Here is a 57,671-nt window from a genome sequence, read left to right as displayed (position 1 = left end):
ATATAATGCTACAATCCCCTAAGTGTAAATTTAAGCATTAGATTCACTTTTAACAAAACAGAATTCAGGAGTCATTAGCCAGAATTCTCCAATTTAATTCTGTGTGACTGGCGTCTGAATAAACGGCTTTAAGTCCCTCACCAAATTTAAAATTTGGTGTCTACAATTAGCGCAAAGTCAGAGCGGAGGCTTCCTCCGGAGACGTTTTGCGGCTTGCCGCAGGCATCTAAACTTTGTAAGAAAGTGGTGGGTCTGAATCCCTCACTATATTGATTCTGTATTCTTCTTAAAATTAGTGAAAACTTATCATGCATATGGTAAGAAACTTAAATCAGTCAACAATTATCAGTGAACACTGGTAATTAGTAATTGGTAACTGATAACTAATAATTAATAATTAATAATTGATAACTCTTAAAATTCACCATAAAAAGTTTTAAACAGTCTTGATTGGAATTGTGATTTCAAAAAATCATAACCTGCTCATAACCGAAATTAAGTAATAAAAATAGCAGCGCCTACTGAAATTAGCAATAAATCCGCTCATCTCAGGCTGTCTTCACGAAATTCACAAATAGCTCATGCACATTCTGATCTATTCCTACAATTATCATCCAGAGCCGATTGGAATTGCTCCCTTAATGACTGAATTGGCAGAAGGACTAGTAAAGCGAGGTCACCAAGTGCGGGTGATTACCGGAATGCCCAACTATCCTCAGCGCGAAATTTACGATGAGTATCGGGGTAAATGGTACGTTACTGAACAAAAAAATGGTGTCACCATTCAACGAAGTTACCTCCGAATTAAGTCTAAACCTAACCTCGTAGATCGGCTGTTACTGGAGTTGAGCTTTGTTTTTACGAGCTTACCCCAAGCCTTTAAAGGTGGACGCCCCGATGTGATTATCTTAACAGTTCCGCCTCTACTAGCTACGTTACCAGCAACAATATTTGGTTGGTTATACGACTGCCCCGTAGTTCTGAATGTGCAAGATATTCTACCAGAAGCTGCCGTGCGGATTGGGCTATTGAAAAATAAGTGGATGATCCGAACTCTTGCAGCCCTAGAAAAATTTGCATATCGGACTGCACACACTATTAGTGTCATCGCCGATGGGTTTCGTGAGAATTTAGTGAATAAAGGAGTACCAGTTAATAAAATCGTTTGTATTCCCAATTGGGTAAATGTAAATTTTATCCGCCCTTTACCGAAAGAGAACAACTCTTGGATATCTAGCCATCAACTCGATGGTAAATTCATAGTCCTTTATTCGGGCAATATTGCTCTAACGCAAGGTTTAGAAACAGTAATAGAAGCAGCACTTTGCTTACGTCATATCAAGGATATTGTCTTTGTCATTGTTGGCGAATCAATAGCATTGCAAAGGTTGCATGAATATTGTCTATTAAATGGAGCGGATAATGTTTTGCTGCTACCGTTGCAGTCGCGAGAAAAACTACCCGAAATGCTAGCAGCATCTGATGTAGGGCTGATTGTGCAAAAGCGCAATGTGATTTCGTTCAATATGCCTTCAAAAATACCACTATTGCTGGCGAGTGGTCGGCCGATTGTGGGTTCAGTTCCTGCCACTGGTACTGCTGCTAAAGCAATCCAACTCAGTGGTGGTGGGATAATTGTTGAGCCAGAATCACCCGATGCAATGGCTGCTGCGGTGCATGATTTATATGCTAATCCTGCTCTAGGGGCGAGGCTAGGTCACACAGGAAGACAATTTGCCGAAGAAAACTATTCCTTGGAGCAAGCACTTGATCGGTATGAGTGGCTCTTTTCTCATATTCTTGCTAACCGAAAATCAACTGTAGGGATCTTGCCGAAATTGGATTCCAAAAAATCAGTTGTGGATGGTTGAAGGGCATGGGGCACTTGTACTGAGCATCTCGACTTGCTTCTCTTCGAGAGGCTGCGCCAACGACTGCGCCCTTCTCTCCAAGAGTTGTATTGGGGGATTGGGCATTGCTGGCTCGGCTACACATACAAAACCCTAATTAGGGAAAATTAAATCACCCATTTGGGTGAGTTAAAAATCAACCGATCGGGTGACCTAAGTGTAGGAAGTTAAGATTAGTCAAAAAGAGGAATCTATATTAGAGAACACTGATCGCACCTCTTTCTTGGTAAGGATAACTCGATGAAACTCATAAACTTGCTTAATAAAGCTGAATTAATCAGCGTAGGCGTAGCCTGCCGTACCCCTACGGGGATCTTGCTAGGCGTAGCGTCTTGTAGAGTTGGCATCGCTCCATACCCTTATCTTTCCTAAGATCAGATCAGTATTCACTACAACTTAAGAGCGATAAACTCATTTGTACCTTATACCAATATTTTCCCCTATGTGGTTATAATGCAAGCAAGTGCTTGCAAACGCTCATGGAAAACTTAGCATCAAGGACGGCACAAACTCATGCACACTTGATAAAGTCAGCAACTAAGTGTTTGCAACAGCAGGTTTAATCGGAGCCACAGCGCGAGAAATTGCTTGTGTTGCTGCGGTAAATGAGGTAACTTTATATCGTCATTTTTAGAACAAAGAGCAACTACTAGCTGCTGTGATTACCGAAGCGATCGCTTTACAGTCCTTGAAGGAGACAGGAGGTTCTGTTAATTTGCCTCAAACAAGATGAACCGGACATTGAACGGTGCTTTCTCTCGGAGCTAAAGACAGGGTTTATACTGCCTAAAATAGTTTGAAAAATCATCCGTATAAAAAAATTATCGGAGTTAGGAAATGTACAAATTAATTAGAATGTGCTGAACAATATTTGTTAGTTTTAGGTGCTAGACATCGTGAGCGATCGCCAAATACCGAAATATATAATTTGTCACCAACATCAAAAAAAAGAGCTAAAAACTATTTAAACAATGCTTTTTTAGCGAAAAGTAGATTGCCCAAGTCTAAATCCACAAGAGAAGAAACCGAAGATGTCCCATTCTGAGTTCCCTGAGTCTCCCCTTCCCGTTGAAATAGAACAGCCTGCTGTTACTGATTCTAGTCAAGAGTTGCGACCATTGCCAAAGCGATCGCCTAAGCCACCTCGAAAGCGGCGTTGGCCTCTAATCTTGGGAATTATCCTGTTAATTGCAGGTGTTGGTTTTGGTTGGCGCTGGTGGCAAACTCGTAATGCTAGCAATGCATCAGAGGGTGCTGGAGCAGCTCCTCAACCGGCAGTTTCCGTCAAGCTAGCAACAGTGGAAACTGAAACTGTGCAGGACAGTTCGGAGTTTATTGGCTCTTTAGAGGCTCCATCCTCTGTACCAATCAAACCACAGATTGGAGGGCGAATTAGCCAGATTTTCATCAAAGAGGGCAACCGTGTTCAACAAGGGCAAGTAATTATTAGCCTAGAAATTGATGATGCCCTAGCCCTGCTACGACAAAAACAAGCAGCACTAGAACAAGCACAGGCGAATCTTGCCGAACTCAAAGCAGGGACTCGAACAGAAGTAGTTTTCCAAGCCAAAGCCCAGCTAGATCAGGCCCAAGCAAAATATCAAGATGCCGTATCTGGATCGCTACCACAGCAAATTCAGCAGGCTGAAGCTCAAGTTAATTCCGCCAAATCCGATCAAGTATTAGCACAAGCACGAGCAAAGCGATACGAAGAATTAACAAAACAAGGGGCAACTTCCCAAGATACCCTAGATGAATACGTCAAAAACAAAGCTAGTGCTGAAGCAGCGGTGGTTGCAGCCCAGAAAAACTTAGAGCAACTCCGCAAAAACAGAACTGCTAATATCGAGCAGCTAGGTGCTGCCTTAGAACAACAGAAACAATTCTATAGGCAACAGTTGAACGGCAACCGCCCAGAAGATATTGCCCAGGGGCGATCGCAAGTAAACCAAGCAGCGGCTGAAGTCCAGTCGGCTCAAGTCCAACTGCAATACACAAAAGTCCTAGCTCCTTTTACAGGTATTGTTGGTAATATCCCAGTCAAGCTAGGACAGTATGTAGGACAAGGGGATCAACTCACCACATTGACCAAAAACGACTCTTTAGACCTGAATATATCCATTCCGCTAAATCAAGCCAAAAACTTGCGCTTGGGTTTACCTGTGCAAATGCTAAACGCCCAAGGCGAACCCACAGCAACGGGTAAGATCAGTTTTATTTCTCCAAATGCTAGTTTAGATTCGCAGACAGTTTTGGTGAAAGCCAACTTTGGCAATTTGAGAAATCGACTGCTTAATCTTCAGTCAGTGCAAACCAGAGTGATCTGGAACAAACATCCAGGAATTTTAATTCCAGTTACAGCAGTATCTCGCTTGGGTGGGGAGACTTTTGTATTTGTGGCTCAAGCGCCAGAACAAAAGCCTAAAACTGAAGCATCGGCACAAAACCCTAAAGCTGATGCATCGGCACAAAACCCTAAAGCTGAAGCAGCATCTTTAGTAGCTCAACAAAAGCCCGTGAAATTGGGAGTTATTGAGGGGAATAGTTATCAAGTTATCCAAGGATTAAAAGCTGGGGACAAAATTGTTGTTTCCGGTATTCTCAGCCTAACCAATGGCGCTCCGATCAAGCCTGCACCGGAAGAAGTGGGTAGTCGGAGTTTTTAATATTTGTAGCAATCGATAACTACGTAATGCTCAATTTCTATCTACCCATTTTCTAATGATGTTTACGATCAAATTGATTTAGTAAGTAGCTGGGCGAAATTAAATATAAAATGTCATTGCGTTGGCGTAAGCCTTCCCGTAGGGTACCGAAGGCAGTGGAGTGTTCGCGTAGCGTCTTGTAGAGTTGCAATCTCAGTCTTTGCGATCGCAACTCTTGGAAACCAAGGCGCGAACACTTCGTACTCTTCTCCTGCCAAAGACCAAGGCTAACGGGTTATCCTTTGGAGTACGCAATGACAAACTATCTTAATTTTGAAAAATTTACATCTTTAAAGGGGAAAGCGTGAACAGTCATGAAAATCGCTATTGGCAGTGATGAACGCACCAACCTTACCGATAGGATAGTGGAAGAACTTAAGCAGCGTGGGCATGAAGTTATACCCTTCGGTTCCCTAACCGAGAATGATCCTGAAGTTGATTGGCCTCTCAGCTATAGTAAAGTTGCTTTGGCAGTGGCAACCCAGAAAGCAGATGAAGGGATTGTCTTTTGTTGGACTGGTACAGGTGCATCTATTGCCGCCAACAAAGTCTCAAGGATACGTGCAGCTTTGTGTCATGATGCCGAGACGGCACGCGGGGCCCGCATCTGGAATCATACGAATGTCCTTGTACTAAGTTTACGTGCTACTACAGAAGCGATCGCTAAAGAAATATTAGATGTCTGGTTTAGCACACCCTATTCTGAAGATGAGTGGAACCTCCTGCAAATGGAGCGGATTAGACAGTTAGAGAAAAGTGCAGCGACATCAAAAATTTAAAATTTACATCTTCTGATATATTGCAGCATTATTAATTGGACTCAGAGAAAAGAGAGAAAAGTGCTTTATTTCAACAATCTCAAACCACTGAGAGTAACTAATACTGTGGAACCTTCATGTCCAATGACGCCGATAGGTAAGTTAATATTTCCCAGAAAGTTGCCCACCAAAAGCAACATAATAAAACCCAACGCTACGAATATATTCTGTTTGACTATGGATTGCGATCGCCTACCCAAATGCATCGCCACGGCAATTTTTTCTAACCTGTCTGCCATCAGTATTATATCTGCGGTTTCCAATGCCACATCGCTACCAGATATTCCCATCGCTATACCTACAGATGCTTGCGCTAGGGCTGGTGCATCATTGATCCCATCGCCTACCATTGCCACAGTTTGATATTGTTGCTGTAGACGACGGATAACATCCAGCTTATCTTCTGGTAGAAGTTGAGCATACACCCGATCAATTCCTACTGCTTTGGCGACACTGTAAGCAGTTTCCTGATTATCCCCAGTTAACATGACAATTTGCTCAATTCCCAGTTTCTTTAAGCGGGTAATAGTTACGGCTGCTTCCACTCTTACTTCATCTGCGATCGCAATTATACCCATCACATCGGCTCCCCTAAGAGCAAGCGGGGTGGGATTCTTCGCTACCCAAACCACAGTTTTACCTTCTTGCTCCAAAGATTGAGCCATTTCTCGCAATTTATCAGGTAAATTTGTCACATACTGTTGCACAAAAACGGCATTGCCCACAATTACCTGTTGCTCTTGAGCGATTCCCACAATTCCCTGTCCAGGTATAGCTTGGATTTGAACTGCACCAACCCAATCCAAATTACCAGCCGCCTGCACAATTGCCTTACCGATGGGATGTTCGGAATAAGATTCTACACCAGCAGCAGTTTTTAATACATCTACTTGAGTGTATTCACTAACTGAAATTACTTGGAATACCTGCACCTGTCCTGTTGTTAGGGTACCAGTTTTATCAAATGCGATCGCTCGCACTTTGCCAATCTTCTCTAACTGCGCCCCATTTTTAAACAAAATCCCCTGTCTTGCACCATTGGCGATTCCCGAAAGCAGCGTGGGCATAATTGCAGCCATTAACGCACAAGGAGAAGCTACCACTAGGAAGGTAAGCGCCCGATAAATCGTCGTTTCCCAATCCCAACCCCAGAGAAATGGCGGTAAAGTTGCCAGTAATATCCCAGCTATTACAATGACTTTGGCATATCTTTTCTCAAAGCGATCGATAAACTCTTGCGAAGGAGGTGCTTCAGTCTTTGCCTGTTCTACCAAGCGAATCACACGCTGAATTAAACTACTTTGGGCTGGTTTGTGTACCTTAATTTGCAATGCACCATAGCCGTTGAGTGTGCCGGCAAATACTTCTGCGCCGACTGTTTTCTCTACAGGTAAAGACTCGCCTGTAATTGCAGCTTGATTGAGGGTGCTGTAACCAGATAAAATTATCCCATCAGTAGGAATTAGCTCTCCGGGTTTGACGACAATCTCATCACCCACCTTTAGCTGACTGATCGGAGTTTCCTCTTCCCTTCCCTGATGCAAAACCCTTGCTGTATCTGCTGTCAAACTCATCAAACTGCGGATACTCCGCTCAGTTCGCTGCATAGCATAGCCTTCTAATGCGCCACTGATGGCAAAAATCAAAATCAAAATCGCCCCATCAATGATTAGATGATATTCTCGTCGCCATAAGCCGAGACTAGCAGCACCAATAGCCGCCACAATCATCAGCAAATCTACATCGAGTTCTTTTTCTTTGAAGAGAGTAGTCAATCCCTCCCGCGCACTTTCGTAACCACCAATTAGATAAGCAGCGGGTAGCAGCAGGAATGCCAATTCCAACGCGCCGAGATGCAAGGCGAACCATCCGAGAAATAGCAGCAACCCACATAAAAGGGCTGCTACAGTATCTGCGTGTTCTCTGGTGAATTGGGTGAAACGCTGGGGGTAGAGCATGAGAGATGAATTTACAGGGACTCTCTCACGCTAAACCTTGACATTAATGTTAATGTCAAGGTTTATAATGATTTTGAAACGCATAGGCGCTTCGCCTTCCCGCAGGGTAGGGGCGCTGAGGGAAGCGCAAAGGTACGCAAGGTTAAATTTTTATCTGTCTTCTGGGAGCGTTTTTCAAAAGCGGCATGTGGGTAAATGCGACGATTTAGTTGTTAGCTTTAAAGTTGCACTAAAAGGAAAAAATTTATGTTAAAGCGAATATATATTGATAACTTTCGCGGCTTGGTAAATTTTGAGATGAATTTTGACTCGATTAACCTGTTTATTGGTGGTAATGGAACAGGTAAATCAACTGTTTTTGAAGTCTTACGGAAAATTCAACTTTTTATAAGTGGTGACGACAAAGTAGAAGGAATTTTTAAATCTGCTGACTGTACTCGCTGGCAGACTTTGCCAGTTCAGCGTTTTGAGCTAGAAATTGGTGGAAATGGTGGTAGTTATAAATATGAGTTTGCTATTAGACATAATCAAGATAAGAGTCATGTTGAATATGAGCGTCTCTGGTTTAATAATCAAGTTTTGCTGAAGTCTGAGGGTGGCGAAGTTCAACTTTTTAGCGATGATTACGAAGAGGTTGCGAAAGCTCCATTTCCTTCACCATTAGGATCTTTCCTATGGTTATTTACGGTAGATAGTGACAGTACAAAGTTGTCCTGGTTCACAAAACGTATGCAGCGATTTATTATTGTACAAATTATTCCAAGTCTTATGCTTGATGGGAGTGAAAAGGAAGAAATACAACTAACTTCGAGAATGGAAAACTTTGTTTCTTGGTATCGTTATATTTCCCAAGACCAGGGTAAAGTTGCTGAACTAATGAATGTTTTAACAAAGATATTAGATGGTTTTGTAAGTTTTAATTTTGAGCGGTTTAGTGAAAATTATCGAACTCTAAAATTAAGATTTTCAACAGATAAAGAGAGGAAAAAGAGTATTAATTATCGCTTTAGTGAATTATCCGATGGTCAAAAAGTGATAATTGCTCTGTACACCATTCTCTATTGTACTGAATCTGAAGATTATACCCTGTGCATTGATGAGCCAGAGAATTTTTTAGCTCTGCCGGAAATTCAACCTTGGCTAATTCAACTTTATGATTTCTGTATTGACGGAAAAATACAAGCTTTACTAATCTCCCATCATCCTGTATTAATTAATTATCTTCTAGCTTCCCCGATAGGTTATTGGTTTGAGCGTCAAAGTAATGCACCTGCACGAGTAAAACCAATTAGTAATGAAGAGACTGAAAATTCTGGATTACCAATCTCAGAACTGATTGCACGGGGTTGGCTGTATGACCCAGAATAGAGTACAGATAGTAATTTTGTGTGAGGATTTGCAACAGCAAGTTTTTGCATATCATTTTTTGAAAAAGCGAGGCTTTAATATAGATCCAAAAAACCTCACAATTAGGACTTCTCCAAAAGGTAAAGGTGCAGGAGAGCAGTTTGTTAGAAAGCGTTATCCAGCAGAGGTTAAAGAATACCGGAGAAAAAACTATCGTTCCGGAATGCTAGTAGTGTTGATTGATGCAGATAACGAAACAGTAAAAGCAACACTGAAAGAATTAGATGATGCACTGATAGAAGATTCACAGGAACTTCGTAAGCCTGATGAGAAAATAGCAATCTTCGTGCCAAAAAGAAATATTGAAACTTGGATACATTATTTACGAACAGGAGAAGTTGTTGAAGAAGAAGCAGAAAAATCTAAATATCCAAAATTCCCTAAAAATGAGGCAATTTGTAAACCTGGTGTTGAACAATTAGTAAGCCAGTGTTCTCAAGGGAGTTTGGATGAAAATGCACCGCCATCTCTCCAGGCGGCTTGTGAAGAGTTACAAAGAATTTTACCATTATTAAATAACTTATGAACGCTAGTTGCTTAACTATTAAAGAACTCACTGATGCAGTTGGCGGCGGTTTAACTCCGCGCATGGTACGGCATTATCATCAATTGGGACTATTACCGCAACCAGTGCGATCGCCTAGCAATTATCGTCTCTACACCAAAAAAGATGTCCTCCGGTTGCAACGGATTGTCGCCCTCAAGCAGCAAGGGTTTCAGTTAAACCACATCCGCAATATTTTGGAGGTGGAACCAGAAGCTGACACAACTGTTAACCTCATGGGACAACTTCAGCAGCAATATCGGGCGGTGATGCAACAAATTTCTCAACTGCGACAAACTGCATCAGCATTAGAAGGATTATTAGGGCGCGATCGCCATTGTCAAATTATCCAAGCGGAAGTTTTGGCACAACTCAAGTTACTCGATGTCGAAACTCAAGCTGGATTGGGGGGATTGGAAAATCTGTGGAGTGGCTTGGATGCCGAAATTCATACCCATTCAGAAGCTTTTTCAGAATCGCTACAACGCTTACTACCTGATTTGTCTCACCGTTCGGAAATTGAACAACACTTAATTTCTCAGTTGGTTTTGGCTTGTGGCGATGTCAGTTTGGTGTCCTTTGTCAAATTGAGCCGAGATGCGATCGCAGCTAGTCGAGGAGCTTTATCTGCAAGCTGTCAAATTGTTGTCGATACCCAAACGGTTGCTGCTGCTTTGGATCAAACCCGATTACTTCACTTGGGATGCCACATCGAAACCTTGATTGATAATCCCCATATTACCACCGCCACAGAGGCAGAACTTGCCTTTTGGCAGCATCGAGAATGGCGATCAAAATTGCAGCAAGTAAATCAGGGTTGTGTGCTGGTAGTCGGTTATGCTCCCTCAGTCCTTATAGAAATTTGTGAAGCGATCGCCAACCAGAAAATTCAGCCTGCACTAGTAATTGGGATGCCCATTGGCTTTAGCCATGCTCCCGCAGCCAAGCGACAACTGATGCAACAGGGGATACCTTTTATTACAGTTGAAGGAACCTTGGGAGGTGGCGCTTTAGCTGCTACTGCCCTAAATGCCTTGGTTGAGTCACTGATTGATAAGCCAGATTGTCATTGTTATCTCAAAGATCTAGTAGATTCTGCTGAGTGCTGAACATTGAGTACTCAGTTCAGACACAAAGATACTCAGTACTCAGCAATACTGAAAATAATATTGTTAAATAATATTGAATTTGCTACACTTTACCAGTTTTAGTAATTCAATAATTCATAATTGTGGCCATAAACTACCAACTTGGTATAACTTGCAATATAAATTAGAAGAATTTATAGTAAACAGACTCTGGCAATTAGAGTATAAATTATCATGCTATACAAGCTAAGGCAGAGTATAAATCAATATGAGTGCGCTGAAGGAATTAGAAGTAAAGATAACTCAGATGTATAATTAGCGCGTCTGTTACATAATCCCTAAACAGATCGCGATTTAGGACTGGCAGGCTTTCTATTTTTTACTTTAATTAAGGGGCTTATGTGGCAACAAGAAAAAAAAGATAGTTCAATAGTGAATCTGGTATTATGGGTTGCCTTAGCTACAACCCCTATGGCAGCAAGTTTGCTGGTGTCAGCACCCATGCTGGCCCAATCTAAACCTAATTCTCCCGCTTTTTCACTGCCGCAAACAGTGCAGAACGGGACAACAGTGCGGATTGACGGTTCAAGTAGCTTGGGTGCAATTAACCAAAGCCTGAAAGAGAATTTTGAAAAACAGTTTTCCGGTACAAAGGTTGAAGTTGCGGCTAACGGCACTAGTACGGCACTGAAAGATTTGCTAGCTGGCAAAATCGACATAGCAGCAATGGGGCGTGGGTTGACGCCAGCAGAAAAAGCCCAAGGACTAGAGCAAATTCGCTTGCGCCGTGAGAAGATTGCGATCGTGGTTGGTGCTAATAATCCTTTCAAGCAAAGCTTGACTAGTAAGCAATTTGCCCGGATTTTCCGGGGAGAAGTTACAAATTGGTCACAACTGGGAGGGCCTTCCGGGAAGATTCGATTAATTGATCACCCTAACACCAGTGAGACTCGCAATACTTTTCGTGCTTATCCAGCCTTCAAGACTGCTAACTTTGCTACAGGGGCCAATGCTACCCAAGTAAGTGAGGATAATACCGCAGAAATCATCAAACAACTGGGCAAAGATGGCATCACCTATGTGTTGGCTAATCAGGTGTCGAAGCTGAAAGGTGTGCGAGTTCTGCAATTACATCAAGCCTTGCCAGATGATGCGAAATATCCCTTCTCGCAACCTTTAGTCTACGTTTACAAAAAAAATCCCAGCTTAACCACAGTAGATTTTCTCGGCTTTACCCTTGCACCCCCAGGACAGAAGGCTATAGAACAAGGTAGAACTGCTGAAGCAGTGGCGATCGCAGCGAATGGATCACAACCTGCTGTCAACCCTTCCCCCAGTGCTAAGACGATACCTGCTGCTACACCTTCCCCTAGTGCTACTACTTCTGCATTTGGTGAACAGCCTTTTGTGGCTCCTGCTCCTGCACAAGTTAGTCCAATTGTCAACAGGGAAACACCATTTTGGTTGCTGTTACCTGTCTTTTTTATTACCGCAGGTGGAGGATTACTATGGTGGATTCTGGGAAAACGCCCATTGCCGACTGAGAAAACAGACAACTTACCAGAATCAGATCCTTATCTACCCAGCACAGAAGGTGCAGAAATGGCGGTGCTCAATGCCAGCACATCCCTGCCCGTTAACGGAGCGATGCTTGAGGAGGATTCACTGCCGCACTTCCAAGAGCAAGAAAGCCCTGATCGCACTCCTTTCAACATCTATGCTCAAACACAATCTGACCTGACAGAAAATGCTACTCACGGGACATCAAATTTAGTCCAAGAGGCAACTAATGGTAACTCTAAGCTCCATGAAGGCCCAACCTCTGGAGTAACTAATGGATCAGGTAATAACAACTTGGGAGCCGCAGCTTTAACCAATGGTACGGCTTTAGCAACAGGAATCGGGGCGGCTACCTGGTCTACCTTTAACAACAAAGAAACAGAAATAGACACCATTGATGAGACAGTCCATCTAGAGCATTATCCAGAGACAAACATTCCTGATTCTGATCAAGTTGCATGGGACATAGAAGCCCCGGCGGCTGTAGTAAATACTTCATATCCTCACCTGGGTAATATTCCAGAAGAGGCATCTGAGGTGACAGCCCCACTCCCAGAATTACCAGATGTGCCAGAAGTAACATCTGAATTTGACTATTGGGACACAGAAGTTAGTGAAGATCAGATAGATGAGGAACTTCAGGCAGAATTGAACTGGCTAGACAGTATCACCTCAACTGAAGATCCAGCCTCAGGAGATGAATTGCCCTTACCAGAGTCTGGCGAAGTGGCAACGGATATAGAACCCTCAGCGGCACAAACATCCTCACTGCTCGATTTCCCAGAATTTCCAGAAGATATATTGAATCTGGTAGCGGACGCATCTGAACCCACTACCGATTTGCTAGAGTCAGAATTTCAAGCAGAGCCGACTGTAGCTGAAGCTGACTCCACAGATTTTGCCGCCGCAGCGGCTTTAGCAGGCGCAGGGATTGGAGCCTGGACTACCATTGGATCAGATACCCAAGGACAAACCGATACTACGGTTGAAAATGTGCCGATTGCAGCCGAAACAGCTATTGGTTTGGTTGATGCAGATGAAGAGAGCAGTATCGTCCTCACGCCGCATACTTCTACATCGGCTCATGTCTCTTGGGAGATTTCCGAAGCCAAGAAAGCAGCACTGCAACAACAGGGCGGCTCTCATTTGGTAGTGCGACTCTATGATGCAACTGGGATAGACCTAAGTTATCAAAGTCCCCACCTTGTACAGCAGTATGAATCTGAGGAGACAGCACACGATCGCCTGGTGGATATTCCCGTCAGCGATCGCGATTACATAGCTGAAATTGGCTATATCGCTGATGGCGATCGCTGGTTCTTGATCGCTTGTTCAGCAGTTATTCGTGTCTTCAGTCCGGTGCATCCAGATCCCACAGTTGATAATCTGGCAATCGGGGATAAAACAGATATTGACTTAGTAGATGTCCAACAAGAGAGCAGTATTGTCCTCACATCGCACACATTGCAATGGGCTGATGTCTCTTGGGAAATTTCCGAAACCAAGAAAGCAGAACTACAACAACAGGGCGGCTCTGATTTAGTAGTGCGGCTCTATGATGTAACTGGGATAGACCTAAGTTATCAAAGTCCCCACCTTGTACAGCAGTATGCATGTGAAGAGACAGCAAACGATCGCTTTGTAGAAATTCCCATCAGCGATCGCGATTACATAGCTGAAATTGGCTATGTCGCTGATGACGATCGTTGGTTCTTTATAGCCCGTTCAGCGATCGTTCGTGTCTTCAATCCTGTGCATACAGATTCCACCGTTGAAAATGTAGCATTAGCAAGCCAGACACCTATTGGCTTTATAGAAGCCCAAGAACAGATCAGTGAAGAAGAAAGCAGTGTTGCACTCACACCCCGCACTCCCAAGTGGGCTTATGTCTCTTGGTACATTTCCAAGACTCAGAAGGAAGCACTGCAACAACAAGGCGGCTCCCAATTGCTAGTGCGGCTCTACGATGTGACTGGGATTGACTTGAGTTATCAAAATCCCCAGCTTGTACAGCAGTATGAATCTGAAGAGGTAGTACAGGGACGCTTTGTGGCTATTCCCGTGAGCGATCGCGACTACATAGTTGAAATTGGCTATATGGCTGATAGCGATCGTTGGTTACTCATAGCTCGTTCACCCAATGTTCGCGTTTTCAGTCGTTCCCACGAAGATTTCTGGTTTGTGGCAGATGCTGAGTTGATTATTCACGGAGCAACCCAACCAAATACAAGTGTAAACATTGGTGGTCATACCATCAAAATCAAACCCGATGGTACTTTCCACCTACGTCTCCCCTTTTCAGATGGTTTAATGGACTATCAGATAACGGTAGCTGCTGATGGGGAATCCACTAGAACTATCCATAAGAAGTTCTCCCAGGAAACTTCCGAAAGCTAGCAATTTCTTGAATTACCCCTCTAACCAGATTCTCCCCATTTAGGCTACGGTGTACATCTTCTACACAGGATGCAAATATCACCTCGTTCCCAGTCTCCGACTGGGAATGCCTATTTTGGGGCTGCCGCCTCCTTGACTCGCGGCAGAGCAGCAATGAGGAGCATTTCCAGCTTCTGGCTAAAAACGAGGTTTTTCCTTAGTCCGTGGAAGCGGACTTTGCCTATATAGCGGTAAATGACCTTCGCCCAGGCTTTTACTTGCGGAAAACACCGAAATTAGAAAGTCTCAATTTTTCCTGTGTAGGGATTTATGACTTCTTCTGTACTGATGTCTCTAATTACAGTACAACCCCCAAACCATATTAAAATTAAGGCTGTAATTAGAACTAAACGACCATAATTTTTGTTATCCATAATAAATTATTTAGTACTGGTAAGCTGTATCAAGCTTAATCAGCGAAAACTCTAGTATCAATATTTACTAAATAACTTACATAACTTAATAGGCATCGTGACTCAAAGTTGCATAAACTTGCATAAATTAGGTTTAAGAAACTGAAGCTAGTTAGCTGAAGCTCTTGCTGTATATAAGTGGGCGATACTGGATTTGAACCAGTGACCCCATCCGTGTGAAGGATGTGCGCTACCCCTGTGCTAATCGCCCAAGACTGTTTATATTATAAGCTTTTAAGCTTACTTTAATCTAGTACGCCACGGCGTAAATAGAGCAACCATTTAAAATCCCTAAAAAGCCCATTCCATAATACTTTTGACTTTTGACTTTTGACTTTTGACTTCCGCCTTGCGGTACTAGTTACCTGAATTTATCTCCTAACTGATTGTATGTCAGTTAATGTCAGATTTCAGCAAGACAACTATATTAAGTTATGGAAAATATTGGGTAATTATTAACACTAGTATTTTAACTTAATAAGCTTAATACAACCTGCAAGCAATAAATAACTCTTGGGTCGATTGTGATTAAGTTCACGCCTCTTGTGTTATTGCCAACAAGGGTGTGTATACTTAAAGGTTTCAGACCCTAACCTTCAGATTTCCTATAAGCGATCGCACCTACAGAGGGACTGTCCTAATTCAGTAAACTCACCAATGGAACTGTATAGAATCCCTAATATAGTTGATTAATTATACAAGGGTACTGTTATGTTGGAAAAGAGAAAAGAAGCTGTTAAAAAGTTATACCAAGCCTACAAGCTAATAGGAGAGGTTTTACCTTTAAGTGAAGAACATATTTTATCCATAAATGATGGAGAGGCTATACAAAACTTAATGGATTTTGCCAAGCAGCTTGAAAAATATATATCAGATATAGGGTCGATTGATGGTGTATATTTTCACTCTGATGAGCATTTAGATTCAAATAAAATACTTGAGTACACTAATAATAATGTGACCTCTCCAACTCAGCGTGGGGCTGTATCAACTGTCAAAAGTAAACACAACAGACCTAGCTAGGTTAACCTTGTTTTTCTCCAATGGGCGATCGCTGCAAGTTATAGTTCACTAAGCTTCAGAATTATGCGTACTATGCAAGGATTAATGATCCATAGCCCTTCGTAGAATCTTCCCATCAGCAAAACGAACTTCACACCCATCATATACATTACCTAGTAGCTCCAAGCACTCTTTAAGCTTGTCCAGGTCCCTTTTCATAGCAACACCTTATTTGTATTAAAGTTCAGATAGTCTGTAATGTTTAATTACGCTACCTAAATCTAGCTATTGCTCTTTGCATAGCCAGGTTTTACGAATGTTTTGTAGGATAGACATCTTGTCCGTCGCAATTATGCCAGATAAAGTGTTTCAGTGCGATCGCCTGATTGCCGCAGATGGTAAAAATCCTTTTAAAAGTAGGGGTGCAAGGACTTGCGCCCCTATGATGCGATGTTTTTTTAACTGGAAATCCCTTAAGCCAACGTGAATTATTCAGAGATTATTCGGGTTGATTCCCTTCTGTTGTAATCTAGCCAAAAGTTCCTGAAGCTGTTGTTCTGTTTGCTCTAGTTGTTGCTGTTGCTTAACTGTTACTTCTTCTGGTGTTGAGTATCTATTACCATTTTCGTCATACCAATACAACCATTCTCGCGTGATTGCTTGGTAGGTTCCGCGTTCACGTCCAATACCTAAACCAATTTCCGGCATCCAGATTTTATCGCCTAATTGTAAAATATATTCACCATTAATTAAACGATAAACTTCTAAACGCTGACGCTTACGACGTAAGCGGGTTGGTGCATAGATGACATAATACAAAATGCCTAATTGGGCATAATCTAGTACGCCACGGCGTAAATAGAGCAACCATTTAAAATCCCTAAAAAGCCCATTCCATAATACTTTTGACTTTTGACTTTTGACTTTTGACTTCCGCCTTGCGGTACTAGCTTCTTTTGCTCGTATTCAAAATTGTAATGGGAAACAATTTCTAAGGATAAGATTGGGGAAATGCCATCTTCTTCCCAAAGTACATAACTAGAACGCCCATTTTCTCCAACAAAACGTTCTACACCCAAACTTAAAAACCCATCGGGGACAATGGCAGGTTTATTGGCTGTATAATAAATTCCCATGTTGATCCCAAAAAACCAATCATCACGGGCTTGCCAAATAGCAGCTAATATCGCTAACAACAAGTTGGGAATTAATATTTGCAGTTCATTATCCACAGGGGTGTCATCAGAATCTGGCAATTCTGCTGATGAAGGTAAGCACTCTAATGGATTGTAGTTGAACATCAGCAGTCTTCAATCCCAAATGATAAATATAAATCTGTTTTCCATAACTTCAGGGTAGCTCAGGCTGCACATAATACTTAGTGGTTCATTGCCTTGATTACTTTTTGTAGTCGCTTACTTAAGGTAAATCACTGAATCAATATTAGTTATGTATTAGACAAACTACTACGTATCTAGGCTCTGAGTGCAGGAGTCACTGAAATTTGATTTCTTTAGTTTATCTAAAGTCGCATCTAAGTTATCAAATTACCTTCCTAAGATAGAAGCAGCAACCATAAGTTGCCATACACGACTAAAACCCAACTAACAGCTGTGCCTGCGGAGAACATAAAAATGGCTAAAGCGCCAGAATCTTTAGACTTATCTACTTACGACGCTACAGACAAATCCCTAGATCGTGATTGTACAACATTATCCCGTCACGTCCTTCAGCAACTTCAGAGTTTTTCGCCAGATGCACAGGATTTAAGTGCGCTGATGAATCGCATCGCCTTAGCAGGCAAACTGGTTGCTCGTCGCATGAGTCGCGCTGGTTTAATGGAAGGCGTTCTGGGATTTACTGGGGAAGTTAATGTGCAAGGAGAATCCGTCAAAAAGATGGATGTCTATGCCAATGATGTATTTATCTCAGTGTTTAAGCAAAGCGGCTTAGTCTGTCGCCTAGCTTCCGAGGAAATGGAAAATCCCTACTACATCCCGGAAAATTGCCCCATTGGTCGCTATACCCTACTGTATGACCCAATTGATGGCTCATCTAACACTGATAATAATCTCAGCTTAGGTTCCATTTTCGCCATTCGCCAACAAGAAGGAACTGATAGCGATGGTAAGGCAACTGATCTCCTCACCAACGGACATAAGCAACTCGCTGCCGGATACATCCTGTATGGCCCCTGCACGATGCTGGTCTATACTATAGGTAAGGGCGTCCATTCTTTTGTCCTTGATCCCAGCTTAGGCGAATTTATTCTCACAGAAGAAAATATTCGGATTCCTACCCACGGGTCTGTTTACAGCGTGAATGAGGGTAACTTCTGGCAGTGGGAAGAATCAATTCGAGAATATATCCGCTACGTTCATCGCACAGAAGGTTACAGCGCTCGTTATAGCGGCGCAATGGTGAGCGACATCCATAGAATTTTGGTTCAAGGCGGCGTGTTTCTCTACCCAGGCACAATTCAAAACCCAGAAGGTAAATTGCGCTTGCTTTATGAAACCGCTCCTCTAGCCTTTTTGATTGAGCAAGCAGGCGGTCGTGCCACTACAGGATTGGTAAATATCTTGGATGTAGTCCCGAAAAAACTGCATCAGCGCACACCTTTAATTATTGGTAGCAAAGAGGATGTAGCAAAGGTGGAGTCTTTTATTCAAAACGGCCACTAGTACCGCAAGGCGGAAGTCAAAAGTCAAAAGTCAAAAGTCAAAAGTATTATGGAATGGGCTTTTTAGGGATTTTAAATGGTTGCTCTATTTACGCCGTGGCGTACTAGAAGACAGTCACAAAAGCATCAAGGATGCGTCTAGCATCTGCCATTAATTAAACGTTAATCATGGTGATTTAGGATTGGGAATGCAGAATAGGACTTCTTGAAGATGTATTAAAGATTATCTCAGCTGGCGGATGCGATAAGTGATTGGCAACGCCACAATTCAAAAGTAACCATCAACATTTGATGGGTTTTACCAACTTCACTACGAAACATCACTATACAGGACTGAAACAAATTAGAGCTATGGCTACCAATCATCTACTAGAAATTAAGCAATACGGTCAAAGTATCTGGATGGATAATCTGACCCGTGACATTATTCAATCAGGCGAACTCAAAGACCTGGTTGAAAATCAAGGGGTCTGTGGGATTACCTCTAACCCAGCTATCTTTGAAAAAGCGATCGCTGGTAACGTTATTTATGATGCCGATATCGAAGCCGGAGTTCGCGCTGGCTCACCGACATACAAAATTTACGAATCGCTGGTTTTTGCAGATATCCGTAATGCCTGTGATATTTTACGCCCTGTTTTTGAAGCCTCGAATAGACTAGATGGTTATGTGAGTATCGAAGTCCCACCATCCATCGCCCATGATACGGAAGCAACAATAAACGAAGCCCGGCGTTATTTTCAAGAAGTTGGTCGGGAAAATCTGATGATTAAAATTCCCGGCACAGAACCTGGTTTACCAGCAGCAGAACAGGTAATAGCCGATGGGATAAATGTCAATATTACGCTGCTTTTTTCTGTAGAAAGCTACATAAACACAGCTTGGGCTTATATTCGTGGCTTAGAAAAACGGTTGGCTGAAGGTAAAGACATCAGTAAAATTGCTTCAGTCGCCAGCTTCTTCCTCAGCCGGATCGATAGTAACGTTGACGGCAAAATTGATGCTAAGTTGAAAAAAGGCGTTGATGATATTGCCGTGGAAGCAAAGCTAAGAGCTGTTAAAGGGAAAGTAGCGATCGCTAACGCCAAGATTGCGTACCAAGAATACAAGAAAATTATCGAGAGCGATCGTTGGCAAGCCTTGGCAGCAAAAGGGGCTACAGTACAGCGGCTACTTTGGGCTAGTACCAGCACCAAAGACCCCAACTACCGCGACGTGATGTATATCGAGGAGTTGATTGGGCAAGATACCGTTAACACCGTACCACCAGCGACGATAAAAGCTTGTGCCGATCATTGTAACGTAGGCGATCGCTTAGAAACAGATGTAGATAAAGCTTACACGCTGATCGAAAACCTCAAAGATCCCGACATCAACATCGATCTCGATGCCGTAATGGATGAACTGTTAGCTGAAGGTATTGACAAGTTTATCCAGCCCTTCCAGTCCTTGATGAACTCTTTAGAAGAGAAGATCAAGGTATTGTCACCAGTGTAGGGGCTAGGGAATGGGAATTTTGGATTTTGGATTTGCGATAGCGTAGCGTAAAGCCTGCGGCATGGCAACTCTTAGAGAGGCTGCGCCAACGCTTAGAACGAGTCCGCCAGCGTCTTTTAGATTGAAGTCCAATTCAAAATTGCAAATCTAAAATCCTTTCCCAATCCCAATCTCAATCCCTAATCCAAAATCCAAAATCCAAAATCCAAAATTGCTATGGTTAGTCTGCTAGAAAACCCCTTGCGCGTTGGTCTGCAACAACAAGGGATGCCCGAACCCCAGATTATAGTCATTTTTGGCGCTTCTGGTGATCTTACCTGGCGCAAACTAGTGCCAGCACTTTACAAATTGCGGCGAGAACGGCGTATTCCACCAGAAACTACCATTGTCGGTGTGGCACGTCGAGAGTGGAGCCATGATTACTTCCGTGAACAGATGCAAAAAGGCATGGAAGAGGCACATCCTGATGTCGATTTAGGGGAACTCTGGCAAGACTTCTCTCAAGGTTTGTTCTACAGTCCTGGGGATATAGATAATCCCGAAGGCTACCAGAAACTGAAAACCTTATTGAGTGAATTAGACGAAAAACGGGGCACGCGAGGTAATCGCATGTTCTATCTCTCCGTTGCCCCCTCATTCTTTCCCGAAGCGATTAAGCAGCTAGGAAGCAGTGGGATGCTAGAAGATCCCTACAAACATCGTCTAGTAATTGAAAAACCCTTTGGTCGCGACTTGGCTTCTGCCCAAAGTCTTAACCAAGTGGTACAGAAATTTTGCAAAGAAAATCAAGTTTACCGCATTGACCACTACTTGGGTAAAGAAACAGTCCAGAATTTACTGGTGTTTCGCTTTGCCAATGCGATTTTTGAGCCGTTGTGGAATCGTCAATTTGTTGACCATGTGCAAATTACCGTCGCAGAAACCGTAGGCGTGGAAGACCGAGCTGGTTACTATGAAAGCGTCGGCGCACTAAGAGATATGTTGCAAAACCACTTAATGCAACTTTACTGCCTAACGGCTATGGAAGCACCCAACGCAATGGATGCCGACAGCATCCGCACAGAAAAAGTGAAGGCACTCCAAGCTACTCGTTTAGCGGATGTGCACAATCTATCACGGGGAGCAGTGCGTGGTCAGTACAGTGCTGGCTGGATGAAGGGTCAAGCAGTGCCAGGGTATCGGGCAGAACCAGGCGTTGATTCCAACTCGACAACCCCCACCTATGTAGCGATGAAATTTTTGGTAGACAATTGGCGCTGGCAAGGTGTTCCCTTCTACCTGCGGACTGGTAAGCGGATGCCGAAAAAAGTCAGTGAGATTTCCATCCACTTCCGCGAAGTTCCGTCTCGGATGTTTCAATCTGCCGCCCAACAGACAAACGCCAACGTTTTGACGATGCGGATTCAGCCAAATGAAGGAATTTCCGTGCGTTTTGATGTCAAAATGCCGGGGGCAGAATTCCGTACCCGTTCTGTTGACATGGACTTTAGTTATGGTTCCTTTGGCATCCAAGCAACATCCGATGCCTACGATCGCCTATTCCTTGATTGTATGATGGGCGATCAAACATTGTTCACCCGGGCAGATGAAGTAGAAGCCGCCTGGCAGGTAGTAACACCAGCCCTTTCCGTTTGGGATGCACCCGCCGATCCAAATACTATTCCCCAGTACGAAGCCGGTACTTGGGAACCAGCAGAAGCAGAATTCTTAATTAATCAGGATGGCCGTCGCTGGCGAAGACTCTAAGATTTTAGATTTCAGATTTTAGATTTTAGATTGGGGATGGCGAAACAGGGAATGGGTAATGGAGAATATAAAAAACTATTACCAATTACTAATTACCAGTTCTTAATCCAAAATCTCTAATCTCAAATCCAAAATCCAAAATCCAAAATCCAAAATCCAAAATTTCCTATGGCTCTCCAAACTTCTACAATTTTTTCACTTCAGGCACCAAAAGATATTTCGCTTGACGAAATAGATGCGGAACTGAGTCAAATTTGGCAAAGCTACGGCATTACTGGCGAGGACGGTGGACTTCCCAGTGCTACTAGGGCAACAACATTTACTTTAATAGTCTACGAACCAGAAGAAACTCAGTATTTGTTGGCTGCTTTGGGATTTTACAACGGTCCAATTGATGGGATTTTAGGGCCACAGATGGCAGCAGCATTGCGGGAAGTGCAAAAACAACATAGTCTGCCACAAACTGGAACAGCAACATTAGAAACTCTCACTGTATTACGAGAAGAATTTGCTAAAGTTCAGCGAAGCGGGTCTGGAGGAGAACATCCTGTTGGTGGGATCTTAAATAGCGCTGCCAGCCCCAGAATTGCCGATGAAATCGCCCTCCGCAACCCCTGCCGCATCATTGCCCTATTTCCGATTACTGGCGAAGATAAAGGGGTTAAAGCTCAAGTTTCTGCCTATTGCCCCATCCAAAAGCAATCGTCAAGGACACTTGTCTGCTGCGAATACATTACTCTCAGTGGTACTGCTGCTGCCTTGGAACGGATAGGAGGCATGATTCCAGCATTGTTGATTGGCGGCTTACCGAAGTTTCTCTGGTGGAAGGCAACACCAGACCCTAACAACAGTCTATTCAAGCGCCTAGCAGCAGTCTCCAATAATGTCATTGTAGATTCTTGCAACTTTAACACCCCAGAAAATGATTTACTCCACCTACAAGAGTTGGTAGAAACGGGTGTACCTTTAGCTGATTTGAACTGGCGTCGCCTGGCGTCATGGCAGGAATTGACGGCTGAAGCCTACGATTCTCCTCACCGTCGCGCCGCCCTCAGAGAAATTGACCGCGTTACGATTGACTACGAAAAAGGCAACCCCGCCCAAGCTTTACTATTTTTGGGTTGGCTGGCAAGTCGGCTGGAATGGCAGCCAGTTTCTTATGAAAAGGAAAGTGGTGATTATGACATCACTCGCATCCGTTTTATTGCTCAAGAGCAGCGAGAAGTAGAAGCAGAGTTAGCAGGAGTTCCGGTTGCTGATGTGGGCGATATTATCGGCGACTTGATTGCCTTGCGCCTCAGCTCAACAAATCCCCAGGCAGACTGTGGTACAGTTATCTGCTCGGAAACTGGTGGTTGTATGCGGATGGAAACACACGGTGGTGCCCAATCCGCCGGTCTGTTTCAACAGGTGACTTCACTTTCGGAACAAAAGGCGGAAGCATTGCTGAGTCAGCAAGTGCAACGCTGGGGCCGCGAGTCCCTGTTTGAAGAAAGCCTGGGAGTGACAGCGAATTTTTTCAAATTGGCGAATTAATTCAGACCTAATCCCCCTACCCCCCTTCCCGTATCGGGAAGGGGGGAATTTTTTTAAATATTATTAAAGTGAAGACGAATGGCAAGGAAAATTTAATTTATAAAATAGTGAAGATTATTTATTAAAATATTTTGCATCTGTCTGAAAAAAGAACTATGGAGTTTGAATTTTATCTTCACAAAAGTGCAACTAATAAAACTAAACATGGCATTGATTTTATTGAAACACAGAAATTTTGGACAGATGCAAATTTTATTGAAATCCCTGCACGCACAACAGATGAGCCTCGGTTTCTAGTTATTGGCAAGATTGCTGAAAAATATTGGTCACCAGTGATTACTTATGGTGGTGATAAAATAAGAATTATTTCCGTTCGTCGCTCTCGGACTGAAGAGGTAAATATTTATGAAAGCTGAAGAATTTGATGCTAAGTTTGAGAATGGAGAAGATATTACTGAGTTTATAGACTTATCTAACGCACATCGTCCACGTTATGAGCAAAAAAGAATTAATATTGACTTTCCAATTTGGATGATTGAAGCTTTAGAACATGAAGCCAAGCGTTTAGGGGTGACATCTGATTCTATGATTAAATTATGGCTGGCTGAACGTCTTGATAAAAAATTATTATTGAGTAGGATAAAGCAGTAATTTTAATCAAATAAATGATTCAATATTTTTGTTTTACTTTGATTTTATACTACTAAGATAGCTAACTATTTAGTTTAACCAATCACCAATTATTCATGTCTGTAATCATTGCTGGAGAACGTAGTGGGGTGGGCAAGACAACAGTTACGCTCACCCTTTTAGCATCTTTACGTCGTCGCGATCGCCTGGTGCAATCTTTTAAGGTAGGCCCAGACTACATTGATCCGATGTTTCATCAACACGTAACTGGTCGTGCTTGTCGCAATTTAGACCCAGTACTGACTTCCGAAGCCTACGTTCAGCAATGTTTTGCCCTTCATAGTCAACTGAGTGAATATACCCTAGTTGAAGGGGTAATGGGATTATTTGATGGAATTGGGCATGGGCAAGAAAAGCAAAAATCAACCGATTTTGCAAGTACGGCGCACATCGCACGGCTTTTAGATTTGCCTGTGGTGTTGGTGATTGATTGTAGTCGTTTATCTGGTTCTGTAGCTGCGATCGCTCACGGCTACCAGTCTTTTGATCCCCGAATTAAAATAGCTGGGGTGGTACTAAATCGAGTCGGAAGCGATCGCCATCTCTGTCTCCTCAAAGATTCCCTAGAACCCTTACAATTACCCATTCTCGGTGTACTGCGGCGTCAAGATAACATTACAATTCCCGATCGCCATTTGGGTTTAGTACCCACAGCAGAACTCCCCGAACTCAATGCTTTAATTGATCGCCTCGCTGATTTAGGAGATACCTGCTTCGATTGGCAATATTTATTACCTTTGTTAAAATCAAAACCTCTCCCTCATCCCCTTGATCCCCCTGATCCCCCCTCCTCTATCAGGATTGCAGTAGCCCGCGATCGCGCTTTTAATTTCTATTACCAAGACAATCTCGATTTGCTGCAAAACCTTGGTGCAGAACTGGTTTTCTGGAGTCCCTTAGAAGATGCTGCAATACCAAAAGATGTGCAGGGAATGTATTTTGGGGGTGGTTTCCCAGAAGTTTTTGCCCAGCAACTAGCAGAAAATACCAGCGTTCGTGATGCAGTGAAAACAGCAATTCTGAAAGGAATGCCTACAGTTGCCGAATGTGGAGGATTGATGTATTTATGTGAGCAAATTATCGATTTTGAGGGTAAGTCTTGGTCGATGGCGGGAGTTTTACCGACATCTGCTATGATGGGTGGGCGTTTAACTTTGGGCTATCGTCGTGCAGTAGCTTTGCAAGATAATCTTTTAGTGAAAGCAGGTACAACTGTTTACGGACATGAGTTTCATCGTTCCCGTTTAACCTTAACTCCCACTCAGCCCCTATTTGAAACTTCTCGCTACGATTGTGAGGAAAATATGGGATGCGAGGGATGGGGTTTCCCGGCAAATGTTTATGCTTCTTATGTGCATCTGCACTGGGGAGAAAGTGGAAAAATTCCCCAGCAGTTTCTTAAAGAATGTCTGAAAGTAGCATCTTCAGGAAGTACAGCATCAAACCCAGTAGGTTAATTTACAACAGCGTGGCTGGATGCTTACTGAGGGGTAAGAGCTGAGTCGTGAGTGCTTCTGGTGTCATCAAAGGCTCTATTTATGAATTGAATGAGAGAATGTTTAAAGAAGCTTTTGGTTCAGAAAGCAAAGAGTAGTTTAATCTAAAGGTTTTGTACAGTCTTCTGGAACCATTATAGTACCTTTCAACATTCCACAAACACGAAGATATTGTGCCTTTGCTTCTTCCTGTTCCCTATATTGTTGATAATTATGCCATATAAAAGGAGCTATAATTATCACAGCTATACATCCAATTATAATTCTATGAGTCTTTGTAAGTGTAAGTTCATCCATTTTGCCATATGCCTTTTTTTATTTTATTAAAAGCTTCTTTAGTTGTAGGAGTCCTAATTTTTTAATAAGCATTATGATATTTTATTAAATAACAATCAAAATTTATCGGATTATATCTGATAATGTATTCGCAAAATAAACTAATAGCCCTAAATATAATACAAATAAAAAATCCCACCAATTACCAAAAAATAAAAAACAATTGATATATAGTAGGACAATTAAACCACTCATAATAGTTAAACACGCCCAAAAGAAGAAGAGTCTAATAAGAAATTAAAAGAAATCTAAATCATACTTTTTACCTACTACTTCCACTAAAAATCTATTAATAGGCTTTTCAAAGGCAACCCATAAACCCGCAATAGTTGCAAGTACGAATCCAACAATTTGTATACCCCCATATCTACCATAATCTCTCAATAGTAAAAAAGAGTAAAATAATAACCAGGAGCCTATAAAATAATAAACAATATCAAGCCTAGTTAAGTTTTTCATTTTTATAAATTTTACTAAGAAATAACCATTTAAGTTTTACGTATTTAGCTTAAGACGATTAAAAAAATAAAGGAGATAGGGTTTATTCCCAAAAAGTATATTTGAATGTGCAACAGATGAGATTGATTAAATCTCTATATAAAGCTAACTTTTATTTAAGAGAATTTATCCAGTAATAATACTGGTATTTTTATCATTTATTGGGACTTGGGGTAAATATAGCATAGCTGACACTAGGGGTAAGATAGGCTGAAAAATATTAGTGTATAAGCTTTTTAACTATAGCTTTTTGATAAATCATCCAAGCCTTGTTTGGTTCTTGTAAGAGTTGGCTAATACCAATAATCTTTAGTGCGGTTCCTAACTGTAATATCTGACCTCAAATAGTAATAGCCATCTGATACCAACGCATTCCCTTGAAATGTTAATGCGTTCTCCTGCATTAAAAACGCCACGATTTTACGCAAAACTTTACTTAGTAGTTTTTTGGAACCTACACAGGAACCAAATCGCTATTTCTCACTCTCTGCTAAAAGCCCCCGGATTTGTCAGTGGGGAATTCGTTACATTCATATCGTCATTCAATCTGCGAATCAGACGGGATAACTCACGAATGATATTCACCGCAATTTCGGGAGTTTCTTCGATCGCATCATAAAGTTGCTCTTGCGTCAGTTCTAAAAATTCGCAAGGTTCCAAAGTCGTTGCGGTGGCGGAACGAGGTTGAGTATCAAATACTGCCATCTCACCAAAGTATTTTCCCTGTTCCACCTCTGCAAGTTGTTTATTGCCGATGTGAACTTTGACTCGGCCTGACACGACAATGTAGAGCGATCGCCCTTCTTCTCCTTGGCGAAAGATGGTGTAATTAGCTGGAAATGACAGTTCGATCATCACTGAAGTGAGCCGCACTATAAAATCATCCCGCAATTCCTTAAAAATTGGGACTCGCCGGACAAATAATAAACGGTCAACACTGGTTAGCATAATTACAAGTTAAACATCAAACATTACAGTACATTTTCAAACTGAAGCCACGAGATTAGTCATATTAACCGATGTTTAGCACTAGCTGCCAAGAAGATCCCAGGCTTTACCGACAGAAATCCACTTAGTAGGGACTTGCAGTTAAAAAAACATCCCATCTCCGGGGCGCAAGGCCAAGATCCCCTACAAATGTACAAATAATTTTGGATAATTTATTTTTTGTCAGTCCTTTTACACGATTTGTTAGCGGCACTGGCAAGGCGAGTTCAGGTCTTGAGGAATGCCAGCAGGTCAGTGTTAAATTGATCCCGATGTGTGCTGGTCAGTCCATGAGGTGCGCTCGGATAGACCTTCAGAGTTGAGTTGTTGACTATCTTTGAGGACAAAAGAGCTGAGTTATTGATCGGCACAATTTGGTCGTCGTCGCCGTGAATGATCAGCGTCGGCACGTCGAACTTTTTGAGGTCTTCGGTGAAGTCCGTTTCCGAGAACGCCTTAATGCAATCGAACGCACCTTTGAGACCGACTTGCATACTCTGGAGCCAGAACTGCTCTCGGAGACCTTGGGAGACTTTAGCACCCGGTCTGTTGGCACCGTAGAATGACTCGCTGAGGTCTTTGTAAAACTGGGAACGATCATTAGCAACACCCGCGCGGATGTTGTCAAAGACTTCGATTGGCAGTCCGCCGGAATTAGCTTCGGTCTTTAGCATCAGCGGTGGCACTGCGCCGACTAGTACGGCTTTGACAACGCGCTTCGTGCCGTGGCGACCGATATAGCGGGTGATTTCGCCGCCGCCTGTCGAGTGACCGACTAGGACTACATCTTTGAGATCCAGTGTCTCAATGAGCGTTGCGAGATCGTCGGCGTACCTATCCATTTCATTGCCGTTCCAGGGCTGGCTTGACCGCCCATGTCCGCGACGATCGTGGGCGATCGCGCGATAACCATTGTCTGCCAAGAAGACCAGTTGCTCGTCCCAGGCATCAGCATTAAGCGGCCAGCCATGACTGAAGACGACAGGTTGTCCTGTGCCCCAGTCTTTGTAATAAATTTGCGTGTCATCTTTGGTTGTGATCATGCTCATCTTTTTATCTCCTTATTCGTGGTTAGAGGTTGTCGGCACAGCATAACTTCAGCAGTAAGGTCTTAAGCAGCAACATCCGGGAAAAGACACATAGCTCTAAAAGTATCCCAGTAAACGTTCTTCTGGAGCAATCCCTTGGAGTGTGACCAAAGGGTGCAATAATCAGGTTTTAAGCTAATGAAGCGATGCCTGTGGCAGGCTACCGCACCCACAGGACTTACGCAAAATCTATGAAAAAACGAACCGCAAAGGACGCAAAGGAATAAGGTTTCAGAGAGTTATTGCGTAAGTCCTAACCCATTCAGATTTGTGCCACACCGCCATCGACAAACAATTCAATGCCCGTAATGTAGCTGCTGTCATCTGAAGCCAGCAAGGAAACGGCTTTTGCCACTTCATCCGGGATTCCCACCCGCCCCAGGGGAATGTCATTCACCATCTCCCTGTGCATTTCCTTGAGTTATTTGAGTTGAGCATGAAGTGGACTAGAAACAGCCTATTTATTAGGTTACCGACCGCTTTGGAGAGGCTTCAAATCTGCGCCATGCCCCCATCGACGAAGAGTTCGATGCCGTTGACAAAGCTGCTGTCATCGGATGCAAGGAAGACGACAGCTTTAGCAATCTCGTCTGGTGTGCCCACCCGCCCAAGGGGGATATTGTCAGCCTGACTTGCTACAAATCCTTGCAGCTGCTCCTCGCTCAGTCCGATGAGATTGTAGCCAGGAGTAGGTACGACACCAGGGCTGATGGCATTGACACGAATCTTGCGCTCTTTGAGGTCGAGTGTCCAGTTCCGGGCAAACGAGCGCACGGCGGCTTTGGTGGCGCTGTAAACGCTGAACGCTGGGGTGCCCTTGATAGAAGTAATCGAAGCATTGAGGATAATCGAAGCCCCCTCTGGCAACAAAGGCAATGCCTTCTGCACGGTGAAAAGCAGACCTTTGACGTTGGTGTTGAAGGTTTTGTCAAAGTGTTCTTCGGTAATCGATCCGAGCGGGACAAGTTCCCCACCTCCAGCATTGGCGAAGATGATATCAAGGCGACCTTTTTCTTGCTCAATCGTGGTATAAAGGCGATCAAGGTCTGCTAGATTTGAGGCATCGCTCTGAACGCCCATGACGTTTTTACCGATCTCTTTGACGGCGGCATCAAGTTCACTTTGACGACGACCCGTGATGAAGACATATGCACCTTCGGCGACGAATCGCTTGGCTGTAGCAAGACCGATGCCGCTGGTGCCACCTGTAATCAGCGCGATTTTTTCTGAAAGCTTCTGTGACATAGTGATGTTTTTTTTGAATCAGGTTTAGGGACTAGCAAGTCTAGATTACATATCGTTCAAGCTGTAAAGCCACCATCAATCTTCAGGTTGGCACCAGTGACAAAGGCGGCTTCAGGACTGGCGAGATAAGAAACCAAGCCAGCAACCTCATCGCTCTGTCCGTAACGACCGAGGGCAATTATCTTTTTCAGCCCATCGGCAAAGTCCCCTTCTGCCGGGTTCATATCGGTGTCAATCGGGCCAGGTTGAACGTTGTTGACGGTGATGCCGCGAGGTGCAAGATCGCGGGCGAGACCACGGGTAAAGCTGGCGATCGCTCCCTTAGTCAACGCATAGACCGAGATCCCAGCAAAAGGGGTGGAATCACTGTTGACGCTGCCAATCATGATGATCCGTCCACCCTCACCCATATGGCGAATCGCCTCCTGAGTTGCCACGAAAACGCCCTTGACGTTCACCGCGATGAGTCGGTCAAACTCATCCATCGAGAACTGGTCGATTAGAGCAAAAGCGCCAACTCCGGCGTTGTTTACGAGGATGTCGAGGCGACCTAAGGTGTTGACTGTCTCGGCGACGGCGTGTTTCACCGCTTCAACATTGGCACTGTCAGCGGCAAGCGCCAAGGCTTTTCCACCTGCCGCTTCGATGGCAAGCACCACCTCGTCGGCTTTTTGGGGCGAACTAGTGTAGGTGAGGGCGACTGCTGCGCCATCGTGGGCGAGACGTTTAGCGATCGCCGCCCCTAGACCGCGTGAACCGCCCGTAACCAATGCAACTTTTCCTGCGAGTGTTTTTCCCATAATTTGCTCTACTGGGCATAATAGTTGCCAATCAGTGTTTATTTACCAATCGGTACAAAAAGTATCCCCTGATTAAATCTTGCTGTCAAGGAAGTTTTATACTGAAAGGTATGGAAACGAGAAAGTCTCATAGAGTACAGGGACGTCCTCGCGCTTTTGATATTGACGAAGCTTTAGAGCAAGCTTTGCAGATGTTCTGGCGCAAGGGCTATCTGGGAACATCCCTTACGGATCTAACTGAGGCGATGGGTATTAACCGTCCGAGCCTCTATGCTACCTTTGGCAACAAGGAAACTTTATTCCGCAAGGTGCTTGATCGCTATAGTGATAGGCAAACAGCCTACCTTCGTGAGGCACTTGAGGAGCCAACCGCACGTAGAGTGATCGAGCGGATGATGTATGGCGTTGTTGACTTGGTGACTAATCCGTGTAATCCCTCAAGATGTCTCTTTGCACTGAGTATACTTTCATGTGGACATCCGGACGATCCGCTCCATCAAGAATTGGCAGAACGCCATATGTTAGGGGAGATTGCAATACGCGCTCGCTTCGAGCGTGCTTTATCAGAAGGTGACTTGCCGTCTGATACTGATCCTGCTAGCCTGGCTCGTTTTGTCGTAACTGTCAACTTTGGGATGTCCGTCCAAGCAGCGAGTGGAGCCAGTCGCGCCCAACTCCTAGAGGTTGTTCAGACGGCATTGCGAGCCTGTCGAATATAAGGGACTAGTACCGCAAGGCGGAAGTCGAGTCGCTTCTCTACGAGACGCTGCGCGAACGCTCCAATTAAAAATTAAAAATTATTAATTAAAAATTGCAATTCTTTGGGGCTTGAACCCACCACTGATTGTAGACCACTGAAATCTTTGATTTCAGTGGGGGCTTGTACCCAAAATTAATTAATTAAAAATTATTATTATTCTTAATTTTTAATTAAAAAAAGGTCAAAAGTCACTTGTACTGAGTTTAGCCTGAGTTTAGCCTGGGCGTAGCCGTTGGCGCAGCCTCTCGTAGAGAAGTAAAAGTCAAAAGGATTACGGAATAAGCTATTTAGGGTTTTTAAATGGTTGCTCTATTTACGCCGTGTTGTACTAGCAAAAAAATAAATGGCCAGAAAAAATCAAGGCAGTCTGTAAAAGATAAATCAATTCACGCTGGTCAAATTGCTTGCTTTTTGCACAGTCAGGAGTTGATTTAGGAAGGAAGCAGTCCCCTTGGAAACTACTTCTTCCACTTTTTATCTGATTATCATTCATTCTCTAGGTTATGCAGCTTTATTTAATCATTTTTGGGTTATTTATTTTTTTTGTAGTCCCGAAAGTTATTCATCACTTTTATTTATCGTTTTAAAAAACAAGAGTATTTGCTCTTATTTGGTTTAAAGCCATAATATTGACTTCATGAGCTCCCAAGGTACCTTGCTGAGAAATAAAAATACCAATTTGATTGGAGGCGTAGTTTACTACCGTAGGCATCGCCTCTAAAAACTGGGGAACTGGCTGATGACTAGCGAAGATCGGTTGTCGTTAAGTAAAACAGTCACAAAATCTTCTGAACTGCCCTCATTGCCAGAAGCAGAGAAGGACTAAGACAAACAGCATTGAATTATCGTGAGCAAAAATTATGAGTTGGCTAATTAGTACATTTCTTATTGGAATCTCTACCGCTTTTGCAACCACCTTTGACGACAATTTATACTTGACAGCTTTCTTCGGAAAAGTCAATCGCAGCTTTCGTCCTAAGCATATTGTTCTCGGTGAATTTCTGGGATTCACTACCTTAGTATGTGCTAGTCTCCCTGGTTTCTTCGGTGGTCTGATTATTCCAAGTACTTGGATTGGCTTGCTAGGTTTGCTTCCCATCGCCATTGGTATTAGTAATTTCATCAGTCGAGATCAGGAAACAGAGACAGTGCAAGCGGTGTCAGTTGACTTAACTCCTGCCAAATCTGGACGCCAGAAGAAATCACTATTGGCAACCATCCGCGATCCTCAAACTTACCGCGTTTCCGCTGTCACCGTTGCCAATGGAGGAAACAACATTGGGATCTATGTACCCTTGTTTGCCAGTACCAATCTTCCAAGTTTGGGTGTAATTCTGTGTGTTTGCTATTTCACTGTTGGGGTGTGGTGCTTACTCTCTTACTACCTGACTCGTAATCCTCTGATGACTCCGGTTTTAACTCGCTATGGTCGAAAAATCTGCCCGTTTATCTTAATTTACTTGGGACTCTCTATCTTAATTAAAAGTGAATCATATCGACTTTTACCTAGTCTGGCAATGCTTTCCAATTAGGCATGAGGCGATCGCCTCCAGTGGGCGCTTTGCGCGATGTCTACGACGGGCTGTTCGGCGTCGCACCTGCTCTGAAAACTTGCTATCTTGGGATGCGATGCTAACGACAAGCCCTGCGAGTGACGCTACGCACAGTCGCTACCGCTAAATATTTTTTAATCACTTGAATTTATCAATTTCAATCAAGATAATATTTGATGTTATCAATCAATTTATCTAAAGTGAGAAGAAAGCAGATTATTGATGGCTCTTATAAAAGCAAGCTCACCACTACGAATCATCGTCGGAAGGAACTAATGAATAAACCAAATCCAAAAAAATTAACTCAGTGGATTGTAACAGCAGTATTTCTGGTACTTGTAGCAGGATTTTCTCTGCTTGACCAACCCAGCGTTAGAGCTTTAACACTAACACCATCCATACCTACGGAATCTAAACTAGGTCCAGTAATGCCTCCGGTTACATCGCCAATGGAGTCTGTAACTTCCCCGGTAATATCTCCGGTTGTATCCCCAATAGTGTCTGTAGCAGAAAACGTTAGACGTTTATTGCAAACTAATGAATGTGTCGGGTGTAACCTGACTGGAGCAATGCTCAAGGATGTAAATCTGCAAGCGGCAAACTTAGAGGGTGCTAACTTACAAAATGCAGACTTAGAAAGGGCTAACTTGCAGCAAACAAACTTACAAGGGGCTAACTTTCAAGGAGCAGATTTAGGCAAGGTAAACCTTTTGGGAGCAAACCTGTTGGGAGCAAACCTATTTGATGCAGACCTAGAGAAAGCCAACCTGCTGGGAGCAAACCTGCAAGCAGCTAACCTACAGGGCGCAGACTTGGAAAAGACAAATCTCACAAATGCAAACATGCAGGGGGTTAACCTGATGGACGTTGATTTGGAAGATGCAATCAGACCGGAAGGATTCACTATTCAGTAATTAAACTGAAGTTCTCCGTACAAATTTAATAAAAAACCTCAAAAGCCTGATTCAGTCATGAATACAGGCTTTAATATTTGAAGGGTCGCAGCGATCATTTTTTGGAAGATTGGCTGGATTTTTCTGGTTGTTTATTTTTTGCTGGCATAGGCGCTGAAATAATCTTTGACTTTTTCATCCCCCACCTCAGCATTGAGAGTTTGGGAATTTAATGGTAATCTGCATTTAATAACAATGTAAAAAGATAAATTTTTTTATAGCTAGTTAATATGCCAGATGGAAAAGTACATAGCAAAATGAGTTTGTGGAAACAAACAGGTATTTGTCTAAAAAATTGGACAAAGAATGGATTTTATAATTGCTTTCATGGTAAATAGTGATATAGTAAATTATCTCTTTAACTTCTGTAGGCTATCCATCAGAAGTAAGTTAGAAACAAGAGTATAAATCCGGCACTTGGGTGCAACTGTGAAGGAGACAAAAGTCTTTAAGTTAGAATACCCAGCGCCTGTTTATTACCTTTTATTTTTATTTGTGAGTTGCGGATAAAAATAAAAGTACCCTTAAATTAAAGTTACAGTTTACACCCTTGATTGTTATGCCAGTAAAATTTTACATTCAGACAGAGTGGGCAACTGGTTTTCGTCACTAAAAGTAGGCAGAAGTCCTACACAAGTTGCGTATCTGGAAGAAAAGGAAATGGCTGGTCAATAATTATCGGCTATTTAGATATTTAGAAAAAATCCATCAGTATCAAAGTTGCGTATATCTTTGACATGCAGACCTAAGAAAAGGGAGTTGCAGTATTACTCTCATTGTAGTGTTCTGGAATTGGGAACTATAAAACGAAGAACTGATCGGGATTTTTTCAAATTATGCTCATACCTGTTGAATGAGACATTGAATTGGTAGTCTTTCAGATATTATCTAGTTTTATTTCAACCTCTCAAAACTATCAGGAGCAAATATGCAAGCAACGAACATAACTCTGGAAATTCCCAACCTCAACACTATGAATACCCCGGATTATATTGAACTAGAACAGCAATATGGTGCTGATAATTATCATCCTTTAGATGTAGTTATCACTAAAGGACAAGGAGTGTGGATATGGGATATAGAAGGTAAAAAATACCTAGATTTTCTTTCAGCTTACTCAGCATTAAACCAAGGTCATTGTCATCCCAAAATCCTTGAAGCAATGATCAGACAAACTCAAAAAGTTACACTAACTTCCAGGGCTTTTCGCAATGACCAATTGGGAAGATTTTATCAAAAGCTTTCTGAGATTTCTGGTTTACCTAAAGTGCTACCCATGAATTCGGGAGCCGAAGCTGTGGAAACGGCTATCAAAGCCATTCGGAAATGGGCTTATAAAGTAAAAGGTGTACCAGAAAATCAAGCAGAAATTATTGTTTGTAGTAATAATTTTTCTGGACGCACTATTAGTTTAATCAGTTTCTCTACAGAAGAACAATATCAAGATGGATTTGGGCCTTTGACGAGTGGGTTTCAAGTTATCCCTTTTGGTGATTCTGAAGCATTAGAAAAAGCGATTACTCCTAATACTGCTGCATTTTTGGTAGAACCAATTCAGGGCGAGGGAGGTATTATCGTTCCTCCCAATGGGTTTTTAAAGCAAGCAGAACAAATCTGTCGCCATCATAATGTATTACTAGTTTTTGATGAAATTCAAACTGGCTTGGGAAGAACAGGTAAAATGTTTGCCCATCAATATGAGAATGTTAAGCCAGATGGTATAACTGTAGGAAAAGCTTTATCTGGTGGATTTTATCCAATTTCTGCGTTTATTTCTACTGACGAAGTGATGGGTGTATTTCAACCAGGAGATCATGGTAGTACCTTTGGCGGAAATCCATTAGCTGCTGCCATTGGAATTGCAGCACTTGATGTAATTATAGAAGAAGAGTTGCCAGAAAAAGCTTTACAACTAGGAGAATATTTTTTAGCAAAATTACAATCAATCGAGAGTTCATATATAAAAGAAGTCCGTGGTAAAGGCTTATTAATTGGGATGGAATTGTACCCAGAATCTGGTGGTGCTAGACGTTTTTGTAAAGCCCTAGCCAAAGAAGGATTATTAGCTAAAGAAACTAGAGATAATGTCATCCGCTTTGCTCCACCCTTGGTTATTTCCCTAGATGAAATAGATTGGGCATTGGAGAAAATTGACCGAGTTTTGACAACCACTTGTTAGTTTTGCGTAAATTGAGTCTTGCGGGGTGGCTTGTAGTGTTTAAAAAGTCATTAATAGCAAAATTGAACAGTCCTTTCATCCAACTCATGAGTATCTGGGAATTGCACGTCAAGTTAAATAAAAGACGGCAATCTGATCCTGGTTTGTCCTGGTACGACCACTGCGAAGCGCCTAGTACCGCAAGGCGGAAGTCAAAAGTCAAAAGTCAAAAGTCAAAAGTATTATGGAATGGGCTTTTTAGGGATTTTAAATGGTTGCTCTATTTACGCCGTGGCGTACTAGTGCATTGGCAAGACTTGCCTTCTAGTCGTTGTGCAGACCGGATGATTTTTATTTTCAATAAAAAGGACAATCTACCATGAATCGTGAAGAATTTTTGCAACAGACCGTTCAACCAATTGACATCAAAGCTTTCGATGTTGTTGGCTTAGTGGAAGCTATGAGTAAGACAGCTTTCCAAGGTCGAAATTTGGGACGGGCAGCAAAAATTTATGATGCAATGCTGCAAGATAAAGAATGTACGATTATTCTGTGTTTAGCTGGGTCTTTGTTTAGTGCTGGACTCAAGGGAATAGTCCACGATTTAATTACTCACAATATGGTAGATGCGATCGTGTCTACTGGCGCTAACATTGTTGACCAAGATTTCTTTGAAGCGTTGGGTTATCGTCATTATGTTGGCGACCCCTTTGCTGATGATGAGGTGTTAAGACAGGAACGGATAGACCGCATATATGACACCTATATTGATGAAGATCAACTGCGGGTGTGTGACATGACGATCGCCCAAATCGCCGAGAATTTAGAGAAGCGTCCCTATTCTTCACGGGAATTTATTGAGCAGATGGCTGCTTATTTAGAACGTTGGGGTAACTATGGTCAATCTGTAGTGCAAGCCGCTTATCAACACCAAGTACCAATTTTTGTCCCCGCTTTTAGTGACTGTTCGGCTGGGTTTGGCTTAGTGCATCACCAATGGAATTCTCCAGAATCTCATTTAACGATTGACTCGGTGCGAGACTTCCGGGAGTTGACGCAGTGCAAACTAGCTTCTAACTACACCGGATTGGTGATGATTGGTGGTGGTGTACCGAAAAACTTCGCCCAGGATACGGTAGTAGCAGCAGAAATGCTGGGATTTGAGACGAGTATGCACAAGTATACAATTCAAGTCACTGTCGCCGATGAACGGGATGGCGCTTTATCTGGTTCTACCCTCAAAGAGGCTCATTCTTGGGGGAAGGTAGATAAAGCTACTGAACAGATGGTATTTTCTGAGGCGACTGTGGCGTTCCCGTTAATTGCGGGGTATGCATATCATAAAGGTAACTGGCGCGATCGCCAACCACATCATTTAGCTGAGTTATTCACTAAACCTCAACCTAAGGTAGTGACTGTATAGAAATTTTCAGGGGGGTCAATTTACCTCCCCTGGTCTCACATGACAAACATAACTCGAAATATTAGCTAGAGCGTCCTTTGCAAACTTTATCTTGTCAGTAAGGCGATTTTTCTCATAAAAAAATAAGGTGCTTTTGACTCGAAGTCTGATAACCCGCACTTAGGTTAATAATTGTCGGAGCTGGCGATCGCAACAATAGTAGATAAAGGCACTTCGGCAAAATACTGTTGCTGAAATTGTTCTTCTCGGACAGCGGCTAAAAATCGTGCCACTGCTGCATCGGCAAAGTTTTCTGCACTATCGGTAGGATGCCAGCTAATTTGTAAATAAGGGTCTTGTTCTTTGACTGTGAACCCTAAAGATTTTAAAGCTTTGATTCCTATAAGTAAGGTTTGGTGGCTGATGCCGATTTTCTCTAAAAGTTGGACGCGGGTAACTAGTTGATTTGTGCGACTGAGATATTTAGCAATTCCTACAAGAGTCAGCCAAATTTGATTGGGTGGTTGGTGGTTGGGTTTAGACCAAGCGATCGCTAATTGTTGCTGATTGTCAAGCGCAGATGTAGAGCGGCTTGTTATTAAACATCGCCGCAACCATGTACGTAAATTATCCCAATTAGTGGGACAATCTTCGATAATCAGTGCTGTTAGCGGTAGCAGGGCGTTTAGCCCGTCCTCAGTCCTGATTCCTGAGTGTTCCTGATTCCGTAAGTCTAAGATAAGTGGTGTTAGCGATAGCGGGGCGTTTAGCCCATTCCGAGCATTGAGTCCTGAGTTAACACTGGGACGCACGGCAATTAATCTGATTTCATAACGTTTTTTGAAAGTGTTGTAGTCCAGTTCGGCTATGCAATCACACCTTCCTATGGGCAATTCATCTTTGTAGTGTCCCCACCATAAACCAGGAAAAGCACTTCTGCTGGAATCATCTCGAATATCAAACTCGGTTTTAATGTACTGTACCTTTTTCCCTTGCCAATCCTGCTGATTGCGATGCCAAGAATTTTCAAACCAGCAGTTTTGAATTAGCAATTTCGGAACAGGGTTGCCCATTCCACAAGGTTCTAGTAGTTTCAGTTCTAAAAATAACTCTTTCCCCAAGTCTGCTACTGTTACCGTCAAGTCTGCTTGCACTGTAGGCGTTAGAGTTGTACTACCTAAAGATTGCCGCAATTGCTGATTAATCGCCGCTGTAAATAAAGGAATATTCTCCACCAACAAACTCAAACCTGCTGCAAAGGGATGTCCCCCAAAACGATGTAACAAATGTGCTTGCTCTTTCACCAGTTGGTATAAATCGACGGAATTCACCGAACGGGCAGAACCACGGGCTAATGCGAGTGCTGGGTGCTGATTTCTGAGTTCTGAGTTAGAAGATAAAGGAGTAATTTTTTCCCCTGCTCCCCCTGCTCCTCTGGTTACTGAGCGCAGTCGAAGTATGCTCCCTTGCTCCTCTGCTTCCCCTGCTTCCCCTGCTACTTCTGTACTCAACAAAATAGTCGGGCGACCTGTTTCTTGCGCTACCTGTCCAGCAACTAAGCCCAATACACCCGCAGGCCATTGGGCATCTTCTAGGACTATGACGCTGGTGGTTGATAAGTCTAATTGAGTAAGTTTTTGCGCTACTTGCGCTTGCACATCTTTTTGCAAAGACTTGCGGCGGGCATTTGCGAGTTCTGTAACTTCGGCTAGTTCGTTACACCGTTTAGCATCGCGACTAGTTAATAATTCAACGCAAAAACTGGCATCACCTTGGATGCGGCTGACGGCGTTAATTCTTGGCCCCAAACCAAAGGAAATATCTGTGGGGCGATCGCCACTTTTCTGACACAATTCTAATAATCGCCCCACCCCCGGACGCCGACGTGCTGTAGCTGCCTGTTGAAAATCTGCTTGCAGTCGTTGAATTCCCATCTGTGCCAAATAGCGACAATCTCCACTTAACTGCACTAAGTCGGCAATTAATCCTACTGCTACTAAATCTAATAAATCCTCTAAGGGATGTTTTGCAATATTAGGCAGAGTTTGATATAATGCTTCCACCAACTTATAAGCTACCGCTACCCCAGAAAGATTAAACAGCCGATGTTCCCTTGGCAAATAACGGGGATTGATAATTGCTGCGACGGGTGGGCGTTCGGCGGGTAAGGTGTGATGGTCTGTAACTATTACATCTATATTTAGTTGTTTTGCATAGATAATTTCATCAATGTTTGTGCTACCTGTGTCGCAAGTAACAATTAATTTGCAACCTTGTTTTGCTAAGTTATCAATCCCTGGATTATTGAGTCCGTGGGATTCTTTCAGGCGATTGGGAATGTAGTAAATTAACTGAGTATTTTGTTTGAAAAATTCCCCCAATCCATCCCAAAGTACAGATGTGGCCGTAATACCATCAGCATCAAAGTCTCCCCAGATGGCAATTTTTTCTCCGGCGTTATATGCTTGTTGCAACCGGGCGATCGCTAGGTGCATTTCTTGCCCAAACTCAAACGGACTGGCTGGTTGATAAGCTTTATGGTTGATAAAAGCTGTTAATTGTTGCTCATCTTTAATTCCCCGTTGCCACAATAATTGCGCTGCATATATTCCACTTGATAGGGGTGTATGCTGTTTCACCGCTTGGATAAACCACTTTGGGGGTTGTTCGGTTGCTGCTATAATCCACTGCTGTTGTTCTGGCATATAAAGAAAGTTAGGAGTTAGGAGTGAGAAGTTAGGAGTTAAGAGTTTTAATTTATAACTCCTAATTACTAACTTTTAACTATCAGATTGGAGATTGATCCTCGTTCGTTTGAGATTCATTCACTAGGGGATTGAGGACTACTTCATTGGCGACACTATCGGGTTTCCGGGCGCGAATTGCCGGACGTGTAGGCGTAGCCCGTCGTAGACATCGCCTGTAACCTGCTCTTTCAGCTTTTTGGTGTTCGTAATCAATCAATCTGCCATAATATTCATGTTTGCTTAAATTCATCGACAAGAAAATATGCTGGCGAGTATTACCAAAACCTTTGCGGTTAAAAAACTTTAATGCTGAAGTATTGGTGGGGTCAGTGTCTACCAGCATGAACCGCGCCCCATCTTCAATCATCCGGGCGACGACTTTATCAACCAACTTGTCTGCTACTCCCCGACGCTGATACTTCGGACTAACTCCTAGCCATAAAATGTATCCATAAGTCCAGGATGCTTTGGTGATGATGGTTCCCAAAATGAATCCGGCTAATTCTCCGTCTGTTTCGGCTACAAGACAGTATTCGGGATCGGTGTTGTAAAGTCCAATCACCTCCCATTCGTCCCAGGTGCGGTATAAATAAGGATATAAATCGCTAGTAAATAACCCTTCTCCCAAGTGGTAAATGGGAGCAATGTCATCAATTCCTAATTCGCGGACATAAATGGCTTCAGTTTCGTCAAAGCTTGACATAAATTTAGAAGTTGTAATTTCTTTATACCCCTATTGGATTTTACAAATATCCTCTAATATATAGGGTTGAGTGAGACTTCTTGAATGCTGTCAAAATTTGGCAATGAGTCTTTCACTGCTTCTTCAGTAGCTTGTGTGCGATCGCACCGTTTGGCAAACTGACAATAATCACAGGTTTTGCTACCCTCCACCACTTGAGGAAACTGCTGGTTATTTTGGTAATTTTCCAGCCAAGTAGTTAACTGACTTAATAATTGATTAAGTTTCTTTGCTGTTAATCTATGTTGAGCAGTATTGTAATTAAACTTAATATTTTGCGGTTTACCCTCAGATTGGACAAACCAGTAAGTCATCGAAATATTTTCTGGCAAATAGTCGCTAGTTTCTGCCAATACATACAGATAAAGCCGTGTTTGCCAGTTGGATTCTAACTTGCGTTTATTGGGTGGTTTAGGATAAGTTTTCCAGTCGAGAATTTGCGCTTGTTGGTTATCTGCAATCAATAAATCGTAGACAACCGTCAGCAAATAATCCTGAACTTGCAGAGTGCGGAAGTGTTCACTTTCACGGAAAGTTTGATTATCAGATGCAGCCGTTAAAATTTCTGGGGCTGCATCGGCAAAAGCTAGCATCCAGCTTTGCAGTTTAGCATCTGCTTGCAGGAAACTATCAATTGGCAAACCCATTTCTCGCTGCTGCATTAGCAAGTGAAAGCGACTACCCAAAGTTTGCCGTTCTTCTTGTTCTGGATTTGAGGGCGAATTGAGTTGTTCTAGGTAGGTATGTTGAAATTTACGCGGACAAGCTTCTAGTAAGTTCAGTTGTCCTTGAGACAGTCGCAGTAGTTGAGTGGTAGTTGACAGCATTCTTCTATTTTAGAAGCAAATTATAATCTGCAACTCACCTTTAGCAGGCTATCTGTGAAAAACAGATATTTTTCACTGCCTTCACAGATAGTTATCATGTCCACTATTTCAACTTATCATCATCTGTCTCATCTGGGTCATTGGAATGTTTAGTTTTTACTTGGGACTTGCTTGAGCCAAAGCTGTAGGCCATAACTATTTTAACTATGTCAAAATATGCTGGTTGATTATCTTTGTTAACGATTGCCAAAGAGATTGACCCTGCCACTAAGATGACTAAAAGTGGCGAAAGTGTTTCTCCCCCAAAGCCGTTGCTGTTGTTTGACATGATATAATCTCCTAGTGAGAAGCCTTGGGCTAACTTGCACTTAACCCAAGAAAGTTGATTAAACTTGACTACAAACCTAAAATTGCAATCTTGTTGCTGATAATTGAGTGAGGAATCAACTCCAAGACTCAATTATCATGGCGATCGCAAATAGACAAAATAGAGATACTGCTATCCTCACAAACCATATCCATAGACTTGTGGATAACAGCATCCCAACTATTGAGACAGCGCCAAAAACGTGAGATAAAACAAGAGCGATCGCTAAACCAAGCAGAGTCAGCAGAAAATACTTGAGTCCCTGGCAAAACCACTTGAATAGTACATTTTCATCATCTTTGAGATTGATTTTCATAGTTTTTGTCCTGTTTTGAGAGTTAAATCTAAGCAGCAGCTACGGCTACCTCGACTGTCCTAAAAAAGGAGCCAATATTTGCGTTGCTTTTAGCTAGTCAAGGCACGCAGCAGTCCTATCAAACCTGAATCAAGTTTGAACACCAACAACAGTGGTTTTGGTATTTACAAATGGTGAAAGTAAACTTTTAAATGAATTGCAAAGATAATTTTGAAATTGAAGTTAGGTGCTCAATGCTCGTGATGATGCAGAACGCACACCACGCGAATCAACCCCTAAAATGCAATACCTACAGACAACAGACTTTGAATGATTACCTTTTCAAAATCGATTAACGGTTCTAGCGTTTGCCTTTACCTCTTACTCACTAAGTTTGGGTAATTCAACCGCAAACTTACTAAGTTATCTAAATTGCCTGTGTTAAACTCACTATAAAGTAACTTAGTTACCTAGTCAAGTAAAACTGAGAAAATTATTTAAAAAGTACTGACTCAACAATGTATTTTCATTACCAGACAATAGTTCAAGCGTCGCTCTGAGCAGATTAAGTTCTCACCTAGTGAGCTAACATTGGAGTGTAGTTTGTCTTGGTATGAGTATGAGTGAGATTCCTGAAGACTTTCTTTTGGCTTTAGCCCAAGAACGGAGTGTATCTAGCAGTGAGCTAGAGGTGTTATTATGTGCCGTTCAAGATAAATCGCCAAATACGATCGCCAAAGAATTAGGTGTTAGTGCCGAGGCGATACGCAAAAGATTAAGTGAGGTTTACAAGAAATTTCAAGTCAGTGGCAGTGGTCCAGGCAAGCTCACTAAGTTACAACAAGTAATTGGAAGTGAGTATCAAATATTTTCACAGATTGTGGAACGGATTACCAGTAAACGCCAAGATTGGGGAGAGGCGGTTGATATTTCCGATTTTTCTGGGCGTATAGAAGAATTAACCATCTTAAAGCAATGGATTGTAAGAGACCGCTGCCGATTAGTGGTACTACTAGGCATGGGTGGGATTGGCAAAACTGCTCTGAGTGTACGCTGTGCCGAGCAGATTCAAGGAGATTTTGAGTACGTCATTTGGCGCTCATTGCGTAATACCCCACCTATTACAGAAATCCTGGCAGATATTATCAATTTCTTGTCTAACCAGCAGGAAACAAATTTATCAGAAAGCGCAGACGGTAGAATATCGCAATTGATTGAGTGTTTACGTTCCTCACGCTGTCTACTGGTGTTAGACAATGTAGAGGCTATTCTGCGTAGTGGCAAGCACACTGGACACTATCATGAAGGATACGAAGGATATGGAGAGCTAATCAAACGATTAGGGGAAGTATCTCATCAGAGCTGCTTAATGTTAACTAGTCGGGAGAAACCTAAAGAAATTACCTTATTAGAGGGAAAGCAAGTTCGCTCCTTACAACTACATGGCTTGAACCAGATAGAGGCAAAAAATATTTTTAACAATCTGGGTAACTTTTCGGCAACAGATGATGAATGGCAAGTTGTCATTGAATACTATGCTGGTAATCCCCTAGCCTTAAAGATAGTAGCTGCACTTACTCGAGATTTGTTAGATAATAATATTTCTATTTTAATAAAAGATTATCTAAATTCAGGACAGTTTATTTTTAATGATATTCATGATCTTTTGGAGCGACAGTTCAATCGCTTGACAGATTTAGAGAAAGAGATAATGTATTGGATAGCAATTAATCGTGAGCCAGTTTTACTATCTGAATTACGAGCAGATATTGTATCCCCATTATCACAAAGAGGATTGATAGACACTCTAAACTCTCTAATACAGCGTTCCTTGATTCAGAAAAGTGCAGCATTTTTTACCCAACAACCAGTTGTCATGGAGTACATGATTGAGAAATTAATTGAGAATATTACTCAAGAAATTGAGACTGGAGAAATTGTACTCCTTAACAGCCATGCTCTGCTCAAAGCTCAGGCAAAAGACTATGTTAGGGATACTCAGATTCGCCTCGTGCTCAATCCAATTACGAAATTGTTACTCAATACTCTAGGCAAAATAAATCTGAAATGCCCGCTAATTCAAATTATTTCAATGCTGCAAGAGAAATCTCCGTTACAACCAGGATATGTAGGGGGAAATGTTCTTAATCTACTTTGTCAACTGAAGATTGATTTAAGCGGCTATGATTTTTCTTATCTAACAGTTTGGCAAGCATACTTACAAGGTGTGAATTTGCATGATATTAATTTTGCTTATTCAGACTTATCTAAGTCAGTTTTTACACAAACCTTCGGGAGTATTTTATCGGTGACATTTAGCCCCGATGGCAAATTTTTGGCTACAGGTGATGCTAATGGTAAAGTTCGTTTGTGGAACTATGATATCAAACAACTTTTCACTTATAAAGGGCATACTAGTCGGGTATGGTCAGTCGTGTTCAGTCCGGATAGTAACACCTTAGCAAGTAGCAGTGACGATCAAACAGTGAGATTATGGGACGTTGACACTGGTAAATGTCTTAAAACTTTGCAAGGACACACTAATTGGATCTGGTCAGTGTCTTTCAGCCCAGATGGTAAAATCTTAGCAAGTGGTAGTGCTGACCAAACAGTAAAACTATGGGATATCAACTCTGGTAAATGCCTGAAAAGCTTTCAGGAACATACTAGTCGGGTAAATTCTGTAGTTTTCAGCCCAGATGGTAAAGTCTTGGCAAGTAGTAGTGACGATCAAACAGTGAAACTGTGGGATGTCAACTCTGGTAAAAACCTGAAAACCTTGCAAGGACACACCAATTGGATTTGGTCAGTGGCTTTCAGTCCAGATGGCAAGCTACTAGCAAGTGGCAGTGAAGACGCAACAGTGAAACTGTGGGATGTCAACTCTGGTAAATGTCTCCAAAGTTTGAAAGGACACACCAATTGGATTTGGTCAGTGGCTTTCAGTCCAGATGGCAAGCTACTGGCAAGTGGCGGTAAAGACCAAACAGTAAGATTATGGGACATCAACTCTGGTAAATGCCTCCAAAGTTTGCAAGGACACACCAATTGGATTTGGTCAGTGACTTTCAGTCCAAATGGTAAGCTACTTGCAAGTAGTAGTGATGACCAAACAGTAAGATTATGGGACATCAACTCTGGTAAATGTCTGAAAGCTTTGCAAGGCTATACCAATTGGGTCAGGTCAGTGGCTTTCAGTCCAGATGGCAAGCTACTGGCAAGTGGCAGTGAAGACCACACAGTAAAACTGTGGGATGTCAACTCTGGTGAATGCCTAAAAACTTTGCACGAGCATATTAGTAGAGTAAGCTCAGTTGTTTTTAGTCCCGATAGCAAAACCTTAGCCAGTAGTAGCGAAGACCAAACAGTAAGACTGTGGGATGTCCAATCTGGCAACTGCTTGAAAGTTTTGCAGGGTCATACTAATTGGATTTGGTCAGTAGCTTTCAGTCCAGATGGCAATACTCTCGCTAGTAGCAGCGAAGACCAAACAGTAAGACTGTGGAATGTCCAATCTGGCAAGTGCCTTAAAGCTTTGCACGGGAAAACCTCTTGGATTTGGTCAGTAGCTTTCAGTCCAGATGGCAAGCTACTAGCAAGTGGCAGTGACGATCAAACAGTGAGACTGTGGGATATCCAATCTAGCAACGCCCTAAAAGCTTTACAAGGACATACCAATTGGGTTAGGTCAGTAGCTTTCAGTCCGAATGGTCAAATATTGGCTACTGGCAGTGAAGACCAAACAGTCAGACTGTGGAATGTCGAATCTGGTAAATGCTTAGAAGTTTTGCAAGGGCATACTAACTGGGTCAGGTCAGTTGTTTTCAGTCCAAATGGCAAGTTACTGGCAAGTGGTAGTGACGATAAAACAGTCAAACTGTGGAATCTCAGTGAAGGAGAATCGCTGAAAAGTTTACAGGGACACTCTCTGAGAGTATTGTCAGTGGTCTTCAGTCCAGATGGTCAAACCCTAGCCAGTGGCAGCCAAGATGAGACAATTAAGCTTTGGGATGTATTGACGGGTAAGTGCCTAAAAACACTGCGATCGCCCAGACCCTACGAAGGAATGAATATCACCGGGGTGACAGGCTTAACCGCAGCGCAGTTAGTAACACTAAAAGCTTTAGGAGCAGTGGAAGATAGAGAGTAAAAATAAAAGGTAAAAGGGTGAACTTTACGTTTTTGTTTCATCCCCTTTACCTTTTTTATGTACCTGATGCTTATTTTATGTTAGCCCTTGCGTCCTTCACTGCGGCAAAGAAAAAGAATCCTGTGAGTGGAATGCTCAATGCCAGGATAATCGCCGTGACTTGGACGCCCAAATCTGGATGTCCGTAACTAAGCTCAAAAATCGAACCGACGGCTGCGATCGCACTTACACAAGAACCACCCAGAAATAAACCGCTTTTTGGAGTTAAATACACTACTAGCCCCCTATACTATTGGTTTCACCGCTTGATACGAGAAGCCATTCTTAGATAGCTCCTGGACTAAAGTCAAGGAGTTTTCCACACGGTCTACAAATACCACACCGTTAAGGTGATCCATCTCGTGCTGAATGCAGCGCCCCAGGAGGTCATTAGCCTTTAATGTCCGGGGACGGCCGTATTCGTCTTTATAGGCTATTTCCACGACTTCGGGACGCTTTACATCCAGGTATACATTGGGAATGCTCAAGCATCCTTCTTGGGCAACAGAGATATCGCGGCTTACTTGTTTAATAGTGGGGTTAATCAGCACCAAAGGCGGATTAGCTGCATTCTCTGGTTCCAGGTCGATGACAATTAGTTGTTTGTGAATTCCCACTTGGGATGCAGCCAAACCAATGCCATCTTTGCTATACATAGTTTGCAACATTTCGCGCACCATTTGGCGGAGTTCGTCATCTACTTTAGAAATCCGCTTTGCAACTTGACGCAGCACGCGATCGCCTAAATAATGAAGCTCCAAAGGTGGATTTTTTAACTTTTTTTTCTCTACAGCAATTTCAGAGGGCATGAGTCTCGATGGCTAGATGGTGAAAATTCGTACTACTTTAATTCTATCAAGCTCGTCACTAGTCAGTTATGAGTGCTGAGTTATAAGTTATGAGTTATGAGTTATGAGTTATGAATTTTGACTGGGGTGATGTGTGTTTAAATCTTTCACAAAACTTGACTACCTGCTCAAAGAAACTTTCCTCGGTTTATTGCGGGGAGGTTGGATGAATTGGGCAGCTATAAGTACTGTTACGGTGTTACTGTTTTTATTCGGCTTGAGTTTGCAAACCTCTTGGCAAGTCGAAAAACTCCTTTACCAGTTTGGTAGCCAGTTAGAAGTATCAGTTTATCTCGAACCGGATACGCGCACCGAAAACATTGAGCCACTGATCGCAAAAATCCCAGAGGTAGCGGCGATACAAACTATTACCAAACAGGAAGCTTGGACTAAGTTAGTTAAGGAAATGAGAATTTCTGATATTGAGGGTGCTACCCAGCAGCTAGGTGAGAATCCTCTGGTTGATGAGATGAAGGTGAAAGCCCGTAATTCTCAAGTTGTACCAACTTTAGCAACCCAGTTGGCTAAGTTACCCGGAGTTGATACGGTGCAGTATGTTGATGAAGCAGTTAAACGCATTGCCCAGTTGCACCAAGGTCTGAACTGGATTACTTTAACAATTACAATTATTCTGACTTTAACAGCGATCGCAGTGACTACTACGACAATTCGCCTGATTGTCATGGCGCGCCGCCAAGAAATTGAAATTATGCAACTAGTGGGAGCAACTTCGGCTTGGATCTACCTGCCGTTTATTTTACAAGGTATTACCTTTGGCTTAGTTGGTGGTGCGATCGCTTGGAGTTTCATTTCTGTGATTCAACAGTTTCTCGGTAAGTTGCTAGCCAATCAACCTGAGTTTATTCAAGCTATCACCAATGGGGTGCAACTCACTCCAGCCCAAATTTTATTATTGCCCCTGATTCTCTTGAGTTTCGGTGCAGCTGTAGGATTAATGGGAAGCTTATTTGCAGTCCGACGTTTTGCTAAAGGTTAGGCATTGAGGATGGGGGGAAAATCGTTATGAAATCGCAATGGGAATGTTTTCTGCAAAATCTCGGTGTATGGGAAGGTTCATTTACCAATTTTTCTCCCGAAGGTACGCTTCTGAACGATACTCCTAGCCGTCTTTCGCTGGAAGGTTTGAACAATAACCAGACAGTGCGCCTAACTCTGAGCCGTTCGGGACAAGATGATGTCAAAAGAGAATTTAGTTCTGTGGGAGGGGGTGTGCTGTTTTTTGAAAATGGTTCATTTTCTGAAGGTTTAATTCAGCTAGGGCCATTTTCTGAATTCGGTGGAGAACTCGCTTTTGTTCATGAAAATCGCCGCTTGCGTCTGGTGCAAGTGTTTGATAAAAACGGTCAGCTAAATAGGCTAATTTTAATTCGAGAACATCTAGCTGGAACCCCAGTAGCAGAACGTCCACCCTTGCAGATAGATGACTTGTGGGGAGAATGGCTTGGTGAAGCAGTGACAATATATCGAGATTTGCGATCGCCTGATATTTACTCTACAACTTTGAAAATACAACTTGATGATACTGGGCGATTAATTCAAAGTACTTCTTTTGGGGAACGGACAATTACTTCAAGTGCTACTGTTAAAGGTTCCATCGTTCTCTTTGACCAAGATCCCCAAAAGCAAGTACAAGTCTTATTGTTACCTGATGGCGCTTCTGCAACTTCTCCCCTCAAGGTGCAGTTACGCCAACCCTTATTCTTGGAAGCGGGTTGGTTAATCCAACCAAACCTGCGCCAGCGGATGATTCGCAGCTATAACGAGAAAGGCGAATGGGTTAGTCTGACATTAGTTACTGAAGAAAAAGTGTAAAAAATTTGAATTGTCTATAGTATGTACAGAAAAATGCATACAAACTGCACAGATGCGATCGCATCTAACAATCCTATTTGAGTTGTGAAAACTATCGAACCGCCTTTCCTTCTCTACGAGAGGCTGCGCCAACGGAACGCTACGCGTAGCTTGCTTCCCCGTAGGGGTACGCGCAGCGTCTCGTAGAGAAGAGAAGAGAAGAGAAGAGAAGAAAAGAAACAGAGAATTTCATAAATCATTTTAGGACTGCTATATAAACAACGCCCCAAACAATATTTATTAACCGTTTGAGAAAAAAGTTGTTTTGATTACAGATTTTTAATGGTTTTGGTAAAAAGTGATGGCTGATATTTACCGATAAAGTAGGTATACAAGATATTAGACACTAATATTAGCTGGATATTGTAGAGCTACCAATTAATCCTTGTACATCACCTATTAAAGCAATCTCTAAAAATCAGTATCAGGAATCCTGCCAAATCAGACTCTTGTGTAGCAGAGGTTATAAGGTTGACTCGTAATCTGTCGCTCTACAAAGGACAGAGGAAATTATAAAATAATTTTATTACCAACTATTTTGGCAAAATAGTAGTGATTATTACAATTCCTGCAACTTAATGATATTAGGTTTAGTGTAAATCTTTGTTGAGCTTATATATTTGTAAGCTGATCACAAAACTAAAATGAGTGTTTTCTTCTCAGATGAAGCGATCGCTAGGTTAATTCAGGAAGATGTTCCCTACCTAGATTTGACAACCTACGGACTTGGCATTGGCAAGCAACCCGGTGAAATCGAGTTTTCTACCCGTCATCCGATGACCATTTGCGCTACTGAAGAAGCAGCCAGAGTATTAAAATATTGTGGTGCCGAAGTTCATTATCAAGTGGAAAGTGGTACAGTCTGCCAGGAAAAGCAATTAATTCTTCAAGCTAGTGGCACTGCTCAAGCTTTGCATAGTGGCTGGAGAGTTGCTTTAAATTTGATGGAATATGCCTCCGGTATTGCTTCACGTACCAGAGTATTAGTAGATACTGCCAAAACAGTGAATCAGTCTGTTTCTATTGTGACTACTCGTAAATGTTTTCCAGGTACTAGAACACTTTCCATCAAAGCAGTTCTAGCTGGCGGGGGCTTTTTTCATCGCTTAGGATTATCCGAAACAGTTCTGATATTTAACCAACACCTAATATTCCTGGGAGGTATAGCTGGGCTAATTGAGCGCATGAATGAACTACGACAACAGTTTCAGGAACAACGTATTTGCGTTGAAGTAGATACACCAACAGATGCCTGGATGCTTGCTCAAGCAGGTGTAGATTTAATTCAGTTTGATAAAATTCCGATTCCAGACCTTGAGCTTCTGGTTTTGAAGTTGAAGCAGCAGTATCCGAACTTAAAACTAGCGGTGGCTGGTGGTATTACCTCTGAAAATATAAAAGATTATGCAAGCACTGGTGTAGATATTTTAGTGACAAGTTCACCATACTTTGGTAAACCGTGCGATATTGCAGTCAAAATGACGATGGCACAGTACGTCCCGTAGGGAAGTCTACCTCCGTGGACTAATACAAAATGAAAGGTTTTTAACCCACGGAGGTGGGTTTTGTCTGTATAGCCAAGCCAGTGCGTTGGGCGGGCAATACCCGACTTGAAGCACCTGGCGTGCGAATTCCATTCGCTAGGGCTAGTAATAAATTAGACTTTTAAAACATCCTCTAAGTTCGGATGAACTCCGACACACCACTCATCTGAGTTTCACTTGTAAACAGGTTATTAGCTTGATAGTCACCTATTTATAAGGCAAATAACGACAGCAAGTGTCTTTACAATATTAAGCTTAACTATTTTAAAAAGAAATAAAAATTAATTTTGTTAACGTTTGATTACCAAAAAATATATTAATTTACTCAATAAGTTGGTATTATCTTCAAGAGATTACACAGATACACTTATCCACTTTGAAAACCAAGTCTAAAAAGAGGTTTGCGGCTAACTTTGGTAAGTGATGTATTAGTTTTTAATAACTCATATTGAAAACTAGGTATTTTGTATCGTCTGGTAAGGAGTTGGAAGTTGAACGATTTGAAGGTTTGATTTTTTTCTAACAAAATTTATTGTCAACTTGCTCAGTTTTGGCGATAACGATACTAATTTTTGGTGAGCAAACAGCTTTGAGCAAAACTATCTAATTTTTCAATATTCAATAGTAAACGGAGAAATGTTTTATGCGTTTTACCCGACAAATACCCATTGCGTCTTTTCTACTATCGATACTGGTTTTATGGCAGCCTAGTTTAGCTGGCTCCAGGAGTGATGTTCACTGGAATAAAGAAGAAAAAACACCATCTATCTGGGAGAAAAATAAGTGTCCTGGAGGTTTTTCACAAAGTTTTCGCTTGGGTGGAGAACTCAAGAATCCAACCACCTATAACTTGCAAAACCTGAGAAATTTGCGAGATGCTTTAAAAAAACAAAATCCACCAGTAGTTACTGAAATCACTGTGAGCTTTCAAACTGGCTCAGGTCCACGAACAGAAACATACTATGGAGTCCCCTTATGGGAATTGATTAATAATCCGAAAGCCGGAGGGGGTCTAAAACCTGGGAATTCTGGTTTGAATCCTAAAAACTCTCTTCTGAGGCAATATGTTTTAGTTGAAGCCACAGATTGCTATGGTGCAGTTGTAGCTATTGGTGAAATTCAACCTAGCTTTGAAGGGAAAACAGTGCTAATTGCATTTGAAAAAAAAGGTCCTAATGGTAAAGTCGTGTCTTTAATAGATGAAGGATTTGCTCGTTTAGTAGTTCCAGGTGACAAAGCTGGAGGTCGTTACGTGACTAATGTGAGAAATATCCTTATATTATCCGCTCCTGCTTCTCCTTTGAAACCAAAATATTTCTAATGGAGAGGCTAAGATTTTTAGTCTCAAGACTATCAGTAATAACTTCTGGAAACATTTGTAAATTTCTTAAGTGTGACTGGTGAAAAGCTTGTTTACACCCACCATGTCGGGAGCATCCCAATGCAAGCAAATTTACCAAAATCGTTACAAGTCGTTGCGAATGAAGCGTTCGCGGTAGCGTCTCGTAGAAAAGCGGAATGAAGCAATCGCAAAGTACAGATGTTGCGATTGCTTTGCTTCACTGCGTTCCGTACCCTACGGGAAGGCTTTGCCTACCCAATGACAAATTATGTTTTTACACATTTGGATTGCTCCCCACCATGTCTTCAATAATTAACAAAATCCAATATAGTTCGGATAAGCTCTTGAGGTAAGGGAGGAAAAAGAGTTATTGAGCAATAATTATTTCTCCCCCTGCTCAAGAACTGCTCCTCTTATTTGCCTCAACTGATAATACGAATTCAATTAATGATTGCAACACATCCTTGGGTGAAGACGCGATTCATCGCGTCTCTACAAATGGTCTATTTGTCGCATTCTTTTTTTAAATGGGTATAACTTTCTTAACTAAATCAGATTGTATAAGACTTACGCACTGTACAAAATAACTATCGTGTGTATTGACGAGATTCGGTTCTTTCCGACTGTTAGTAATTACCTTTAAATCAGTAGCAATCGCAGTTTAATAGTAAAAAAATCAAACTTAAATTGCTTAGGATTATATTCATATTTATTTACTAATGTCAATACGTAAATCTTAATTGTAATAAAGCCAAAATTTGTTTATATAAAATAATTGACATTATTCCAACTAAATTGGTAGTCTTAACCTTGAGGAAAAAATATCCAAAAATTTAAAAATTTTAGCAAACAGATGAAAAAGTATTTTTTGACAGGTTCTTTGGCAGCTTGTGCCTTTAGTGTTCTGATACCAAATCAAGCTTTTGCCGCTAATCTCAACTTATATGGAGCAGGTAGTTTAAGAAATGCACTAACGGAAGTAAGCCAAGACTTCACCCAAGAAACAGGAATAGGAACGAATACAGTATTTGGCCCATCAGGGATTAGAGAGCAAGCAATAGAAACAGAACTCCAACTTGGACAGCCTACTGCTGATGTCTTTGCTAGTGCAGATATTGGAAATCCCCAAAAACTATACACTAAGGGGTTGAGCAGTCAGCCAGTGGAATTTACTCAAAACCAGGTTGTAGCGGTGTTTTCCTCAAAGTATTCCCAGGCAAAAATTACATCAAATCAGGTGTTAGATTACTTACTAAATCCCAACATCAAGTTGGGAACTTCAACACCTCTATCAGATCCTCTTGGAGACTACACTCAACAGATATTTACTCAAGCTAATTCAAAAAACCCTGGTAGTTTTGATACCCTGAATAGTAAAGCCTTGCGATTAACAGGTGGAACGAATTCCCCAATAGTCCCATCAGGACAGGACAGCTTAGTGTATTTTCTTGACAAAACTCAGCAAGCAGATGTTTTCTTGACTTACTATACTGGCGCGATCGCATCGCAAAAAATTGATCCGAGTCTGCAAGTAGTTGGGTTACCAGATTATTTGTCTGTTGCAGCACCATTTGGTTTAACAGTTATCAAAAATGCTGACCCGAATGCAGAGAAACTAGCAGACTATATTTTATCACCCAAAGGACAGGAAGTTTTGCATAAGTATGGATTTATTAGCCCGACCAAATCAGTACCCGAACCCAATTATGTTTGCGGATTATTACTAGGTGCGGCTATGGGTTTAGCACTCAATAAAAAATTGGTACAGCAAAAGATAGAGATTTCAAATATTAGATAAACTACAATTTTAATTGCAGTGATAGGGAAATGATTGTCGCTGCCAACAATCAAGATGCTAAATTTAGATGCCATACGTCATATAGGAATGCAGTCAGTTCCATATCGCTATGCTGTGATCGAGAATTTGTTGCCCAAAGAGGCTAGTTTGGAACTTGCTGTTAGCTTTCCCCAGGAAGAGTTTCGCTTATCAAAGGGCGAAGGATATGGATACCTCTGGAGTGAAATGCTTGCTAGTAATGAGGATATTGCTTTAATGTCCAAGTTTTGCGATCGCGCCAGTCCTGAGTTGGCAGTTCGCTGGCGCGATCGCATTGCAGACGGAAGATTATCTTCTAATCTTGAGAATCTTAGCAGCATTTGGCGACAACTGATCGAAGAACTGTGGACACCTGGTTACCGCCAAGCCTTAACAGAAATGTCTGGGGTGGAACTCAAAGACTGTGCAATGGTGATTGGGTTTCGTCGATATAATCCAGGGCACTGTCATCGCCCTCATACTGATGAACCATCCAAAGCTCTAACTCATCTACTATTTTTCAATGAGCAATGGCCTATGGATTGGGGTGGTTGTTTGCGAATTCTCTATGACGAACAACCAGAATCCGTCTTCCAAGATATTCCACCACTGCGCCAGCTTTCGGCTGTGATTGTGCAAGCAGATAATTCGTGGCACATGGTCACGACCGTGGCATCGGCTGCATCACAGTGCCGATTGGCTCTCAGGGTCACTTTTTTTCATAAGCTCGATGCTAGTACTTAGTCTATTGCATCGACTTTGCACTATTGAAAACAATCTCTATTCTTTATTCCACTTCTTTGGGCTTGGTGCAAGATGTCAGTTTAGCCTTTCCCCAATCCTCACCTCACAATTTGGGTTGGCAGACTACTAAATAAGCTTGTGAAATGAATAAATCAGCTACATGAAGTTCAATGCACAAAATTAGTCAAATATATTCAAAAAGTTTAATTCTAATAATTGGTTGATTTTTGTTACTTATTTACTTGATTTCAACAGTATTACTGTTTGTCAAAGTTTAATAACCAAAAATCTTGGTAACAGTTACAAACAGTTGGTATTGTCTTAGAAACATGAATGCTCAAAAACAAAGGATCATTGGTTCTGCGATCGCCTATATCTTTGACATATTTTGTAGTGTGGTGATTTCAAAGTAAATAGCTAATTGTGAGGAGTCATAGTGGCTGTGGAAAAACTATTTGTCTTGTTTCGGCGATGTCTTTTATTCACTGCCTCAATGGTGGCGTATACTCTTCCTGTTCTGAGTCAGGAGATACCAAAAACTGACAAACAACCATTACCCCAACAGACAGCAGCCAATCAAGTTAAACCAACCCAAAAGATTTATAGTTTGAGTGATAATATGCAGTCTGCTTTCACCAGCGCCACTTATTTACTGAGGACACCCAAGAATCAGAACTCTGTTTCTCAAATAAGTCAAGCTACAACTCCTGTCGTGTCGGTGACAGATGTGAAGGTAAACACCACCGACAAAGGAATAGAGATAATTTTAGTTACGCCCAGTTCTGAGAAATTGTCAGTTTCTGGGAAAGTAGAAGGTAATTCCTACGTTGCAGATATCAAAAATGCTCACTTTCAACTGACAAGTGGTGAGAGTTTCCAACAATCAAAGCCATCTGTCGGCATAGCACTAGTTACAGTTACCAATGTGGACACTAACACGGTGCGATTAACAGTCGTAGGGAAAACCGGTGCGCCAGTAGTGGAATTGTTTGATAGTCAGACTGAGGGTTTGGTATTTGGGGTAACTTCTACTGCAACAACACAGCAGACAAAGCCAGGGGAAAACCCGGCGATAGAACTAGAGGTAGTAGTTATATTAATAATGTATATGTCAAGCGGGCTTTTGTGGCACCTGTTATTACTTGGCAGCCAAATTATATCTGGGGAGTATCTCAGTTCACAAAGATTAGACTTCACCCCTTTAGGTTTACCAGCTATTGGGACAATACTACCGAATCCTAATGGCAAAATTCCTCCTAACACCTATGTGGGAGATCCGACGCTAGACAAAGTGAAGGTGACACAAGGACGAGCTGGCTACAAATTTGAGCATAATTTTAGTGATAAGTGGTCTTTGTACAATAGCTTTAGCTATGCGTTTCTAGAGCGACCTTATACTACCAACATCACACCAACGAGTTTAGATGCAGACAACCGTACCGTCAGTCGCTTTGACCAGATTTGGGGTCCCACTAGCATCAGTAATCTTTCTCAAGATACCCATGTGGTAGGTAAATTCAACACTTATGGTCTAGAACACCAATTGCTCGTTAGCGTTGATTGGTATCAACGGATAGTTTCACCCTACAGTTTTATAATCCGAACTTTTCCGTCGCTTGATATTTACAATCCAGTTTATGGACAGACACCAGGAGATTTTTTGGACACTCGCAAAGATAAGGAAAGAATTGATGACTTAGGAATTTATTTTCAAGACCAATTAGCGATCGCACCTAATCTGAAGTTGGTCTTAGGTGGACGGGGGGACTTTGAGGATCAAAAGATCGACGCCACAACCACCCAAGACCCCACAAGCCCTAGTGAGAGAAGTGTTACCTCCCAATCAAATTCAGCGTTTAGCCCACGCTTAGGCATTGTTTATCAACCGATTCCACCTATTTCACTCTACGCCAGTTACAGTCGCTCTTTCGATCAAGCTTTGGGTACAGATGTTAATAACAATTCCTTTGAAGCTACACGCGGTACTCAGTATGAAGTTGGAGTCAAAACCGACTTGCTCAATAATAAACTTTCCGCAACACTCGCTTTGTACCAACTCACCCAAAGCAACATTGTAACGACAGATATAAACAATCCCATCTATGCTATCCAAGTTGGTGAGCAGAGAAGTAGAGGTGTTGAGCTATTTTTCACCGGGGAACTTGCCCCAGGATGGAATATTATTGCCGCTTACAACTATACTGATGGCCGTGTGACTCGTGACAACACCTATAAAGTCGGAAGTTTACTTGCTAATACTCCAGAAAATAGCGCGTCTTTATGGACAACCTATATTATCCCCAAAGGTAAACTGCAAGGGTTGGGAGGCGGCTTGGGTGTGTTCTATTTTGGTGACAGAGAAGGTGATTTAACTAACACATACACTTTACCCAGTTATGTTCGCACCGATGCTGCTCTATACTACCGCCACAACCACTTCCAAGCAGCACTAAATTTCCGAAATTTGTTTGACGTTCTTTATTATGAAGGCGCTTACAATATTAATCGCGTTTTTCGAGGTGAACCTTTTGAGGTAGAGGCAACTTTAAAGTGGCAGTTGTAAAAGTAAATATCATGCTGAGGTGGCTATCCCTAATTGCAATGTTACTGCTGCTATTTTTGTATGGTTGCAGCTTGTGGAAACCTTCATACAACAATGGTCATTCTTTGACTAAATCACCATCCCAAGTTGATGTCCGCGTAGTCAAACACGTTATGGGTGAAACGATAGTTCCTGCCCATCCTCAACGGGTAGTAGTTTTGGTTTACGCTTTATTAGAACCTACTTTTGCTTTGGGAGTCACGCCCATCGCTGCCCCAAAGGATGCTGTCTCTGACTTACAGCGATTGGTAGGCAAACTTAAAGGCATTGAGGATGTGGGTTTGGAGTCTCCCAATCTAGAGAAACTTTTGCGACTCAAGCCAGACTTAATTCTGGGCTTGAGTTCCCATCAAGATATCTACAGCCTGTTATCCCAATACGGTTCGGTTAAGCCAAAAAGCAGATAAACTGAGGGTTATCACCCAAGTGTACTGAGATTGAATGCAACTCAAAGAATTCTCACTGAT

At 42.2% G+C, this 57,671-nt stretch carries 46 protein-coding genes, 1 tRNA gene and 1 pseudogene; 30 read left to right on the top strand and 18 right to left on the bottom strand.

Annotated elements, in window-relative coordinates:
• Nucleotides 1-581: 581 nt before the first annotated feature.
• From V7K49_RS04655 to V7K49_RS04645, 3 genes are all read left to right on the top strand, one after another.
• On the top strand, nt 582-1,871 hold the full coding sequence (locus V7K49_RS04655) for a glycosyltransferase family 4 protein (RefSeq protein ID WP_335204693.1): 1,290 nt from the start codon (nt 582-584) through the stop codon (nt 1,869-1,871).
• A gap of 1,070 nt (nt 1,872-2,941) precedes the next feature.
• On the top strand, nt 2,942-4,576 hold the full coding sequence (locus V7K49_RS04650; protein ID WP_335204692.1) for an efflux RND transporter periplasmic adaptor subunit: 1,635 nt from the start codon (nt 2,942-2,944) through the stop codon (nt 4,574-4,576).
• 353 nt (nt 4,577-4,929) lie between these two features.
• Complete coding sequence (locus V7K49_RS04645; RefSeq protein WP_335204691.1) at nt 4,930-5,394, top strand: RpiB/LacA/LacB family sugar-phosphate isomerase; 465 nt, start codon at nt 4,930-4,932, stop codon at nt 5,392-5,394.
• Nucleotides 5,395-5,459: 65 nt separating this feature from the next.
• Here the strand turns inward: V7K49_RS04645 and V7K49_RS04640 are convergent, their stop codons facing one another.
• Nucleotides 5,460-7,391, bottom strand: coding sequence for a heavy metal translocating P-type ATPase (locus tag V7K49_RS04640; protein ID WP_335204690.1), 1,932 nt, complete (start codon nt 7,389-7,391; stop codon nt 5,460-5,462).
• A 246-nt stretch (nt 7,392-7,637) separates the two neighbouring features.
• On the opposite strand from V7K49_RS04640, the gene V7K49_RS04635 reads away from it, so the two are divergent.
• From V7K49_RS04635 to V7K49_RS04620, 4 genes are all read left to right on the top strand, one after another.
• A complete protein-coding gene (locus V7K49_RS04635) occupies nt 7,638-8,759 on the top strand; it encodes an AAA family ATPase (protein WP_335204689.1) in 1,122 nt (373 codons plus the stop codon).
• Nucleotides 8,746-9,324 carry a hypothetical protein gene (locus V7K49_RS04630; RefSeq protein ID WP_335204688.1) on the top strand — a complete coding sequence of 193 codons (579 nt, stop codon included), beginning with the start codon at nt 8,746-8,748 and terminating at the stop codon, nt 9,322-9,324. Before V7K49_RS04635 ends, V7K49_RS04630 begins: the two co-directional genes overlap by 14 nt.
• Nucleotides 9,321-10,451 (top strand): precorrin-8X methylmutase, encoded by a 1,131-nt coding sequence (locus V7K49_RS04625; RefSeq protein WP_334864878.1) that lies wholly within the window; start codon nt 9,321-9,323, stop codon nt 10,449-10,451. The genes V7K49_RS04630 and V7K49_RS04625 overlap by 4 nt, the downstream gene beginning before the upstream one ends.
• Nucleotides 10,452-10,829: 378 nt before the next feature.
• On the top strand, nt 10,830-14,387 hold the full coding sequence (locus V7K49_RS04620) for a DUF4912 domain-containing protein (protein WP_335204687.1): 3,558 nt from the start codon (nt 10,830-10,832) through the stop codon (nt 14,385-14,387).
• A gap of 275 nt (nt 14,388-14,662) precedes the next feature.
• Here V7K49_RS04620 and V7K49_RS04615 read toward each other — a convergent pair whose 3' ends face one another.
• Nucleotides 14,663-14,800 carry a hypothetical protein gene (locus tag V7K49_RS04615; RefSeq protein WP_335204686.1) on the bottom strand — a complete coding sequence of 46 codons (138 nt, stop codon included), beginning with the start codon at nt 14,798-14,800 and terminating at the stop codon, nt 14,663-14,665.
• 178 nt (nt 14,801-14,978) lie between these two features.
• Nucleotides 14,979-15,050, bottom strand: a tRNA-Val gene (locus V7K49_RS04610).
• 500 nt (nt 15,051-15,550) lie between these two features.
• Here V7K49_RS04610 and V7K49_RS04605 point away from each other — a divergent pair.
• A complete protein-coding gene (locus tag V7K49_RS04605) occupies nt 15,551-15,862 on the top strand; it encodes a hypothetical protein (RefSeq protein WP_334864882.1) in 312 nt (103 codons plus the stop codon).
• Nucleotides 15,863-16,333: 471 nt separating this feature from the next.
• On the opposite strand, the pseudogene V7K49_RS34520 reads toward V7K49_RS04605, so the two are convergent.
• Nucleotides 16,334-17,142, bottom strand: a pseudogene (locus tag V7K49_RS34520) (Uma2 family endonuclease).
• A gap of 333 nt (nt 17,143-17,475) precedes the next feature.
• On the opposite strand from V7K49_RS34520, the gene fbp reads away from it, so the two are divergent.
• The 7 genes from fbp to V7K49_RS04560 all read left to right on the top strand — a co-directional run bounded on the left by fbp (nt 17,476) and on the right by V7K49_RS04560 (nt 25,450).
• A complete protein-coding gene (gene fbp, locus V7K49_RS04590; RefSeq protein WP_334864888.1) occupies nt 17,476-18,525 on the top strand; it encodes a class 1 fructose-bisphosphatase in 1,050 nt (349 codons plus the stop codon).
• 350 nt (nt 18,526-18,875) lie between these two features.
• Entirely contained in the window at nt 18,876-20,021 is a 1,146-nt protein-coding gene (tal, locus tag V7K49_RS04585) for a transaldolase (RefSeq protein WP_335204685.1), read from the top strand.
• Nucleotides 20,022-20,237: 216 nt separating this feature from the next.
• Nucleotides 20,238-21,767, top strand: a complete 1,530-nt coding sequence (zwf, locus tag V7K49_RS04580; RefSeq protein WP_334864892.1) for a glucose-6-phosphate dehydrogenase — start codon at nt 20,238-20,240, stop codon at nt 21,765-21,767.
• A gap of 168 nt (nt 21,768-21,935) precedes the next feature.
• On the top strand, nt 21,936-23,303 hold the full coding sequence (gene opcA, locus V7K49_RS04575) for a glucose-6-phosphate dehydrogenase assembly protein OpcA (protein ID WP_335204684.1): 1,368 nt from the start codon (nt 21,936-21,938) through the stop codon (nt 23,301-23,303).
• 155 nt (nt 23,304-23,458) lie between these two features.
• Complete coding sequence (locus V7K49_RS04570; protein ID WP_335204683.1) at nt 23,459-23,719, top strand: BrnT family toxin; 261 nt, start codon at nt 23,459-23,461, stop codon at nt 23,717-23,719.
• Complete coding sequence (gene brnA, locus V7K49_RS04565; protein ID WP_335204681.1) at nt 23,709-23,954, top strand: type II toxin-antitoxin system BrnA family antitoxin; 246 nt, start codon at nt 23,709-23,711, stop codon at nt 23,952-23,954. Before V7K49_RS04570 ends, brnA begins: the two co-directional genes overlap by 11 nt.
• Nucleotides 23,955-24,049: 95 nt before the next feature.
• Nucleotides 24,050-25,450 (top strand): cobyrinate a,c-diamide synthase, encoded by a 1,401-nt coding sequence (locus V7K49_RS04560; RefSeq protein WP_335204680.1) that lies wholly within the window; start codon nt 24,050-24,052, stop codon nt 25,448-25,450.
• Nucleotides 25,451-25,588: 138 nt separating this feature from the next.
• Here V7K49_RS04560 and V7K49_RS04555 read toward each other — a convergent pair whose 3' ends face one another.
• The 7 genes from V7K49_RS04555 to V7K49_RS04525 all read right to left on the bottom strand — a co-directional run bounded on the left by V7K49_RS04555 (nt 25,589) and on the right by V7K49_RS04525 (nt 30,443).
• Nucleotides 25,589-25,786 (bottom strand): hypothetical protein, encoded by a 198-nt coding sequence (locus V7K49_RS04555; protein ID WP_335204679.1) that lies wholly within the window; start codon nt 25,784-25,786, stop codon nt 25,589-25,591.
• 276 nt (nt 25,787-26,062) lie between these two features.
• Complete coding sequence (locus tag V7K49_RS04550) at nt 26,063-26,284, bottom strand: hypothetical protein (protein ID WP_335204678.1); 222 nt, start codon at nt 26,282-26,284, stop codon at nt 26,063-26,065.
• 519 nt (nt 26,285-26,803) lie between these two features.
• Nucleotides 26,804-27,271, bottom strand: coding sequence for a Crp/Fnr family transcriptional regulator (locus tag V7K49_RS04545; protein WP_335204677.1), 468 nt, complete (start codon nt 27,269-27,271; stop codon nt 26,804-26,806).
• A 266-nt stretch (nt 27,272-27,537) separates the two neighbouring features.
• On the bottom strand, nt 27,538-28,359 hold the full coding sequence (locus tag V7K49_RS04540) for an alpha/beta fold hydrolase (RefSeq protein WP_335066962.1): 822 nt from the start codon (nt 28,357-28,359) through the stop codon (nt 27,538-27,540).
• Nucleotides 28,360-28,660: 301 nt separating this feature from the next.
• Complete coding sequence (locus V7K49_RS04535) at nt 28,661-28,810, bottom strand: SDR family oxidoreductase (protein ID WP_334864903.1); 150 nt, start codon at nt 28,808-28,810, stop codon at nt 28,661-28,663.
• An 80-nt stretch (nt 28,811-28,890) separates the two neighbouring features.
• A complete protein-coding gene (locus tag V7K49_RS04530; RefSeq protein ID WP_334864905.1) occupies nt 28,891-29,643 on the bottom strand; it encodes an SDR family oxidoreductase in 753 nt (250 codons plus the stop codon).
• A 56-nt stretch (nt 29,644-29,699) separates the two neighbouring features.
• The gene (locus V7K49_RS04525) at nt 29,700-30,443 is read right to left on the bottom strand and encodes a 3-oxoacyl-ACP reductase family protein (RefSeq protein ID WP_334864907.1); all 744 of its coding nucleotides are present in this window, start codon (nt 30,441-30,443) and stop codon (nt 29,700-29,702) included.
• Nucleotides 30,444-30,553: 110 nt separating this feature from the next.
• Between V7K49_RS04525 and V7K49_RS04520 the strand changes: the two genes are divergently transcribed.
• From V7K49_RS04520 to V7K49_RS04495, 6 genes are all read left to right on the top strand, one after another.
• Entirely contained in the window at nt 30,554-31,162 is a 609-nt protein-coding gene (locus tag V7K49_RS04520) for a TetR/AcrR family transcriptional regulator (RefSeq protein ID WP_335204676.1), read from the top strand.
• Between the two features lie 901 nt (nt 31,163-32,063).
• The gene (locus V7K49_RS04515; RefSeq protein WP_334864911.1) at nt 32,064-32,735 is read left to right on the top strand and encodes a cadmium resistance transporter; all 672 of its coding nucleotides are present in this window, start codon (nt 32,064-32,066) and stop codon (nt 32,733-32,735) included.
• A gap of 296 nt (nt 32,736-33,031) precedes the next feature.
• Nucleotides 33,032-33,670, top strand: coding sequence for a pentapeptide repeat-containing protein (locus tag V7K49_RS04510; RefSeq protein WP_335204675.1), 639 nt, complete (start codon nt 33,032-33,034; stop codon nt 33,668-33,670).
• A 967-nt stretch (nt 33,671-34,637) separates the two neighbouring features.
• On the top strand, nt 34,638-35,888 hold the full coding sequence (gene rocD, locus V7K49_RS04505; protein WP_335204674.1) for an ornithine--oxo-acid transaminase: 1,251 nt from the start codon (nt 34,638-34,640) through the stop codon (nt 35,886-35,888).
• Nucleotides 35,889-35,950: 62 nt separating this feature from the next.
• Nucleotides 35,951-36,250, top strand: coding sequence for a hypothetical protein (locus tag V7K49_RS04500; protein ID WP_334864921.1), 300 nt, complete (start codon nt 35,951-35,953; stop codon nt 36,248-36,250).
• A complete protein-coding gene (locus tag V7K49_RS04495) occupies nt 36,247-37,290 on the top strand; it encodes a 1,9-bis(guanidino)-5-aza-nonane synthase (RefSeq protein ID WP_335204673.1) in 1,044 nt (347 codons plus the stop codon). The genes V7K49_RS04500 and V7K49_RS04495 overlap by 4 nt, the downstream gene beginning before the upstream one ends.
• Before the next feature lie 164 nt (nt 37,291-37,454).
• Here V7K49_RS04495 and V7K49_RS04490 read toward each other — a convergent pair whose 3' ends face one another.
• The 5 genes from V7K49_RS04490 to V7K49_RS04470 form a co-directional block, all read right to left on the bottom strand.
• Nucleotides 37,455-39,974, bottom strand: coding sequence for a single-stranded-DNA-specific exonuclease RecJ (locus tag V7K49_RS04490; RefSeq protein ID WP_335204672.1), 2,520 nt, complete (start codon nt 39,972-39,974; stop codon nt 37,455-37,457).
• 82 nt (nt 39,975-40,056) lie between these two features.
• Nucleotides 40,057-40,719 carry a GNAT family N-acetyltransferase gene (locus V7K49_RS04485; RefSeq protein WP_335141677.1) on the bottom strand — a complete coding sequence of 221 codons (663 nt, stop codon included), beginning with the start codon at nt 40,717-40,719 and terminating at the stop codon, nt 40,057-40,059.
• Nucleotides 40,720-40,772: 53 nt separating this feature from the next.
• The gene (locus V7K49_RS04480) at nt 40,773-41,585 is read right to left on the bottom strand and encodes a PD-(D/E)XK nuclease family protein (protein ID WP_335204671.1); all 813 of its coding nucleotides are present in this window, start codon (nt 41,583-41,585) and stop codon (nt 40,773-40,775) included.
• A gap of 103 nt (nt 41,586-41,688) precedes the next feature.
• Nucleotides 41,689-41,913 carry a hypothetical protein gene (locus V7K49_RS04475; protein ID WP_335066984.1) on the bottom strand — a complete coding sequence of 75 codons (225 nt, stop codon included), beginning with the start codon at nt 41,911-41,913 and terminating at the stop codon, nt 41,689-41,691.
• 115 nt (nt 41,914-42,028) lie between these two features.
• On the bottom strand, nt 42,029-42,268 hold the full coding sequence (locus V7K49_RS04470; protein WP_335204670.1) for a hypothetical protein: 240 nt from the start codon (nt 42,266-42,268) through the stop codon (nt 42,029-42,031).
• A gap of 598 nt (nt 42,269-42,866) precedes the next feature.
• Here V7K49_RS04470 and V7K49_RS04465 point away from each other — a divergent pair.
• Nucleotides 42,867-46,397, top strand: a complete 3,531-nt coding sequence (locus tag V7K49_RS04465; RefSeq protein ID WP_335204669.1) for an NB-ARC domain-containing protein — start codon at nt 42,867-42,869, stop codon at nt 46,395-46,397.
• A gap of 70 nt (nt 46,398-46,467) precedes the next feature.
• On the opposite strand, the gene V7K49_RS04460 is transcribed toward V7K49_RS04465, so the two are convergent.
• Both V7K49_RS04460 and def read right to left on the bottom strand, forming a co-directional pair.
• Nucleotides 46,468-46,671: a hypothetical protein gene (locus tag V7K49_RS04460; protein WP_298913367.1), complete on the bottom strand. Its 204-nt coding sequence runs from the start codon at nt 46,669-46,671 to the stop codon at nt 46,468-46,470.
• A 10-nt stretch (nt 46,672-46,681) separates the two neighbouring features.
• Nucleotides 46,682-47,245: a peptide deformylase gene (gene def / locus V7K49_RS04455; protein WP_334864935.1), complete on the bottom strand. Its 564-nt coding sequence runs from the start codon at nt 47,243-47,245 to the stop codon at nt 46,682-46,684.
• A gap of 133 nt (nt 47,246-47,378) precedes the next feature.
• Between def and V7K49_RS04450 the strand changes: the two genes are divergently transcribed.
• From V7K49_RS04450 to V7K49_RS04415, 8 genes are all read left to right on the top strand, one after another.
• Nucleotides 47,379-48,281 (top strand): cell division protein FtsX, encoded by a 903-nt coding sequence (locus V7K49_RS04450; protein WP_335204667.1) that lies wholly within the window; start codon nt 47,379-47,381, stop codon nt 48,279-48,281.
• 26 nt (nt 48,282-48,307) lie between these two features.
• On the top strand, nt 48,308-49,117 hold the full coding sequence (locus V7K49_RS04445) for a DUF3598 family protein (RefSeq protein WP_335204666.1): 810 nt from the start codon (nt 48,308-48,310) through the stop codon (nt 49,115-49,117).
• Between the two features lie 683 nt (nt 49,118-49,800).
• The gene (gene modD, locus V7K49_RS04440) at nt 49,801-50,661 is read left to right on the top strand and encodes a ModD protein (RefSeq protein WP_334864941.1); all 861 of its coding nucleotides are present in this window, start codon (nt 49,801-49,803) and stop codon (nt 50,659-50,661) included.
• A gap of 682 nt (nt 50,662-51,343) precedes the next feature.
• Nucleotides 51,344-52,021 (top strand): hypothetical protein, encoded by a 678-nt coding sequence (locus V7K49_RS04435; RefSeq protein WP_335204665.1) that lies wholly within the window; start codon nt 51,344-51,346, stop codon nt 52,019-52,021.
• An 874-nt stretch (nt 52,022-52,895) separates the two neighbouring features.
• Nucleotides 52,896-53,840 carry an extracellular solute-binding protein gene (locus V7K49_RS04430; protein WP_335204664.1) on the top strand — a complete coding sequence of 315 codons (945 nt, stop codon included), beginning with the start codon at nt 52,896-52,898 and terminating at the stop codon, nt 53,838-53,840.
• 54 nt (nt 53,841-53,894) lie between these two features.
• Nucleotides 53,895-54,602 (top strand): 2OG-Fe(II) oxygenase family protein, encoded by a 708-nt coding sequence (locus V7K49_RS04425; RefSeq protein WP_335204663.1) that lies wholly within the window; start codon nt 53,895-53,897, stop codon nt 54,600-54,602.
• Nucleotides 54,603-55,038: 436 nt separating this feature from the next.
• The gene (locus V7K49_RS04420; protein WP_335204662.1) at nt 55,039-57,165 is read left to right on the top strand and encodes a TonB-dependent receptor domain-containing protein; all 2,127 of its coding nucleotides are present in this window, start codon (nt 55,039-55,041) and stop codon (nt 57,163-57,165) included.
• Nucleotides 57,153-57,611, top strand: coding sequence for a hypothetical protein (locus V7K49_RS04415; RefSeq protein WP_335204661.1), 459 nt, complete (start codon nt 57,153-57,155; stop codon nt 57,609-57,611). The genes V7K49_RS04420 and V7K49_RS04415 overlap by 13 nt, the downstream gene beginning before the upstream one ends.
• The last annotated feature ends 60 nt before the right edge of the window (nt 57,612-57,671 follow it).

This window comes from Nostoc sp. (assembly GCF_036919675.1).
Taxonomy (GTDB): Bacteria; Cyanobacteriota; Cyanobacteriia; order Cyanobacteriales; family Nostocaceae; genus Nostoc.
This window is presented reverse-complemented; position numbering and strand designations above follow the sequence as displayed.

Bases quoted from the DNA above. Each gene is read 5' to 3' on its own strand.
- V7K49_RS04655 (WP_335204693.1), top strand. From the start codon at position 582: ATGCACATTCTGATCTATTCCTACAATTATCATCCAGAGCCGATTGGA.
- V7K49_RS04650 (WP_335204692.1), top strand. From the start codon at position 2,942: ATGTCCCATTCTGAGTTCCCTGAGTCTCCCCTTCCCGTTGAAATAGAA.
- V7K49_RS04645 (WP_335204691.1), top strand. From the start codon at position 4,930: ATGAAAATCGCTATTGGCAGTGATGAACGCACCAACCTTACCGATAGG.
- V7K49_RS04640 (WP_335204690.1), bottom strand. From the start codon at position 7,391: ATGCTCTACCCCCAGCGTTTCACCCAATTCACCAGAGAACACGCAGAT.
- V7K49_RS04635 (WP_335204689.1), top strand. From the start codon at position 7,638: ATGTTAAAGCGAATATATATTGATAACTTTCGCGGCTTGGTAAATTTT.
- V7K49_RS04630 (WP_335204688.1), top strand. From the start codon at position 8,746: ATGACCCAGAATAGAGTACAGATAGTAATTTTGTGTGAGGATTTGCAA.
- V7K49_RS04625 (WP_334864878.1), top strand. From the start codon at position 9,321: ATGAACGCTAGTTGCTTAACTATTAAAGAACTCACTGATGCAGTTGGC.
- V7K49_RS04620 (WP_335204687.1), top strand. From the start codon at position 10,830: ATGTGGCAACAAGAAAAAAAAGATAGTTCAATAGTGAATCTGGTATTA.
- V7K49_RS04615 (WP_335204686.1), bottom strand. From the start codon at position 14,800: ATGGATAACAAAAATTATGGTCGTTTAGTTCTAATTACAGCCTTAATT.
- V7K49_RS04605 (WP_334864882.1), top strand. From the start codon at position 15,551: ATGTTGGAAAAGAGAAAAGAAGCTGTTAAAAAGTTATACCAAGCCTAC.
- fbp (WP_334864888.1), top strand. From the start codon at position 17,476: ATGGCTAAAGCGCCAGAATCTTTAGACTTATCTACTTACGACGCTACA.
- tal (WP_335204685.1), top strand. From the start codon at position 18,876: ATGGCTACCAATCATCTACTAGAAATTAAGCAATACGGTCAAAGTATC.
- zwf (WP_334864892.1), top strand. From the start codon at position 20,238: ATGGTTAGTCTGCTAGAAAACCCCTTGCGCGTTGGTCTGCAACAACAA.
- opcA (WP_335204684.1), top strand. From the start codon at position 21,936: ATGGCTCTCCAAACTTCTACAATTTTTTCACTTCAGGCACCAAAAGAT.
- V7K49_RS04570 (WP_335204683.1), top strand. From the start codon at position 23,459: ATGGAGTTTGAATTTTATCTTCACAAAAGTGCAACTAATAAAACTAAA.
- brnA (WP_335204681.1), top strand. From the start codon at position 23,709: ATGAAAGCTGAAGAATTTGATGCTAAGTTTGAGAATGGAGAAGATATT.
- V7K49_RS04560 (WP_335204680.1), top strand. From the start codon at position 24,050: ATGTCTGTAATCATTGCTGGAGAACGTAGTGGGGTGGGCAAGACAACA.
- V7K49_RS04555 (WP_335204679.1), bottom strand. From the start codon at position 25,786: ATGGATGAACTTACACTTACAAAGACTCATAGAATTATAATTGGATGT.
- V7K49_RS04550 (WP_335204678.1), bottom strand. From the start codon at position 26,284: ATGAAAAACTTAACTAGGCTTGATATTGTTTATTATTTTATAGGCTCC.
- V7K49_RS04545 (WP_335204677.1), bottom strand. From the start codon at position 27,271: ATGCTAACCAGTGTTGACCGTTTATTATTTGTCCGGCGAGTCCCAATT.
- V7K49_RS04540 (WP_335066962.1), bottom strand. From the start codon at position 28,359: ATGAGCATGATCACAACCAAAGATGACACGCAAATTTATTACAAAGAC.
- V7K49_RS04535 (WP_334864903.1), bottom strand. From the start codon at position 28,810: ATGCACAGGGAGATGGTGAATGACATTCCCCTGGGGCGGGTGGGAATC.
- V7K49_RS04530 (WP_334864905.1), bottom strand. From the start codon at position 29,643: ATGTCACAGAAGCTTTCAGAAAAAATCGCGCTGATTACAGGTGGCACC.
- V7K49_RS04525 (WP_334864907.1), bottom strand. From the start codon at position 30,443: ATGGGAAAAACACTCGCAGGAAAAGTTGCATTGGTTACGGGCGGTTCA.
- V7K49_RS04520 (WP_335204676.1), top strand. From the start codon at position 30,554: ATGGAAACGAGAAAGTCTCATAGAGTACAGGGACGTCCTCGCGCTTTT.
- V7K49_RS04515 (WP_334864911.1), top strand. From the start codon at position 32,064: ATGAGTTGGCTAATTAGTACATTTCTTATTGGAATCTCTACCGCTTTT.
- V7K49_RS04510 (WP_335204675.1), top strand. From the start codon at position 33,032: ATGAATAAACCAAATCCAAAAAAATTAACTCAGTGGATTGTAACAGCA.
- rocD (WP_335204674.1), top strand. From the start codon at position 34,638: ATGCAAGCAACGAACATAACTCTGGAAATTCCCAACCTCAACACTATG.
- V7K49_RS04495 (WP_335204673.1), top strand. From the start codon at position 36,247: ATGAATCGTGAAGAATTTTTGCAACAGACCGTTCAACCAATTGACATC.
- V7K49_RS04490 (WP_335204672.1), bottom strand. From the start codon at position 39,974: ATGCCAGAACAACAGCAGTGGATTATAGCAGCAACCGAACAACCCCCA.
- V7K49_RS04485 (WP_335141677.1), bottom strand. From the start codon at position 40,719: ATGTCAAGCTTTGACGAAACTGAAGCCATTTATGTCCGCGAATTAGGA.
- V7K49_RS04480 (WP_335204671.1), bottom strand. From the start codon at position 41,585: ATGCTGTCAACTACCACTCAACTACTGCGACTGTCTCAAGGACAACTG.
- V7K49_RS04475 (WP_335066984.1), bottom strand. From the start codon at position 41,913: ATGTCAAACAACAGCAACGGCTTTGGGGGAGAAACACTTTCGCCACTT.
- V7K49_RS04470 (WP_335204670.1), bottom strand. From the start codon at position 42,268: ATGAAAATCAATCTCAAAGATGATGAAAATGTACTATTCAAGTGGTTT.
- V7K49_RS04465 (WP_335204669.1), top strand. From the start codon at position 42,867: ATGAGTGAGATTCCTGAAGACTTTCTTTTGGCTTTAGCCCAAGAACGG.
- def (WP_334864935.1), bottom strand. From the start codon at position 47,245: ATGCCCTCTGAAATTGCTGTAGAGAAAAAAAAGTTAAAAAATCCACCT.
- V7K49_RS04445 (WP_335204666.1), top strand. From the start codon at position 48,308: ATGAAATCGCAATGGGAATGTTTTCTGCAAAATCTCGGTGTATGGGAA.
- modD (WP_334864941.1), top strand. From the start codon at position 49,801: ATGAGTGTTTTCTTCTCAGATGAAGCGATCGCTAGGTTAATTCAGGAA.
- V7K49_RS04435 (WP_335204665.1), top strand. From the start codon at position 51,344: ATGCGTTTTACCCGACAAATACCCATTGCGTCTTTTCTACTATCGATA.
- V7K49_RS04430 (WP_335204664.1), top strand. From the start codon at position 52,896: ATGAAAAAGTATTTTTTGACAGGTTCTTTGGCAGCTTGTGCCTTTAGT.
- V7K49_RS04425 (WP_335204663.1), top strand. From the start codon at position 53,895: ATGCTAAATTTAGATGCCATACGTCATATAGGAATGCAGTCAGTTCCA.